Here is a 57,671-nt window from a genome sequence, read left to right as displayed (position 1 = left end):
CACGGCGCCGGCGATGGTTCCGCCGGTGTCGATCATGTCGTCGATCAGCACACAGGTGCGCCCCTTGACATCGCCGACGACGCGGTTGGCGGTGACCTTGTTGGCCACGTCTACGTCGCGAGTCTTGTGCACGAAGGCCAGTGGGGCATCGCCCAGCACGTTGGCCCACTTCTCGGCAACTTTCACGCGACCTGCGTCCGGGGAGACCACGCAGATGTTGTCCAGGTTGTAGTTTTCCTGGATGTAGTCCGTGAGGATCGGCATGGCATGCATGTGATCCACTGGGCCGTCGAAGAAGCCCTGGATCTGGTCGGTGTGCAGGTCTACGGAGACGATGCGATCCGCTCCAGCGGTTTTGAGCAGATCAGCGATCAGGCGGGCGGAGATGGGCTCGCGTCCGCGGTGCTTCTTATCCTGACGAGCGTAAGGGTAGAAGGGCAGGATGGCGGTGATTCGCTTGGCGGAACCGCGCTTGAGCGCATCAATCATGATGAGCTGTTCCATCAGCCAGTTGTTGAGGGGCTGCGGGTGAGCTTGCAGCACGAAGGCATCGGATCCGCGGACGGATTCTTCGAAGCGGATGAAGATCTCGCCGTTGGCGAAATCACGTGCGGTGGTGGGGGTCAGCTCCACACCCAGCTCGCGAGCCACAGCCTCACCCAATGCAGGGTGTGCGCGGCCACTAAACAGCATCAAGTTCTTTTGATTGTCGATCCAGTGGGTGGTGGACAAGTGTGAGCCCTTCCAGACTTGGCGATGGATATCCATTGGCGGAAATCTATTGTCGATTCCAACGATAGTGGCGTTGGAATCGTGGAACAAATGCCTATTGTTCGATCTCTCCCGAGGAGGCGGGCGAACCACCGTCCGCGACCCTGCGGTTGGCCTCTGCTGCAGCCTCGGCGGCAGCGGTTCCGGGGCGCTTGCGCTCTACCCAGCCTTCGATGTTTCGCTGGTGACCTTCGCGAATCGCGAGTGCGCCGGGGGCGACGTTGTCCTTAATCACCGTGCCCGCACCCGAGTACGCACCATCGCCAACGGTGACCGGCGCGATGAACATCGTGTCTGAACCCGTGCGGACGTGGGAGCCGATTGTGGTGTGGTGCTTGGTCACGCCGTCGTAATTGACGAACACGGAAGAGGCGCCGATGTTGGAGCCTTCGCCAATGGTGGCATCGCCCACGTAGGTCAGGTGGGGAACCTTGGAGCCGCGGCCGATGCTGGCGTTCTTGGTCTCCACGAAGCCGCCGAGCTTGCCGTCTTCGGCTAGCTGTGTGCCGGGGCGAAGGTAGGTGAATGGGCCGACGTTGGCATTTTTCCCGATGCTGGAATCTATGCCGTGGGTGCGGATGACGGTGGCACCTTCGCCCACGGTGACATTTTCCAGCGTGCTATCTGGTCCGACGACAGCGCCGTCGCCAATCCGCGTCTTTCCCTTGAGCTGTACTCCTGGCAGGATCGTGACGTCCTGGCCGATTTCCACTTCGGAATCGATCATCGTGGTGCGGGGATCTATGATCGTGGCGCCGCCGCGCATAGCGACTTCGAGGCTGCGCTGGTTGAGTACGGTTCCCGCTTCTGCGAGCTGGACGCGGTCATTAACGCCAGCCAGCTCGCCGGCATCGGAAGCGGTGTAGGCGCGCACCGGGTGGCCTTCGCCGCGGGCAATGCCCAGTACATCGGTGAGGTAGAGCTCGCCTTGCGCATTGTCCGTGTTTAGCTGGCTCAGTGCGGAGCGCAGGTGACCGGCGTTGAAGGCGAAAACACCGGAGTTGACCTCGGTGATGAGGCGCTGACCTTCGGTGGCATCCTTCTCCTCGACGATGCCCGTGACTTCGCCGTCGTCGGTGCGGATGATGCGACCGTAGCCCTTGGGATTGTCCTGGTTGACGGATAGAACCGTCACCGCAGTGGGGACTTCGGTGTGGGCAGTGTGCAGGTTGGCCAGGGTCTCTGCCTGCAGGAGGGGAACGTCAGCGTTGGTGACGATGACGGTTCCCTCGAAGCCCTCCAGTGCGGGGAGCGCACACTGCACTGCGTGACCGGTGCCGTTTTGCTCTTCCTGAACTGCCTTGTCGATGGTGCGATCCAGCTCGCTTGCCACGGCGTCCACTGCAGGGCCGACCTGCTCGCGTCCGTGCCCGACTACCGCGACGATGCGTTCTGGGTTGATGCCAGCGGCGGCGTGAAGTGAGTGCGAAAGAAGAGTACGGCCGCCAATGGCGTGCAAGGTCTTCTGCGTCTTCGACCTCATGCGCGTACCAGCGCCAGCGGCGAGAACAACGACAGCTACGGGGGAGTTAGTCACGATGGGGCAGGTCCTTTGGTGGTCGACAGTCAGGGTGCACTGCGTGGTTGAGGCTTATGCAATGCGTCCACTTTAACGGGTGGGCGGGCTGGATTGTCTGAAGAGCGATCAGAGTAGCGTGCTCTCACCGAATTTACTGCTCAACTAATCGCAGCGTGCGCATATTGTGCTTGTTCATAGTATCGAATGTGAAGCATCGTCGTTTAGGGAGAAATGATGAAGGAACCTCGAATACTGCCCATCCCCGAATTTTTCTGGTCAGGCATGGCGATTTTCGCATCATCGACGATGGAAAGCGTTGGGGGAGCAGGCAACTTCTTTGAGGATCACCATTCTCGCCAAAGATGTCGTCTACTTCTTCGTCCCCATTAGAAGAAAGCGCGACGGAAAAACCATGGCAACCAAGCCATAAAAAAGCTCTCCCACCAGGACTCGAACCTAGAATGACGGTACCAAAAACCGTAGTGTTGCCGATTACACCATGGGAGAACGCGCGCTGTAGACGCGCAGAGCACAGAATACATCAGGCGGGTTCGCAGATTGAAACCCGGCCACTGGGCGAGCCGATTCGTGCAGACATTGCGAGCAACCACCGCTGTCCGGAGACGTTGTCTCGCGGCTCGTTACACTAAGTACCCATGAGCTCCAGTGCACCAACTTCCGCATCCTTGTCCTCGTCACAGCCCAGCTTGGCGGGGGTTCTGCGCGCGGCCGCGCGGGATTCCAAGCTGCGGGGAGTAGTCACGCACATTGGAGAAAAGAGCCTGCACATGCAGGCTCTAGAAGGCGTGTGGCCATTCGTCGCGGGAACGATGGCGCAGCACGCGCCGGTGTTGATGGTCACGGCCTCCGGTCGTCAGGCACAGGACGTCGCTGCCGTGCTTAGGCACATGTTGGGCGATGTCGTAGAAGTGTTCCCAGCATGGGAGACGCTTCCGCACGAGCGGCTCTCGCCGGGCGTGGAGACGGTGTCCCAGCGTATGCGGGTGTTGCGGCGGCTCCAGCTGCTTCAACAACCGCAGGAATCGAGCCCCACGCAGCCGCCGCTGCGAGTTGTCGTCGCCCCTGCTCGTTCGCTGGTTCACCCCATCCAGGATCGGCTCGGCAAGATTGAGCCTGTCCGCCTTATCGAGGGCGAAGAACTGGACTTTGAGAAGTTGCAGGAACGCCTCGTTCTGCTTGGCTACTCCCACGTCGACGTGGTGGGAAAGCGCGGGCACTTTGCGGTGCGTGGTGGCATCGTCGATATTTTCCCCGCCACCGAAGAGTTCCCCGTGCGTGTGGAGTTCTGGGGAGACGAGATCAGCGAAGTCCGCGCGTTCTCCGTCGGTGACCAGCGCACCATCCCTGGCCAGATCGAGCGCGCGGTGGAAGTCTTCCCCTGCCGAGAGTTGCTGCTGACAGATGAGGTAGCGAAAAAGGCCAGCGAGCTTGTCGTCGAGCGGGCAGGAAACCCGGAACTCGCAGACCTGCTGGACAAGATCAGCCAGAAGATCGCCGCGCCCGGCATGGAATCGCTGATCCCCCTGCTCCACGGGGGCACCATGGTGACGCTGCCCGAACTCATGCCGAACAATGCTCACACGCTGATCACGGCCCCTGCCACCGTCTACCGTCGCGCCCAGGACCTCATTGAGACCGGGCAGCAGTTCATGGAAGCGGGCTGGGACACGGCTGCCATGGGTGGCACCGCGCCGATGCAGGGCGTGGCCTACCTCGAGGTCGATGACGTGCGCACCTCTCAAGGCGACCGTCCGTGGTGGACGCTATCGCCGATGGGAATGTCTGATGCCGACGCAGGCTTCTCCGCCGACGTGCTCGAGCTTTCTTATAAAGCTGCTCCCGCCCCGCACGGCGATCTGGACGCCATCGGCACCCTGATGACGGACATTCGTCGGCGCGTTGAGGCTGGTGGTCGGGTGGCCTTTGCCGCCCCGACGCCAGCAGTTGCCGGCCGCATGCTTCGTCGCATGCAGGAAGCGGGTATCCACGCCGAAGCGATCGGCGTGGATCTGCAGGGACAGCGCGGGCTGGGACGCATCAAGCCGTCCAAGCTCTCCACCACGGATGAGCCGCCTGCTGCAACCGTCAGCATCTATCACGCCACGGCCTTTGCGGGCATCGAGTTCCCGTTTGCCGGAGATGCCAAGCTTGAACCACTGCTGTTCCTCACTGAGACGGACCTGACGGGTAACCGCGTGGACGCGGCGGCGACGGGTAAACGCAAGCCCGCCAAGAAGCGCAATCGAGTGGATCCTTTGGCCTTGGAGCCAGGGGATTTGGTGGTCCACGATTCCCACGGCATTGGCCGTTTCATCAAGATGACCGAGCGCACCATCGGACGCGGCGCGGATGCCTCGCGCCGGGAGTACCTCGTGCTGGAATACGCTCCGTCCAAGCGCGGCGGGCCGAACGATCAGCTGTTTGTGCCGATGGATCAGCTGGACATGCTCAGCCGCTATGTCGGTGGAGAAAAGCCCTCGCTGTCCAAAATGGGTGGTGCGGACTGGAAAAACGCCAAGCGCAAAGCCCGCGGTGCGGTTCGTGAGATCGCCGCAGAGTTGGTGGAGCTCTACGCCAAGCGCCAAGCCGCACCGGGTTTCGCATTCGCCCCGGATAGCCCATGGCAACGAGAGATGGAAGAGGCCTTCCCATTCACGGAAACCGAGGATCAGTTCTCTGCCATCGAGGCTGTGAAGACGGACATGGAAAAGGCCGTGCCGATGGACCGCGTGATCATCGGCGACGTGGGCTACGGCAAGACAGAGGTGGCTGTGCGTGCAGCTTTCAAGGCCGTGCAGTCCGGAAAGCAGGTGGCCATCTTGGTACCCACCACGCTGCTGGCCCAGCAGCACCTGGCGACCTTCCGTGAGCGCATGCAGGATTTCCCCACGACCATCCGCGAGCTGTCCCGCTTCACCAGCGCAAAGGAATCCAAGGAAGTGCTCAAGGGCATGGCCGATGGCACGGTCGACATCGTGGTGGGCACCCACCGGCTGCTGCAAACCGGTGTGCAGTGGAAAGATCTCGGGTTGATCGTGGTGGACGAAGAACAACGCTTTGGCGTCGAACACAAGGAACACATCAAGGCGCTGCGCACGCACGTTGACGTGCTCACCATGTCCGCCACACCGATCCCGCGCACGCTGGAGATGTCGATGGCGGGTATCCGCGAGATGTCGACGATTCTCACCCCGCCAGAGGATCGTCACCCCGTGCTGACCTACGTGGGGCCGCAGGAAAAGAAGCACGTGGCAGCAGCGATTAGGCGCGAGCTGCTGCGCGACGGCCAGGTGTTTTACGTGCACAACCGCGTGCGCGACATTGAGAAGACGGCCATGGAAATCCGTGAGTCCGTGCCCGAGGCGCGCGTAGTGGTGGCGCACGGTCAGATGTCCGAGGAGCAGCTGGAGACCACGGTCAAGGGATTCTGGGACCGAGAATTCGACGTGCTGGTGTGTACGACGATCGTGGAAACCGGGCTGGATATCTCTAATGCGAACACGCTGATAGTGGAAAACGCCCACCACATGGGTCTGTCGCAGCTGCACCAGCTGCGTGGCCGAGTGGGACGTTCCCGCGACCGTGGCTACGCATACTTCCTGTACCCCAAGGGGGAGGTGCTCACAGAAACGTCCTACGACCGCCTGAGCACCATCGCTGCGAACAATGACCTGGGCGCGGGCATGGCCGTGGCAATGAAGGACCTAGAGATGCGCGGCGCCGGCAACGTGCTGGGCGGCGAACAGTCCGGGCACATCTCTGGAGTGGGCTTCGATCTCTACGTTCGCCTCGTGGGAGAAGCAGTGGAAGCCTTCCGTGCGATGGCCGATGGCCAACCCGTGGACGGGCGCGAAGAGGAGAAAAAGGAAATCCGCGTGGACCTGCCTGTGGATGCGCACATCCCGCCGGAGTACGTGGCTTCCGAACGCCTGCGTTTGGAGGCCTACCGAAAGTTCGCGGAAGTGCAGACCGAAGACGACGTACTCAAGGTGCTCGAGGAGCTCCGCGACCGCTACGGCGAGCCGCCCGTGGAGGTCACCCGCTTGGCAACTGTGTCCCGTCTGCGCATGCTGTGCCGCGATCTGCACGTGGGAGAAGTGGTCCAAGCTGGCACCAAGATCAGCTTCAGCCCTATCGAGCTGCCGGACTCGGGACAGGTGCGTCTGAAGCGTCTATTCCCCGCCGCGAATTACCGCGCGACCACCAAGGTTGTGCTGATTCCTGCGCCGAAGGAAGGCTCCGGAATGCGGGCCGTGCCCCTGCGAGATGAGGACATGGTGCAGTGGTGTGCCGACGCCCTGACATCCATCGCGGGACTCCCAGAACGCGATATGAGGGGTCAACCTGAAGTAGTGCGTTAAAGAGGCAGGTAGGATAATTAACCATGTCTGTGGTTTTGCTCGATCCCCGTTTCCCCGCAATGATCCCGGTTGATGCCGTCGCGCTGCTTTCCAGCGACGTTTCCTACACCGAGGAAGTGCCCGTGCGCGTCCGTTGGATCATCGCTGATCTGGGCGGCCACACCGTCGACTCGTCCGACGTGCTCGTCACCACGGATATCACCAACCCCGATGTGCAAAAGCTCCTGGACTCCGGATCCGACCTGATCACAGCACCTTCTTTGATGGTGGAGATGGAACCACAGCGCCAGCTGGAAGGCACCTCGTCTCCTGCGTCTGCGGAGTCCGCACAGCCCGGCATGCCCAGTGAAAGCGCCATCAAGGGCAAGTTCGGCAAGCCCGGAGAAAAGGTCGAGCACTCCGGTGGCCAAGTGGTTGACGGGGAAATCGTTGGTACTGATGAGCACACCGTTGCGGTGGCAGGTTTGCGTCGAACCACACGCACCGAAGTACCCGCCTCCGTCATGGACGAAATCGAAGACGCCGTGGCGCTGATGGCCCGGGCGCTGCGCCAAGGGGAGTGGGAGCAGGAGATGACCCACCAGTCCTTGCTGCCGTACCTGCGCGAAGAAACCGAAGAACTGGCGCAGATCGTCCAGGCCATGGGTGATGCAGAAGAGACGCCGCAGTGGCTGGAGCAAGAGCTGTGCAAGGAGCTTTCGGACGTACTGCTGCAGGTTCTGTTCCACGCGGAGATTGCGAACCGCCGGGGCGCTTTCGATATCGGACACGTGGCTGGTGCTTTTGTGGCGAAGCTGCGTTCGCGGGCGCCCTACCTGTTCGAATCCGTGGAGCGACAGGTGCCGAAGAACGAGCAAGACCGCCTGTGGGCAGAGGGCAAGGAATCCGAGCGCGCCGAGCGTAAGAAGAACCTCGGCGAGGACTACAGCAAGCTGGTTGGCCTCAAGGACCAAGCCGCGCGAGATTCCCACGAAGCTGCCGCCAGCCCAGCCGCAGCACCCGCAGCCCCAGCGCAACCCGCAACCGCCAGCACTCCAGCGACACCTCGCGGCGCCTCGGTGTTGGAGGATGCGGAGCTGGTCATCGTGGAAGCCCGCGAGCTGGGCTACAAGGATGCGGACATCCCCATGGACGTGCGCTACCCAATGGTCGGCTTGGAGATGGATAAGCCCGGCGAGGCCGACCGCCGCCTGAGCGATGCGGTAGCGAACTTCCGCGCCTCGCTCAAGCCCCAGCGCGGATAAACCAGCGCGTGACCAGCCCCTCCCGCGGGGTAAATAGGAACGCAGCAGCGAAGATCGCGGACTGCACACTGACGATCGTGCCGCCACTGGAGATATCCAGGTAATAGCTCAGCAGGCATGTGCGCCTCACGGGTCAGGTAGGAAAAGGCTCCCTCGCAGGTCACGAGCGTGCGCTTGTTCTTCGACAGGGAGGACAGGCCCTCGTTGAGCTGGCGATCTACCTCCTCGAGCGGTTGCTTGTAGTGCTCGCCGTTGCTAAGGAATGTCGCTGTGAACTCCTGCTGTAGACGGGCCAGCGCGTTGATGATGTTGTCCCGTACACTTTCACGCATGCACGTCACAGAATTGCCCGATAAGTCTCAGGATCACCTGAAGGCCATTTTTGACCTGCAGGAATGGGGCGACGGCTCCGCGACCCTCGGGCGCATCGCGGAGCGTCTCGGCCAGCGCACCTCCACCACGTCCGAGGCCATCAAGCGCCTGGCCGCCAAAGGTCTCGTGGAGCACACCCCGACCCGCGATCCGCACGGGGACCCGATTCCAGATGCGCGTGGCATGGTCACCGTTCCCGAAGTTTTTACTTTGGCCGACGCCAAGCTCGGCGACCATTTCATCATCGACCGCATCAGCGATCGCGATCCCGCCTTGCTGCGCTATCTGACCACCCGCGGACTGCTCCTGGGAGCCACCGTCGAGGTATTGCCGAGGCCGTATCCGGAGCTTGCGGATCTGCTGTTTGTGGACGTATCTGCGGAGCACGCTGATTCCGCAATGAAGGGAGAGCATGTGCAATTGCCGGTTGGGTCGCTGGGTGCGGTGCTGTGCAGGGAGGTAGGCAATGCCTGAGCGTGGTACTCATCGGCAATCGCCGCGCAAGAAAGTGAGCGATCTGCCTGCGCCAAAGCGCCAGCCCTCGCGCCATCGGGCGCAGCCTCCAGCAAAGCCAGTTGGTGAGCGCCCGCGCGCTGGCCTGCTCAGCGGCTGCGGAGTTTTCGCGGTAATCGCCGCGTTGTTGCTGGTTATCGCGATGGTGGGCTTCATTATTTCCGGCATGGCCGCGGTCAATGACTCCAACGAGGATCGCATCCAGGTGCCGGACGACGTGCCCCCAGCGGCGGCCGAACCTGCGCCGTCAATCAACATCCACACCGCTGGGCGTACCGCCCTGCAGCTGATGGACTGGGCCACCCCAATTTCCGAGGCCACGGGCATTCCCGTCCAAGCGCTGATCGCCTACGGCAACGCCGAGGTCATCGCCCGGGAATCGCGTCCCGAGTGCGGAATCACGTGGAACACGCTGGCCGGGCTGGGTTACGTAGAGACCGTGCACGGCACCTATGACGGTGTGAAGTACGGTGTCTCCAAGCTCGACGACAACGGCTATGCCGTTCCGCCGATCCTCGGCCCGCAGCTCAATGGCGGCCAGTTCGCCACCGTGGAGGACACGGACAACGGTGAGATGGATGGCGATAGCGAGTTTGACCGCGCCATGGGGCCGCTGCAGTTCATTCCGGAATCCTGGCAGCGCTACGGCGTGGACGCCAACGGCGACGGACAATCGTCACCGCAGAATATCGACGACGCGGCCGCATCTGCCGTGCGCCTGCTGTGCGACTACGAGCGCGACATGGGAACGCCGGAAGGATGGACGCGCGCGATCCGCTCCTACAACTTGAGCGACGAGTACGTCCTAAAGGTGCGCGATGCGGCGGCCAACTACGGGCTCAATCAGCCGCCGGAAGGGGTTTAGCGGTTAAGGGAGATTAGCGCCGGGTGCCGGCCAGCGCCTGATCGCTCAGGTTGTTGGCCGTGCCCCGGCCCTGCAGCAGCGTGCCGAGGTCCTGCGCCTGAGCGGCAGGGGCTGCCACGCCGGTCGCGAGGAGGGCGGCCGCAGCCACGGCAGAAGCGCGCTTAGCCACGCGGGAGAAGGTGGAGCTGGAAGTCATGTCAGGGCCTTTCGAGGTTCGGGGAAGTTGGGGGAGGGAAGCTAGAGGACTCAGTGAATCTCAAAGCTTTCTCAGCGTTACGCAAGTGATTATTGAGAAAAATGGGACTGGAGAGACGGGTTGAATTAGGGGAGGGTTGGCGTCGGAAAGAAAAAGAGACCCCGCAACGGGGGCAAACTCGGCGCATCCAACAAAGATTTAATGGAACAATAGGGGCAGACCGCACGGCGCAGTTTTGCTGTGCCCAACAACGTCACGAGCCTGAGGAGGCTTCACACATGGCCGAAATTATGCAGATCATCGCCCGCGAAATTCTCGATTCCCGTGGTAACCCCACCGTCGAGGTTGAGGTCGGCTTGGACGACGGCTCCATCGGCCGCGCAGCCGTTCCCTCCGGCGCATCCACCGGCGTGCACGAAGCACACGAACTGCGCGACGAAGATGATCGCTACCTAGGCAAGGGCGTGCAGGAGGCTGTCGCCAACATCCTCGACGAGATCGACGACGAGCTCGTGGGCCTCGAAGCTGACGACCAGCGCCTGATCGACAACGCGATGATCGCTCTGGACGGCACCGATAACAAGTCCCGCCTGGGCGCCAACGCCATCCTGGGTGTCTCCATGGCCGTGGCTCACGCCGCCGCTGAATCCGCAGGCCTGCCACTGTTCCGCTACGTTGGCGGCCCGAACGGTCACGTCCTTCCTGTGCCAATGATGAACATCCTCAACGGTGGCGCACACGCAGATTCCGGCGTGGACGTGCAGGAATTCATGATTGCCCCAATCGGCGCAGAGACCTTCCACGAAGCACTGCGCGTGGGCACCGAGGTCTACCACTCCCTGAAGAAGGTCATCAAAGACAAGGGACTGTCTACCGGCCTCGGCGACGAGGGCGGCTTCGCACCGTCCGTGGACTCCACCAAGGCTGCACTGGACCTGATCGTGGAGGCAGTCAAGGCTGCCGGCTACGAGCTGGGCACCGACGTGGCACTGGCGCTGGACGTTGCATCCTCCGAGTTCTACAAGGACGGCAAGTACCACTTCGAAGGCGGCGAGCACACCGCCGAAGAGATGGCCAAGGTCTACGGCGACCTCATTGATGAGTACCCCATCGTCTCCATCGAAGACCCACTGCAGGAAGACGATTGGGAGGGCTACACCAACCTCACCGCCGCAATTGGCGACAAGGTGCAGATCGTGGGCGACGACTTCTTCGTCACCAACCCACAGCGCCTCCGCGAGGGCATCGAGAAGAAGGCCGCCAACGCCCTGTTGGTGAAGGTGAACCAGATCGGCACCCTCACCGAGACGTTCGACGCCGTGGAGCTGGCACACCGCAACGGTTACCGCACCATGATGTCCCACCGCTCCGGCGAGACCGAGGACGTCACCATCGCCGACCTCGCGGTGGCCCTGAACTGTGGCCAGATCAAGACCGGTGCACCTGCTCGTTCCGAGCGCGTGGCGAAGTACAACCAGCTGCTGCGCATCGAGCAGATCCTGGGCGATGCTGCGGAGTACGCAGGTCGCGACGCGTTCCCACGCTTCAAGGCCTAAAAGCTGGGCTTGCGCGCACCGGCGAGTATGGTGTGAGGGAGTATGACTGAGACCGATAGCGCACCAACCCGCGGAGGCATTCCTCGCGCTCGCAGTGTCGAGCGCCAGGAACGTTTGCGCGAGCGTGCGCAGGCCGCTCCGAAGCGCATTGCTCGCAGCTTCATCCAACTTCCCAGCCAGGTCAGCCCTGCGGTGCTGATCGCAGCGTTGTTGCTGGTCATTTTCTTGGCTGTGTCCATCGCCTCGCCGCTGCGCAACTACTTTGAGCAGCGTGCGGAGCTGGCGGAGCTCAACGCGCAGATTGCGCAACAGCAGCAGGAAAAAGAGCGGCTCACGGACGAGCTCAATCGCTACAACAACGAGGATTACATCCGCGAGCAGGCCCGCACGCGCCTGGGGCTGATCGAAAAGGGCGAGTCCGCATTCCGCATCATCAGCCCGGAGATCAACGCCACCGCGCCGGAATCCACCCCGGGTGCCGACGAAGACGTGCCGCAGCGCGGCGAGTGGTACCAGCAGCTATGGCATTCCATCTCCGTACCGGAACTTGCAGCGCCTGAGGACGATCCAGCGCAGAACAACGATCTGCCGACCGTGGAAGAACCTCCTGCTGGCCAATAGCCTGCCAGCAGTCCCCGAAATTTTTTAAGGAGAACCGCGTGGCGGTTTCTGAAGCCGATCTCAACACCATGGAAACCCAGCTGGGCCGCCGTCCCCGCGGAGCGGTGGAGGTGTCCTACCGCACGCCGGATGGAAAGCCCGCAGTGGTTAAGACGCTGCCCCGCTTGGACGACGGCACGCCGTTTCCCACGCTGTACTACTTGACTGATCCTCGCCTGACCGCTGAGGCTTCCCGCTTGGAAGTCGCCGGCGTGATGAAGACGATGCAGGCTCGCCTGGTGGAAGATGCGGAGTTGGCTGCCGATTACCAGGCAGCGCATGAGCACTTCCTTGCCGAACGCAATGCGATGGAGGACTTGGGCACGGATTTCTCTGGCGGTGGCATGCCGGACCGGGTGAAGTGCCTGCACGTCTTGATTGCCTATGCGCTGGCCGAAGGCCCTGATCGCGTGCGGTTGGGCACGGAAGCTGTGGCACTTGCTGCGGAGAATAACCCCAAGCTGGTGGGCACGGCTTTGCCTGCCGACTGGCCGGCGTCGGAAAGCTTGGGAACGTCCATGGAGAAAGCCAGCACGGAGGAATAATCGATGACCACTGCGCCACGCTTCGCCGCGATTGATTGCGGCACCAATTCGATTCGCTTGCTGATTGCTGAGGTTTTGCCTGATGGCAGCCTCAATGAGCTGAATCGGGACAACATCATCGTGCGCTTGGGACAGGGAGTGGACGCCACCGGCCGCTTCGCCGACGAGGCGCTGGAGCGTGTGGATGCGGCGCTTTCGACGTACGCCGACCGCATGGTTGAGTACAGCGTGCAGGACGTGATGATGGGCGCGACGTCCGCGACTAGGGATGCGGCGAACCGGGAGGAGTTCTTTGAGATTTCGAAGCGCCACCTCGGGCGCATCCGCTCTGGATTGAGTGCCGAGGTGATTACCGGCGAGCGAGAAGCGGAGCTGTCCTTCAACGGGGCGGTGACTGATCTGGGCGCGCTGGGGGACGAGGAGCGCGTATGCGTGATCGACTTGGGCGGCGGCTCCACGGAGTTTGTGGTGCGCACGGCCTCTGGCTCTGTGAACGAGTCCTATTCCGCGAATATGGGCTGCGTGCGGCTGACGGAGCGCTACCTGCACACTCAGCCACCTGCTGCTTCGGAGGTGGCCGAGGCTGAGGCGTTTGTGCAGCAGATGATGGGCGATGTGCAGGAGGCCGTGGATCTGTCTGCGGTGGATCGCGTGGTGGGTGTGGCCGGCACGATGACGACGATGAGCTCTCTGACTCTTGGGCTGACCGAGTACGATCCTGAGCGCAATCACATGTCCGAGCATTCGCTGGAGGATTTCCGCGCTACCGCCCGTGAGCTGCTTGCTCGCACGACTGAGCAGCGGATGGAACTGGGGCCAATGCACCCCGGGCGCGCTGACGTGATTGGTGGCGGCGCGATTGTGGTGGACGTTTTCACCACGCTGTTCCTAGAGCAGGGGCTGAAGTTCATCACCGTGAGCGAAAAGGATATTCTAGACGGGATCCTGGCGGAGGTCGTGCGCCGGAACGGCTAGTTTCTGGTAGCTGGCCTGCTTGTTTCGGTGACTGCGGTTGCACATGGTGGTTGCTGCAAACGGTGACGTAGGATCAACGCCCCTATAGCCCAATTGGCAGAGGCAGTGGACTTAAAATCCATTCAGTGTCGGTTCGAGTCCGACTGGGGGCACAATTTTTGGTGGGATTTCGAGAGGTCGCGAAGAAGTATCAATAGCTTGACCGAGGGGGATGAAGCGAGTCTCGGACTATAGAGTTCTCTCGCTCCTTGTTTTACTCGACGAGTTACTAGCGCTAGCGAATGACCACATCAGGTAGAACACAATGAACTGAAACATAAAGATACCAAGTACGGTCCCCGCAGCGCCCCAACTGACGAGTTGCCCTTTGCACCGAACGAGCAGGAAAGCTCCAAGGGCAACCAAAGGGATGCCAGCGTTGATCAAGAAGAACGAAATTGCTGAACCGAAAAGCCCCGTGAAAATGGAGTCAAAAGTTCCTTGAGTAAGCCATTGGAACGCGAACCCTCCGACGAATCCCAGAATGAAACACCCAATCGCTTTAGTGGGTGAATTCATTGGGTTTCCTCAAGATCTTCCTCTGCTTCGAGAATCAGCTGGAACGGAATGCTATTCAGGTCGTTGACCGGCATTTACCCCAACCGCGCCAATAGCCCCGTCTCCACCGTTGGCCACTCGTACTTCAGGATCGAGTACACGCAGGTATCGCGCCACGTTCCATTCGGCAGCAGCGTGTGACGCCTGAGCGCTCCATCCAAATGAGCCCCCAGCCGCTCGATCGCTCGCCGTGAAGGCTGATTCATGTGATGCGCGCGTAGCTCCACTCGCTCGCATCCAATCACCTCGAAAGCATGCCGCAGCATGAGCAACTTGGCTTCCGCATTCACACCCGAGCCTTGCACCGACGCACGCATCCACGTGTAGCCAATCTCAATGTTTCGGTTCGCAACGTCCGGGTCGTAATACGTCGTCATCCCAAGTACCTGCCCAGTAGATGCCGAGCGCAGAACCAGTGGGATCATCGTTCCCTCATCTAGTCGGCGCAGCCGCGTGGCAATCTCTTCGCCCATCTGCTCTGGCGACGGCACCCGCGTAAACCACAGCTTCCACAACTCGCCATCTTTCACCGCCTCCACCAACTCGTCGTGATGCTCAACGGTCAATGGCTCCAGCGTTACTCGCTCACCTTCGAGGCGAACCGGCGCAGTATAAGCAGAAGAATTCATACCTCCATCATGCACAATGGACTCCGATGCCGAACACCGCGAGTGAAAACAATCTCACCTACACCGCAGACGTGGAGTTGACTTACCACACGGGGCTTCATCACGGGCGTAGTCGCTCACATCGTAGACGGTCTGTACATAGCTGCGGGCGCTAAAAGTTGCTTCGGCCCCAATGGAGACCTTTCCATCGTGGGGCGCTTGAACGGCGTATACAGGTAAGATATTTCAGACTGTATATGCGCGCTCCGGAGGGCGGTCAGGGGCGCATTTACATCTGCTGAATGTTTTTCATGGCTACCATGGTCACTACCCACCCTCACCGCAACCTCTAGGATTAATGAAATGGCTCAGAATTCGAGTTCTCAACCTGCTGCTTCACCCCAAGGCGATAAAGCACCCGGTACGCCCGGGGCTTACACCCCGCAGGTAGAGCAGCCCACCAATCCCACTACTCCACCGCAGCAACCAGAAGCCCAAGCCTCTCCTCACCCGTACTCGCCTACGGGTTGCCCGTTTCACTTCGGGTCTGGCGACGTGGACCCACGAGCTCAACAGGGCGAGTATCTGACCACAGCCCAAGGTGGCAGGCTCAGTGAGACCAGCCACTCCTTGAAAGCGGGTGAACGTGGCCCGCTCCTCATGCAAGACCATCACTTCCGCGAAAAAATCACCCACTTCGATCATGAGCGCATTCCCGAGCGCGTGGTTCACGCCCGTGGCACAGGTGCACACGGAACTTTCGTTTCCAACGGTAAAGCCTCCAAGATCTCGAAGGCTGGGGTTTTTGCAGAAGGGAAGGAAACCCCTGTTTTTGTACGCTTTTCTACCGTTCTCGGTTCCCGTGGTTCCGCTGACACCGTCCGCGATACGCGCGGATGGGGCGTGAAGTTCTACACCGACGAGGGCACGTGGGATTTTGTGGGTAACAATATCCCTGTGTTTTTCATTCAGGATGGAATTAAGTTTCCGGATGTTGTTCACGCGGCCAAGCCACATCCTGATCGGGAGATTCCCCAGGCACAGAGCGCTCACGATACCTTCTGGGATTTCGTAGGTTTGCATACGGAGGCAACCCACCACACCTTCTGGAATATGTCAGACCGTGGAATCACCCGCTCCTACCGCACCATGGAGGGTTTCGGAGTCCACACTTTCCGAATGATCAATGATGCGGGAGAAACCACCTTGGTGAAGTTCCACTTCAAGCCACGGCTTGGCGTTCACTCGCAAGTGTGGGAGGAAGCGCAAATCACCGGTGGCATTGATCCGGACTTCCATCGCCGTGACCTGGCAGATGCCATCGAGGCTGGTGCTTTTCCACAATGGGATATGGGTGTTCAGGTTTTCCCTGATACCGAGGATCAAATGTTTGAGGGAATTGACCTGCTCGATCCGACAAAAATCGTCCCCGAGGAGTTAGCTCCTGTGGAGATCATCGGCACCTTGGAGTTGAACAAAAATCCAGGGAACTTTTTTGAAGAGACGGAGCAGATCGCTTTCCACCCCGGCCATCTGGTCCCCGGTATTGACGTCACGAGCGATCCCCTTTTGCAGGCACGCCTTTTCTCTTACCTCGACACCCAGATCAGCCGCTTGGGCGGTCCAAACTTCAGCCAGCTGCCTATCAACCGTCCTCACGCGCCGGTCAATGATAACCACCGTGACGGTATGTACCAGCAGGGCGCTCACGTAGGTATGGCCCCTTATAAGCCAAACAGTCTGGACGCGGGGAATCCTACGGAAGCGACAGTTTCCGAGGGTGCTCTCATCGACGTTCCTCAACCGGTGTCTGGTGCCATCACGCGGGCCAATCCCGTGTCCTTCGAGGATCACTTCTCTCAGCCTCGGATGTTCTATATCTCCCTCACCGATGTGGAGAAGCGGCACCTCATCGACGCGTTTTCCTTCGAACTCGGTAAATGCTACGAGGAGGCCATCAAGGTGCGGTACCTTGAAGTTCTGGCTCACGTGGATCAAGGGTTGGCTGAGGCCGTTGCCGATAATCTTGGGCTGCCTCATCCCGAACCTCAGAGCGTGGCGGATGTAGAACCCTCCCCAGCGTTGTCTCAGCTTGGTAAGACTTGGCCCGTCGATGGCCGCCAAGTGGCTATCCTTGTGCAGCCTGGTCAGCAGTTGGAAGGAGCGGGCGAGCTACTTAATGAACTCTTTGATGCCGGGGTGGTACCCATGCTCGTCTCCACTCAGGGCGGTACATTGCCTATTGATGGTTCCGAGGTTTCAGTCTCCAGAACCTATTTCACGGCTCGTTCCACTGAATTTGATGCGGTAGTCCTGATCAGTCCTCCGGACGATCCGCAGGTGGACACTATGCTCCGCGAGTTTGATCGGCACAAAAAGGCGATCATCGTGGTTGGTAACGAGGCGGCAAGCGCCATGGGTAAGGCTCAGGTGAACGTCGATCAGCCTGGCATTGTGTCCGTGTCCTCGCCTGAGGATGCCGCCAGCCCGGTGCTGGAGCTGCTTACCCAGCACCGCGCTTGGCAGCGTTAACTCCGGTTAAGTTGTGCCGTGATGAGGTGAGGGCTGCAACTTGATCGTCCCAGTATCGTTCGCCCGTTCTTAAGACGAATCGGCATGGTGTGTGGAAAGTAGTTTCTACCTCCATAATGCACAATGGACTCTGATGCCGAACGCCCACAGCACCCGCAATCCTCGCTTCACCAAAGCCGTGGAGATGACTCACCGTGCGGCCATCCGCTCCATCGAGCGCGTCGTTGCGGAAACCGCCGAGCCCACCCCACCTGCTCATGCCCTCAAGCGCACTGCCGAACTGTTCCGCCAGGGTCCCGCCCTCGTCCTCACCGGCGCGGGCGTGTCCACCGATTCCGGCATCCCTGATTACCGCGGCCCCCACGGTTCGCTCAAGCGTCATCGCCCCATGACCTATCAGGAGTTTCGCCACGATCCTGCGGCTTCTCATCGCTATTGGGCGCGTAGTTTCGTCGGCTGGCGCACCATGCGCGAGGCGGATCCGAATCGCACGCACTTCGCTCTCGTAGAGCTAGAGCGCGCTGGGCTCATCACCGGCGTTGTCACCCAAAACGTAGACGGTCTGCACACGAGTGCGGGTGCCAGACGTGTCGTCGACCTGCATGGCGACCTTGCGACCGTAGCCTGCCTGACCTGCGGCTACAAGGAAGACCGACGCGAACTCGACCGCCGACTCGAGGCCGCCAACCCCGGTTACATCGATTCCATCCTCGTCGACGATTCCACGGTCAATCCGGACGGCGACGTCACCCTGCCCGAGTCTGTTGTCGCCCGGTTCGTGATGCCGGGCTGCGCGCGTTGCGGGTCGCCGTTGTTGAAGCCGGACGTGGTGTATTTCGGTGAGTCGGTGCCTTCCGCGCGCAGGCACCAGGCCGTTTCACTTCTCGACGCCAGCTCCTTCCTCCTCGTCGCCGGATCCTCGCTGGCGGTGATGAGCGGCTTCAAGTTTGTGCTGGACGCTCAGCGAGCCGGTAAGCCCGTGGTGGTGATCAACGGGGGACCGGGCCGGGCGGATGCTCGCGTGGACGTACTGTGGCGGACCGACGTGGCCAGCGCGTTTGATGCGCTGCTCGATGAGCTGGAGCTTTAAGAGGCTAACTCACCGTCGGCAACCGAGATTCGAACTTCTCCTTGCCGATTACGCCACGCTGATGCGTGCCGACGCTGATCGTGTTGTACGAATCCCGAGCGCTGATCTCAAAAGTCACTGCCCGCTTTTCTACGGCGATGACCTTCACCTCAATGGTGACGGTGTCGCCGGGCATGGTGGGCGCTTGGTGGGAGAAGTTCACGTGCGTTCCCAGCGAGATTTCGCCCTCGTCGAGGTGATCACGGATGGCTTCCATGCAGGCCCACTCGATGATGCCAACCATGTACCCAGTCGCAAGCACCTCGGGCATGGCGGTGAAGTCCGACGCCTCGGGCAGTAGATTCGGCACCGTCCGATTCCCCGGAACCACGTAGGTCATGGTGTGCTCGATGCCGGTGGTGAGTGAGTCCTTCACGGTCGTCTCCTTAGTGTGAACTGTGGCTCAGCGTGGGTGGGGTGGTGGTGCTGAGCCGTTCATTAGAGTGTAGGCCGGTGAGGTGGAGGTGTTGGTCGTTTTCGACGCAATACTCTGAGTCCACCTCAAGCCTTCTCAGGTGGCTGCGCACTGCTGTTCGGCCTATTCCTGTGCATCCTCCGGTGTGAGGTCATCGAGCGCCTCTGGATCGAACTGAGAAGAATCCTCCAAATGTTTACCTTGGCTTACATCTCGCTGCACGTCCTTGCCCATTGCTTCACCGATTAGTTCACAGAGTTGATTCCTACGAGCCTCGAAGAACTCATCGAATTTGTTGGCGCGTAGAAGTTCGGGATTGATTAAGTGGTTGGATAGCACCTCATCGATTGCAGGGTCGGAGAGACCGGATTCTTGTGACACCTTGTTCAAGTATTTGGATGGAGCGTGTCCGCCGATTACCCGATTGGTCCGAGCGCTGAGCGTCGTCTTGTTGATGATCGACTCTTGGCGTTCATAGTCAATGCTATTCAGTTCACACCACTTCTTGGGGAAGATGTGGTGGATATCCACGTTCATATCCCGATTGTGGAACGAGCCGAAGGCTTTATTTTCGATCCAATCCTTCGAGTTATGTCCCATAATGAGCGCCGCGATGCCCTTGTATGCAGCTGAGTTTCTGGTTCTGATGGAGTGGAGCCGAGACTCGATGAAACTTGCGTCTTGAATAGTTCGTGGAGTGCCTGCGTCTTCTTCTTGCATTGCCCAGGCCGGAACTGCTTCGAGGTCGCGGACAAAACGAGTCTCAATGGCAGAACCGTAAAGCTCTCCCAGAACACCAGCCCAGTACCATTGGCGAATCCGATTCTTGACTGAATAGTGGTCAGCCTTCTCTCCCAGAACGACTCGGAGCGCAGCGAGAGGGACTAACTGCTTTGGATAAGGGACATCTTTAGCCTTGAAAATGTGATCGTCAGCCAAGAAGTTCGCTGACCAGATGAAGGCTTGGGTTAGGGGCTCGCGCCATCGAAGATAGTTCTCTAGATCTAGTTGCAGGATGTCTTCACGCTTGGCAGAAACACCGAGCTTTCTTCCCTCGATGGCTTGCTTGCTTCGCTCAAACGTCGCGAGGAGGGTGATTGCTTGCAGGAAGTCTGTGTTTTCCACCTTGCCCAAAGCATCATGACCATGCCAAGACTGTTTGATTGCTAGCCAGTCATCGTTGAGCCGGAAGTCTTTACCATTCTGGTCGTAGAAGCTCTTGTCGCCCGCGAAAACAGCGGTGAGCAGTTCAAAGACGTTGAGCGGGAGTCCGCCAACGTTGACCTTTTCGAATACCGTTGCCACGGCTGCTTTGTCGGTACGGCGATCGAGATCGATGGCTGGAATCTGGTAGCTCTGTAGCGGCTGGATGACCTTAGCCGTGAAGTCCTGCAGTATGTTAGGGCAAGAATGTCCGCCAAACCATCCGATGGCATCGATGGTGTTGAAAAGCAGGTTGCATGGGAAATACCCAGCTTCGATCTGAGCTTCATTGGTTCGCAAATCTAAAACGATTTCGCGATTGAAATTTGTCCGGATTGTTCCGTCTTCGGGGACGGAAATAACCGACTCATCGGTAAATTGGTCCTCGCCGAGAAGATCGGCAACTTTCACAAAGTACCTGCGAACGAGCAGCTTTCCGCGTGAATCCTTAGTGTGAACCACACCATCTCCAGTTAGTGCCTGAGTCAAGCTGGTTAGGCGTTGCTGTCCATCAAGAAGCAAGTAATCTGGTTCGCTCGTAGCTGTGTCTTCAGTGCCAGCAATAGGACGAGGCTTGAATCGAATGGACTCATTGCCTGTTTCCAGGCGCATGAGGATTCCCAGCGGGTGTCCTCGGAGAATTGTCGTCAGGAGCTGACGAACTCTTTCGTCTTCCCACTTATAGCCGCGCTGAAAGTCGGGGAGCTGAATCTTTCCGCTTTCTGCATGCTTAAGCAGAACCATTAATTGGTGCATTTTCGAATCAAAACCCATGGTCGGCTCCTAGTCGTTGTTTTCCGCGTCGTTGTTCAGGCCATCTACGATTCGCACAGTCTCTACAGCTACTCGAGTGACTTTTCCGATCAAATCGGCGATATACCGAGGGTTGCCCACTTCGTCTGCCCAATCGTTCGGATCATTGACGATGCCCGATGCCTTATCTGTTTTAACTTGGTAACGGTCAATGATCCACGCCAGCGCAGATCGGGAGCCCAACATGTACTCATCGGCCTCCGCCGGGATATCACTAATCGTGACCCGCTTGTTGTATTTCAATCGCGTCACATCGTTGACGTTCTTTCCAGTCTCCGGGTCCTTCTTCTTTGCCCACGCCATCTTTGTGACGCGCCACGTCTCGCGGTCGTCCTCCTGGCCCGTCACGTCGAGCGTCAGTGGCCATGGCTCGACATCTTCATAATTGACATGGAGATTCAAGAGCTTGCGACCAGCGATTGCAAACTCATCGAACTCAGTTCGAGTAGGTGGCGTTTCGATATGGGCGAGCATTTTTTTCAAATCTGCTGCGTAAGTTATGCGATAATTCGGATCATGCAGTTTGCCGTATACGAAATGGAAAATATCGTCACCTGTGATATCTGACCCCAACGCATCTCTGTAGAGGATCTTGATCTCTTTGGTGATGTTGTCTACTCGACGGTAGCCCTCGACTACCTCGCCGATGACACCGTAGATTGATGCTTCGCCGTCTGTTCCCCAGACACTAACTCCACCTTCCCCAAACAGACTGTCATCTGAAGTTTCGACTTCCTCCCAAGTGAAGCGTGCGTAATATTGGCCATTTTGACCTGCCCCAATCATTTGAACATCTGGTAGGAGAGTGGTCGATAGCAAGCTGAAATTAGCTGTAGCGCCAATACCTAGGGCATAGAAGCCCACGTTCAGGTGCCGTGGAGTGGGGAACATCGATGGGAGACGGTAGGTCATATCGTTTAGGTGAGCATGGAAGTAGACGTACTGGCTTGTGAATGGGCGGTACTGAGACTCAAAAATCCTTTCTGCTCGCATGGATATCTGTTTTTGCTTGCATGCGAGGTTCTTTAGAGTTCGGTTCCAAGAAATCTTGGTGGGATCCAAATATTCAGGGTGTTCGCGTAGAAAGTTGTTGAAGTCCGATTCGCGCGGCTTAGATACTTCGAGTGGTCGTGACCACAGTGCGAATTCTTCCCTTGCCTGGTTATAGGTTTTGACTAGCAAATCTAGGTTTGCAAGTAACCGTTGCTCCGTTTGTGCATATGCCCAGGAGTCTCGCCCTGTCTTTAGACCCGCTGAGAAGTTGTGAAAAATCGAGATTTCTGGGCTTTCTCTCTTGGTTCCGATTACCGGCCAGGTGGCGAAATCTGGACTGCGCTTGCTTAGCCAATCCCCATATTCGTTTGGTTCGATACGTGTCCAATCAATGGAGCTAACTGTGGCAGTCTTGGCCTTATCTAGTTTTTCAGTTTTGGATGCATAGTCCGGACTTGCAGCGTAACGGATTATTGTTTCATTGGCCTGCGGGTCTTTTACGCCAATCAAGATGCTCACACCGACTCGGATATCAAATGGGTTGCTACCCTCTCTCTTTGCCAGATCGCCCGAGGTACGAGAATTTCCACGTAGGTTGAGCACATAGATATCTGAAAATTCTTCAATGAGAGATAGTCGAACACCATCACCAGTGTTTCCATCTACCCAACCGTTATTTGATACGAATACAACTACTCCTTGGTCCCCAATACGATCTGTGGCCCAGCGGAAAGCACGCAGGTAGGAGTCGTACAGTGAGTTCTTGTTCACTGCAGTGGACTTTGCGGCGTATGTCTCCGCAATCCGTTGATCCAGTGTTGGATACTTCAAGTTCGCGTTGTTGTCGTTGGCCGAGTTCTGTCCCGAGGAATACGGCGGGTTGCCGATGATCACGTTGATCGGCGCGGTCTTTTGCCGCTGGATACGCTCGTTGTTGTTGGCGAACACTTCCAGATCCAGAATGTCGCCCTCTTCATGGATCTGGAACGTATCCGCCAACGCGATGTTGTTGAACGCCACGTACTCCGGCTCAGCCTCGCCGTTACGCAAAGCTTCTTCGGCCCTCAGCGCGTTATACGTGGTCTCGATATTCACCGCAGAGACGTAATAGGCCAGCAGCATGATCTCGGTAGCGAAGAGTTCGTTCGCATATTTCCGTGCCATATCTTCCGGCTTAATTAGTCCGGACTGCAGCAATCGCACCATGAACGTCGAAGTGCCCGCGAATGGATCGAGGATGCACACCCCCTCATCAGTCAAACCCTTTCCGAAGTGCATCTTGGACACATCATCGGCAGCGCGCAGGATGAAGTCCACGATTTCCACCGGGGTGTAGACAATGCCCAGAGCCTCGGCCTGCTTCTTGAAGGCTTTCTGGAAGAAGCGTTCGTAGAGCTCCTTGATCACCTGCTGCTTGCCAGAAGCGGAGGAAACCTCAGAGGCTCGCACCCGCACCGATGCATAGAACTTTTCCAGAGATTCCGTCTCGGTCTGCAGTTTGTTCTTCTCCAGAACATCGGCCATACGCTGCATGACCTGCGCCACCGGGTTGTGAGCAGAGAAGTCATACTCGCTAAACAGTGCATCGAAAACCGGTGCTGTGATCAGGTGCTGGGACAGCATACTGATGGCTTCGTCGTCAGTAATCGAGTCATTCAGGTTACCGCGCAAGCCCTCCACAAACTGATCGAATTCACGGCGAAGTTTTGCATCAGCGCCGTCGAGTAGCGCCTTGATCCGGGTGATCTGGGCCTGGGCGATCGTGGCCACATCGTCGGCCCAATCCTCCCAATACGTCCTGTTGCCCACCTTGTCCACCAACTTGGTGTACATCGCTTCTTGCCACTGCTCCAAGGAGAACAGTGCTACCTGCTGGGCGAAACTCTCGTCTGAACCAGCATCTTCGCTGGTCCGCGCGTCACTGCTATCCAGCTTCCTCTTCTGGCTTTCTACATGGTCAACCTCAAGAGGCAATTCATCCACACGGCCTTCATTCATGGCGATGGAATTGACCTTGGCGTTGAACCGATCATCATGGGCACGCAGCGCATTCAAGATCTGCCACACCACCTTGAAGCGCACGTTGTCGTTCAGTGCCTGCGAAGGGCTCGCTCCCGGTGCCACCGCAACCGGCAGGATGATGTACCCGTAATCCTTGCCCTCCGCCTTGCGCATCACGCGGCCTACCGACTGCACCACGTCAACCATCGAGTTACGCGGATTGAAGAAAATCACCGAGTCCAGCCCCGGCACATCCACGCCTTCAGAAAGACAACGCGCATTCGTCAGCACACGTGATTCATCCTGTGCCATGTCCGCTTCCAACCAGGAGATCTTGGTGGAGCGCTCCAAGGCGTTCATCGTGCCGTCGACGTGCTGCGCAATCACCTCGAGGTTCGCGTTCTGAGCGTCCAAATCTTCATGGCTGTTGAGCTGCTCCTTGTGCGCAGCAACGAGGGAAGGGAAGGAATCGGCAATTTGTTTCGACGCCTTGATGTCCTTGGCGAACGCTACCGTCCGGCGCATCGGCGCTGCATTCACCTCAAAGCCATCCTTCTGGCCTTGCAGTTTGCCCGAGCGTTTGGCCAGAGCATTCCACGCGCCAATCATGGCCGATGCTGTGGTGAGATTGACTTCCTGGCCAGGGGCCGCTGCCATTGCATCGGCGGCCACGTCCTCATCCACTGTCATGACCAGAACTTTGTAGTCCGTCAGCAGACCCTTTTCTACCGCTTCGCCGAAGCCGAGACGGTGGAACTCTGGGCCGTAGATTCCCTCGTCATCCATGGAAGCCAGCTCCGCGGAGTGATCGGCGGCTTTGCCCTTGACTGCATCGTCAAAGAGTCGGGGAGTGGCCGTCATGTACAGGCGCTTGCCCGCCTGAATGTACTCGGCATCGTGCACACGGACGAAGTTGGACGCATCCTCGCCGGCGAGTGTCACACCGGTGGTGCGATGGGCCTCATCGCAAATGACCAGATCAAAAGGCTCTAGGCCTTTCTCTTGAGCTTCATGTACTGCAGGGAGAGACTGGTAGGTAGAGAACACCACGTGCAGGCCTTGGGCGCGTTTGCCGCTGGCGAACGTGGAGGCAATCATTTCTCCGTTTGTGGAGACGGGTACCTCGAGGTCGTGCGGAGCGATATCCTCAGCGGCCTTGCCTGCCCTGTTGTCCGAACACACGGCGAAGCTACGCAGCTCCATCGTGGCTTGGGCAGTCCATTCCCGCAGAGTCTGGGAGAGTAAAGCGATGGACGGGACCAGAAAAAGCACACGGGCTTTGTTTCCATTGGCTTCTGCGAACTGCTCCGCCAACCGCAAGGAGGTAAACGTCTTTCCGGTGCCGCAGGCCATGATCAGCTTGCCGCGGTCATGTGATTCAAAACCTTCGAGAACCTTGCTGATTGCTTCCACCTGATGCTTGCGTGGAGCGAATGCTTGCTTCTTGGAGAGTTTGATCTGGATCTCGGAGCCGGGGAAAGCCACATCCCAATTCACAGGTGCATTTGCAATGTCTGCCATGCCGATGCGAGAGGTCTCGATGACCTGGTTTTCCAGTGCAGCCTCGGCGTTTTTAGACCAGCGATCCGTGGTGGAAATGATGAAGCGGTGCGAGAAGTGCTCGCGGCCTTTTTCCGTGAGGAACGAATGTCCACTGGCCTCGAAGAATGAGTCGATATGGCTCTTCTGGATGTTGGTGGTCTGTTTGTAGAACTTGGCTTGGATGGCCACCCACGTGTCGTCGTCCTTGCGGTGGGCGACCAGGTCGATTCCCGTATCGACCTTCCCGTTGTTAAAACGCCAGTCATTCCATCGGCAGACTTCATCAAACTGATTGGCCAACGTGGGTGCGGTGCGGAAGAAGTTCACCATCAGCTTCTCGAAAGCGATTCCGTACTTCGCTTTTGGTTGGTTTTCGCGGAGCTGATCCAGGACTTCTTCAAACGCAGACATAGGGGACATTATCTATGAAAACACTCAATTTTGGGTTGATACTGGAACGAGTCGGGGGGAGAAAAGTCACCGGGGCCCTGGCCTGAACGAGTTTCGGACCTGTTCGATTTTCCCCGGTGGTTGTCCCGGCCGTATGCAAACATGTTTCTTGTTACGCACCGATCACCTCTCCATGAATGAAGGCCAGCATGCAACGTCCATCCAGCTACGCAGTAATCGATCTTGAAACCACCGGATTTGGCTCCAGCGACCGAATCATTGAAATAGGTGTGGTCTTGCTCGATCACAACTGCGAGGTGCAAAAGACCTGGGAGACGCTGGTCCAGCCGCACCGGGATGTGCCTAATACCTTCGTCCACCACTTGTCGGCGTCGGATCTGGTGGACGCGCCAACGTTTGCGGACATCGCCGGGGAACTGGCTACCCTCCTGCACGGCCGCACGATGGTGGCGCACAACGCGAGCTTTGAAGTGCGGTTCCTGACCCGCGAGTTCGGACGGCTCGGGGTTGCACTGCCTTCGTACGGAACGTGGGTGTTGGACACAATGGTACTGTTCGGACAGGCCTTTCCACAGCACAAGCGGTCCCTGGGGGAAGCGCTGCGGGTGACGGGAATCTCCAATGAACGTCCGCACACCGCGCTGGCCGATGCAGCAGCGACGGCAGAGTTGCTGGCATACCTCTACGCGTCAGATTTGGACGCGCCCCTGCGAGGAGCGACGCTGAAAATGCCTGCTCACGAGTACGCACAAAGCCGCCCCGTGATTCCTCGTGGTCATACGGAGCCCCAGGGTGAGGGCGACGATGAATGGCTGAGCCGATTGGCCACCAACTTGCCTGCAGCAAGGGAGAGCAACGCGGAAAAGTACAAGACCGTCCTGCGAGCCGTCCTCGCCGACAAGAAGCTGGTGAAGTCAGAGATCAAGCAACTAGAGAAGCAGGCCGCGAAGGACGGCATCCCACACAGTGATCTTCTCCTCATCCACGAGGAGTTCGTGCGCCAGCTTGCTATTGAGGCGTGGTTGGACGGGATCATTACCAACGAAGAACGCCACACCTTGACCACTCTCGGCACGCAGCTGGGAATGTCTCAAGGGTTCGTCGATGAGCTACTCGCTAGCCCGCAGCAGGGCGAATACGAACTGCGCCTGACTCTCGAGCCCGGCGATCGCATCACCTTCACCGGACAGATGGACCTTCCCCGCGAAGAGTGGGAAGAGCGCGCACGGGCGCTGGGATTCGACGTAGGCGGAGTGACTAAAAAGTCTAAGGTGCTGGTTTCCTCTAACTCGGACTCGGAAAGCGGCAAGGCTAAGAAAGCTCGTAACCTGTCCGTGCCGATCATTGGCGAGAAGGAGTTTGCGCAGCTAATCAACGCATTTACCGGCGCCACGGAGGAGCCGGAACCTACGCTCTCCGTCAGCAGTCCGCAGACAGAGCAGCGAGAATCCGCCAGCGTATTGAGCGCACTTTTCCCATGGCTGGGTGATCTGACCAAAGACCCCATGGAGATCGCTCAGCTGTGGGCCCTCAACCATCGTTCCGCTGCGCTTGCCGGGTTATCGCCTGTCTTGGAACCCAGCACCAAGCCGGAGATCGATTCCACCTCCTCCGTGGAGCTGAAGTGGATGTCCCGTTTCCCCGAGCCGCTATCCGCCAGCGTGCTTGATCTCCAAGACATCAAGGGCGTAGGCGAATACCGGCTGCTCAACATGGTGGAAAAGGCAGTGCTCAGCGCCTTTGACGCGGACCTCGATCTTCTTGTTCCAGAATGGGAAGGCAACATCACGGACTTCTACGCCGATGATGAAACCTTTGAGTCTTCGGACTTCTTCCAAGGCGGCACAGCACAACAGATAACCATTCCGGAGGACGAAGTCCTATTGTTTGCGGGATGGGCGGAATTGGCCGGGGTTGGCGTCGGAAATCAACCGGACGCACTGAAAGAACGCACCGCTAACCTGCAAGAATCGCTGGATTCACGCGATCCCGTGCGCTACCTGTTCAACCAGGCCGTGGCGCAGCTTGTCGATGCCGCGGCCGACGATGAGCGCAAGTTGGCGATCATTGAACGACGGTGGCTGGGTCAGCAGACGTTGGATGAGCTCGGCAGCGCTTTCGGCATTACTCGAGAACGAATTCGCCAGCTCGAACGGAACCTTGTCCAAGATTGTAAAGGGAAGTGTGACCTGTTTGACGAGGTCGCTGAACTGATTGCCGAGCGCATCAACCCGCTGATTCGAGTAGAAGACCTCATCGAGGAAATCCCTGCGCTCGTGGACCGCCCTGCCGCGTTTGATGCGACCTTTAACGACATTTTCGAGCAGATCAACGGCCAATGGTTCGTTCACAATGGTTGGGCAATGCAGCCGGACTTCCTCACCCAGTCCGATGCCGCACTCGAGGCACACGCAGATAACAACGGCGTGGCACGATTGGCCGACATTGCCAATGAGCTGGGGATCGGCGCTGATCAGGTAGAAGAATTCCTGGCTCGTGAAGAGTCCGCGAGTCGCCTGATCATCGGTGATTGCGTGGCCATTAACGCTGGAAGTCACCATGATCGCGCTGTCGCTGTGTTGGCAATCCACGAGAAGCCGATGACCGTGGACGAGATCTTTGAGGTGCTGGGCTCCGTAAATGGACGTTCGGCCAGCAACCAATACGCCGTGGATCCACGGATGATCAAGGTAAGTCTCAACAAGTGGGCACTGGCTGAATGGGGAATGGAGGAGTACCGCACCATCACCGACTGGCTGGGGCGACGCGTGGATGCGGGAACTGAGCTTGTTGAACTTGAAGGCGTGGACCTAGAAGAAGGTGAGATCTCCGGTGTGAAACTGGAGGAACTGTTCGCGGAAGCGGAACGCCTGGAGATCTCGCAGAACTCGATCCGAGCCTATTCCGCAGGTGCCGAGTTTCAGATTATTGACGGCGTGGTGATTCGCCGCGTCGAAGAGCAAAGTGACCGATACGCGCGCAGTATCGAGGAAACTAGGGACATGGTGATGCGCGACGGGGAGTGGCATCTGCTGATGGACGTGAATTCTGATCATTTGCGTGGCAGTGGCTTCGCGGTGGGAAGCGGAATTGCCAACTTCTACGACGTCCCACCGAAAGGCGAATGCGCTCTGGATTCGCGATTGGGTACTCAATACGTGCGTGTCAACGGCTTGGGGCAAACCCAAGTGTCCACGATGAAGCGGTTCCTCGATGATCTGGGCGTCAATGTTGGTGACCGTGTGTTTTTGAAGTTCGGCGAGGACAAGACATTTGAAGTGTCACTCGCGCCAGGTTCCGAACCGGATGCCACCGGCGTTGCCGCAATCTATGACGCCCTGGGGATCGCCCTCGATGACCTGGACGCAGACGCGTCAATCGAAGACCAGCTTGCTCCAGTCAATGAAGCGCTGGGTCTGCGGCCCAATGCGCCGCGGCGCCGTACCGTCGCAATGTTCAATCACCGCAGGCAGGAAGGGTTGGCAAATCTCGTGCAAGCCCTATAGCGAGAAATCGCCGTCTCGCTCCCAAGTACACTCAAACCATTCTCCTGTCGTTGCATGAGCATGAAGTAGGTTCTTGTGGAAATTCTGATCGGCATCGTTGCCCTGATCTTCGTCAGCATCGTCATGGTAGCCATCGGCGAACGCCTCGGTCTACCGTGGCCCACTTTGCTGACCGTGGTGATCGCGGGCGCCATCTTCGTGCCAGGGCTCCCCAGCCTGGACGTGCCCAGCGACATGATCCTGCCGATTTTCCTCCCACCCCTGCTGTGGGCACTCGCGCGCCGTACCAGCTGGGCGGTCATTCGCTCCCAGCTTTCGACGGTGATCAGCCTGTCCGTGCTCCTTGTCGTCGCCACAATCGCCGCCGTGACCGGCACCTTGATGCTGATGTACCCCACCCTGGGCGTGGCTGCCGCCGTGGTCATCGGTGCGGCGCTGGCCCCACCAGACCCCGTGGCTGTGGACGCCGTCGCCGAGACCACCGTGGTTCCCCGCCGCCTCACGTCCACGCTGCAGATGGAAGGTCTTTTTAATGACGCCGCCTCCATCGTCGCTTTTCACGTCGCCCTCGTGGCTCTTCTCGCTGGCGGCGATTTGTCCATCGCGCAGGGGGTGTGGGACTTTGTGGTTTCCGTTGCTGTGGCCGTGCTGATCGGTGTGTTGGGTGGGCTGGGGGCGGCGAAGATGTCCAACATGATGGATTCCACCACAGCGCGCACCGCGTTTAGCTGGATTGTTCCATTCGCGGTGTACATCGTTGCCGAAGAACTTTATGCGTCTGGCGTGATTGCCATCGTTATTGCAGCCGTGGAGATGAATTCCCGATTGAACATCGGTGCCGAAGATAGGCTGTCCGGCCAGGCATTTTGGGAGACGGTGGAGATGGTATTCACCGGTCTGGCCTTTGGACTGATCGGCCTGACTGTCCGCGATGCGATCCACGAAGTGGGCACTGACCTGTGGCACGCCGTGTACGTGGGGTTGATCGTGTCCCTAGTACTGATTGCCGTGCGTTTCTGCTGGATGTTCGGGTTCTACAAGGTCAACAAGCACAAGACGCGCAGGGACATCGCCCCACTGCGCATGAAGGAAGTAGTGGTGCTGACCTGGGGTGGCATGCGTGGGCTGGTGAGCCTGGCGCTGATCCTGTCTATCCCTGGTGGCGCATTGACCAATGCGCATGAAGTCTCCGTTATCGCACTGATGGTGCTGCTGTGCACCATGGTGATCCCCGGCATGACGTTGCCGTGGCTGCTGAACAAGCTGGACCTCGCGCAAGGACCAGACGCCCTCGATGATCAGGCTCGAGAGGCACTGATTGCGCGCGGACATCGGGCTGCATTGAAGGAACTCTATCGACATGCCAATGACCTGTCGCCACAATTTGTGGCCTCGATTGAACACTGGTTGACAGAGGAAGCCGATGCGCGCATGGATGCCTCGGCGTCTCTTGAGGCTTTTCGCCGGGCAAAGGCGAAAAAGGCGCTGGTTGCAGAAGGGGAAATCACACTGGATGAGGATGGTCAGCCAGTGGACGCCCGTTGCGAGCGTCTAGTTGGGGAACGCGTGGAGGGCACTGGCGATACCCTGTTGCGCGATGCGGAGGTCGACGTGGATGTATCCGAACTAATTTCTGAACGAATGGCCTATGCCTCGCAAATGCGGGTCAAGGCCACCGAGATTAGGAAGGTAGCCCTGGAGGCTGCGCAGTCCACCGTGGCTGCCGCGCGGCGCGAGCCGGGGCAGGATCCCGCGATCGTTGACCAGGTTCTTCGGGATATCGACCGCATGCTGATTGCAGCGACGGCGCAGCGCTAGCGTTCGGGTTATCTCCACCGTTCAGCGGCAGGTGCTTAATCGAACATATGTTCTAATGAAAGCGCGTTTTTAGAATGTTTGTCCTGCCCGTTCGTATAGTCATGTGTGAACGTTGTTTCGATGCGTTGATCACCAACACACACGATCATTTACACAAGGGGCTTGGTTGTTATGGGGGAGTTGTTTTTCGACGCCTGCGCGCCGGACGATCCACTATCCATTCACTACATGAACACTAATCGCGCTGACTTCGCGGCCTGGCGTTCGGTGCTGCCGGATCCTGTTCTTGACGATGTGGGGGTGCATTCCTGCCGGGTGGCCTCGCGTTTGGGGACCTCGGAGACGTTGGCGAGGCAGAACTTTGATGCGCTGTTGATGTTGCATTCGTTTCCGCAGTTGGCGGCGTTGATTGAGCAGATGGCGCACATTGACTTGTGGCGGTTGCGAGCTATTGAGCGGGCGGTGATTGGCGTGGAAGAAGAGGCGCTGGAGGCGGTGGACCGGGAGATTACGCGCTACCTCACGCCGCGATATGCGGGGCAGCATTTGCCGGGGGCGACGGCGATTCGTAATCGGGTGCGCAAGATTGTGTTGCAGCATGATCCGGAGGCGGCGGAGCGGGATGAGGATGAGTCGCGCCGGAGTTTAGGGTTCACGCCAACCAGCGGCGGTGGAGCCAAGATGATGGGCTACCTGCCCGCGGATGAGGCCAAGACGGTGCACGATTCTCTCAGGGCCATCGCGCGCAAGCACGTCAGGCAGTGAATGTCACGAGCATCCGTAATCTACGCGAAGGCATTGCTGAGCAGATTGTGGATGCCTACGTGGTGCCTGCTGCCATGGCCGCTTACGTGCGGGGTCGCGACGGAACGTGTTGCGGACCTGGCTGTTCGATACCTGCCGCCAACTGCGATATTGACCACCGGATCCCCTTTGATCAGGGAGGTTTGACCACTCCGGCAAACTTGCACACCCTCTGTCGTACCTGCCACAACCGCAAGACGGACGGCGTGATGAAAGTGATCATGGACGCTCAAGGCGCTGATCACTGGATCTTCCCCGACGGAACCGTCGTGGTCACGCTGCCGGATGGCCCGATCGTGTGGCCTGGCAAGCGAATGATGGACGGTCGGTGGCGTCAGAACTGGGAGGAACGCACCTTGCAGCGACGAGTATTGCGTCGAGAAGAAAACCGACGGGAACACCAAGAACCACGAGAAAGGAGCATCGCTTAAGGCCTGCTAGGCGATCGTGATGCCTCGGCTGTTCAGGATTTCGGTCGCGCGGGTGGGGTAGTCCGTGATCAGGCCGTCCACGCCGGTGTCGATGATGCGATTGATGTCATCGGACTCGTTGACGGTCCAAGGGATGACCTGGATGCCGTGCTGGTGCGCCCACTGCACATTTTGCTGGTTGACCAGCTTGAAGTTGGGGGACAGGACGTTGGCTCCCAGCTGCTCGGCGGCTGCCACAACATCGCCATGGACATCGTCATAGTTGATTGGCTCGATCCACACGGAGTTATCCTTCCACGTGGTCTCGTCGTAAAGTGCAACGATGTCCAGCTCAGGGGCGGACTGGTGAGCCAGCGGAAGCGAGCGCCAATCAAAGGACTGGATGGCGGAGCGGTCCACGGCGTTGTTCTGCTGGATCACGGGGACGATGACGTTCACGAACTCCTCGGGAGTCGCAGAGTCCTCACGGTTTTCGGCTTCGATCTTGGTTTCAATGTTGAAGTGGACCTGGGGATCAGCGGCAGCGATGTCGAAGACGTCCTGCAGCTGCAGCAACTTGTTTCCCTTGACAGGCTCGACGTCTGGGAAGCCGGAGAGCTTTTTGTCGCAGTTGAGGGTCTGCAACTGATCCCAGTTCAGCTCGTGCACCAGCTTGCCCACATAAGGAAACTCGGGATCGTTGGCCGTGGCAGTTTCGTTGGGATCGTCCACCATCGCCGGAGAGAACATGCCGATCGGGGTGGAATCTCCCACGTGGATCACCTGCGTGCAACTCATCGTGTTCTGCTCGTCACTTGCGGCGGCTTCGGTAGTTGGTGCCGGAGCGGTGGGGCGTTCGTTCGGGTCCAATCCCGTGGCGGGGGCGGCGGACGAGGTTGGCGTCGAACCAACGATCGCAGGCACCGCACCTACAGACACCACCGCTGCCAGGATCACCGCCGCACCGGCGCCCACCAGGGTGGGGAAGGGGCGTTCGTTTTGTGTCCGACGCCATGCTCGAACCGACTCAACGATTCCATCTTTCCGAATAGGATCCTCTATCCAGCTCCAACTAACAGCCGCGAGCAAAACAGAGACGACTACCTTGATCAAGGACGCCCAGAATTGGTGCTGCTCCAGCCACGAATGCGGCATGAACGCGATCACGGGCATGTGACACAGATAGATGCAGTAGGAACGCTCGGCCAACGTGGAGCCCAAGTCCTGCTTGCGCAGCGAGGCCGTAACAATCAGCACGGAAACCAAAGTATGGATCACGGCAGGCAGTAGGCGGCGGAATCGGCGCAGCCAGAACGTGGACAAGCCGAGGTTGCCGTTCTTGTCCCATGAACGCATCAGGTTGGCCGTGATCAGATAACCGGCGAGCGTGAAAACCCGCCCACGCCCAGCAGGCCGCCCACAAAACCTGGGACGTTGAGGTGGTACAAAATCACCACGGCAACGTCGATTGTTCGCAGGCCCACGAGGCCAGAAACATAGCGGTGACGGGCAATAACGGGACGAAGTATAACTGGCGGGATTCCTTCATCGCGCGAGAGACATCTGGATAGCGTGCTCCTCGCGCCCATCAATCCAGAAACAACATACCCAATCGGGGGAGATCAGTCACGAGGGTCGTCAGGCAGGGCCTTGACTCGCTCCAATTCAGTCTCGGCGTCCACAGGAGCAGATGGCCAATCCAAGTTCATTTTCTGTAGCGTGTCCAGCAAAACCAGCTGGACGACCAGGCGCGCGTAGTCCTTGTTATCACTGGGCACCACGAACCACGGTGACTCGTCCGTGGCGGTGCGCTGGATCGCGATCTCATAGGCGCGTTGGTAGTCCTCCCACTTCAGGCGCGCTTCGATATCGGATGGGTCGTACTTCCAGTGCTTCTCGGGCTTTTCCAGCCGTTCGATGAGGTTTTCCTTTTGGAACTCCGGCGAGATGTGCAACATGAACTTCAGCACCCGCGTGCCCTGCTGCGCCAGCTCCTTCTCGAACTCGGCGATGTCCGTGTAGCGCTGCTCGATGACCTCCGGCGTGGCGATTTCCTCCACGCGTTGGATCAGCACGTCCTCGTAGTGCGAGCGGTCAAAGATGCCGATCATCCCTGGTTCCGGCAGTTGCTTGCGCACGCGCCAGAGGAAATCGTGCTGCTGTTCCGCCTCGGTTGGTTTTCCGAAGGAGGCTAGCCGGATTCCTTGCGGGTCCAGCGCTCTATACAGCGCTTTGACCGCGCCGCCCTTGCCTGAAGTGTCCATTCCTTGCAGCACGATCAGCACGCTGCCTGGGTTGGTGCCGGCGCGGTGGTTGGCGAACAGACGCTCCTGCAGATCTTCCAGCTCGTCCTTGATGTCGTCCTGGGACTTGTCGAGTCGCTTGTCCAGCTTGTCCCCGGAGCCTTTCAACCCTGGTGTGGAGGCTGGGTCGATGTCCGCGAGGCGGATATCGGCTCCTACTTGCAGTTTGAGTGCATCTTCGATGGTCAGTGTGCTCATGGGGCACAAGCTTAGCGGGCTACCGGGACACGCTTCGTGTATATGCTGGAACGCATGAGCAGTGTTGAACTTCGTAGTTGGAACGCGTTGGAGTCTGGCGTCGACGAAACATACGCCAGCCCGCTGCCCGGTGAACCCGCCGCTAACGACGATAAATACAGTGGCGGCGTGGTTGCGATTTGCGCTGGTAGCCCGGCGTTTTCTGGGGCTGGTGTGTTATGTACGACGGCAGCAACGCGCACCACCAGCTCCATGGTTCGCTACATTGGTGACTCTTCGGCTGCTATCGCAGCGAATCCGGAAGTGGTGGGGCACCATGATGTGGATAGTGCCGGACGGGCGCAAGCGTGGGTGATTGGCCCGGGCCGAGGGACGGACGATTCCGCAGCCGCGGAGCTCCGGACGGTGCTAGAGCGTGACGAGCCAGTGGTGGTGGACGCGGATGCGCTGACGCTGCTTGCACAGCGTGCCGATCTTCGTGACTTGGTGCGGACCAGGGGATGCACGGTGCTGACTCCACATGCCGGGGAATGCGAGCGTTTGGCGGAGGCCGAATCCGTGGAGCAACACGACCGCGTGGAGACTGCATGTCAGTTGGCCCGCGCACTGAACTGCACCCTGCTCCTCAAGGGGCGCGAGACGATCATCGCTGAAGGGGAGCACGCGCACGTCATCGACGCGGGCTCGTCCTGGGGAGCGACTGCCGGTTCTGGTGATGTGCTGGCCGGAATTATTGGCGCCCTTATCGCCCGGCCGGGGCAGGCCGGGGGCTTGCGGGAAGCAACCACCGCGGTGTGCATTCACTCGGTGGCAGCACATCTGTCCGCCCGGACAGAGTTCGGGTTCGCGCCCACCAGCGCCTCTCGCATCGCTGAAGCCATCCCCGCAGCAATGGCGAAGTTAGGTACAACGGACGTATGAGAAATCAACAGGCATCCACCCATCCGCGTATCGCTTTCATCACCGGCGCCTCCCGCGGCCTCGGCAAAGCCATCGCGGAAGAGCTGAGCAAGGACCACCACATCATCGTGGGAGGATCCAGTGACACCGCTGCAGAAGTGGCGCAGCAACTGCCCAGCGCGGAGCCGTTCATCGCGGACCTGGCTGACCTCGACGCCGTGCGGGAGCAAGTAGACGCAATGGGGTTGGAGCAGGTCGATGTGCTGGTCCATGCCGCGGGTGTGACGGCGCACAAGGCCACTACGGAGACGACCGCGGACGAGTGGCAGCGAGCCTTCGACGTCAACTTCTTCGCCGTCGCCGAGCTCACCCGCCTGCTGCTTCCCGCGCTGCAGGCCACGCGCGGCACGTTGGTGGCCATGAACTCCGGCGCAGGCAACCACTCGGGCGCGGGCTACGGCCCCTACGCCACCACCAAGCACGCGCTGAAGGCCTACACCGACGCGCTCCGGGATGAGCAGCGGGATGCGATCCGCGTGACTTCCATCCACCCTGGCAAGGCTGATTCCGATATGCAGCGAGAAATCCAAGCTCAGCGCGGCAACGAATACGACGCAGACGAGTTCATCAAGCCCGGGTCCATCGCTCAGGCAGTACGCGTGGCCGTGGACTTGGGCGATGACTCCGTGATCGAGGAGCTGGTGATCCGCCCAGCTAATGGGAAGTAGCGCGCGAAACGAAGATCGCGGTTCCGGGAAACACGGATCCGCGCAGCTCAGACCACTGACCCCACGCGGGTGTGCCCGGCCTCCACTCCGGTTCCACTACGTCTTCGAGCAGTAAGCCGGCGGCAGCGTGGGCGCGGATCCAATCGCCGACGGTGTGGTGATACTCTGCATACGTGCGCTCGCCGTCCTCGGCGAATTCCTCATACACGCTCTGAAAATACGGAACCTGGGCCAGCAGGCCGATGGGCCCCGGATCGTCGGGGAAGACCCACGCCATGGGGTGATTGCTGGCCAGCACGCAGCGGCCACCGGGCTTGAGCACGCGCCGGACCTCTCGCAAAGCACCCGGGAGATCCGCGAGGAAGGGGAGGGCGCCGAAGGAGGAGAAGGTGGCGTCGAAACTCTGCGAAACAAACGGCAACGCCGCCGCGTCAGATTGCACGGCGAACACCGCGGAACGGTCAGACCGGCTCAGCATGCCGCGAGAAATGTCCTGCGCGATGGCGATACCGCCGTGCGCGGCGACCCACGCGGAACACGGGGCAGTGCCAGCGCCGAGCTCGAGGATGCGCTTGCCACGGACATCGCCCAACAAGTGGGCTTGATCCTCGGTGAGGCGCTCGGGGCACCAGTGGAAATCATCTAAGTAATCGGCGTGCTCGGAGACGTACCGAGCAGCGTCCGAATCCCAGTGAGCCCGGCTGACCCGGGCATCGGCGTGCTCCACTAAGGCAGCAGGCGCAGGGTTTTGCCCAACAGCATCGCGCGGCTCATGATGCGGGAGTACGCCTTGCGGCTCAGCGACTCAGGGCCGCGCATGGACATGCCGCGCTGCTCCGTGACGTTCTGACCAGCGGTGTACCTCAGCAGGCCGGAATCACCGTGGCGGTTGGACATGCCGGATTCCTTCATGCCGCCCGACGGTGCACCGATGGCGGTCCATGCTGCGGCGTAGCCATCGTTGATGCCCACGGAACCGGCGGCGATCTTCGGAGCGACATCCCAACCGGTGGATGGATCGGCCCAGACGGAAGCGTTCAAGCCATAAGGGGTGTCATTGGCCAGCTTCACAGCTTCCTGCAGGTCAGAGACAGGCTGGACGTAGACGACGGGGCCGAAGACCTCGTCGTTGAGCAGACGAGCATCCTCGGGAACGTCCGTGAGAATGGTGGGCTCGTAGAAGTAAGGTCCCAAGTCAGGGCGAGCCTTGCCGCCCGCGGCGATGGTGGCACCCTTCTCACGGGCATCCTCCACGAACTCGTCCACGGTCTTGAGCTGATCCGCGCTTGCCAGGGAACCGACCTGCGTCTCCCAATCAAAGCCGGGACCGATGGACTGCGCCTTGGTGCGCTCCACGAACTTGGTGAGGAACTCCTCGTAGCTGTCCTGCTCCACGTAGATGCGCTCCGCGGACACACACAGCTGGCCGGTGTTGGAGAAGCAGGCCTCCACGGCGCCGCGAGCGGACTTTTCCATGTCTGCATCGCTAGCCACGATCAGTGGGTTCTTGCCGCCCAATTCTGCGGAGAAGCCAACCAGGCGACGGCCCATGGTCTCGCCCAGCAGCTTGCCGGTCTTTGTGGAACCGGTGAACATCAGGTAATCGCACTGCTCAGCGATGGCGGAACCCACCACGCGGCCAGAGCCGGTGGTCAGCTGCACCAGGTTGCGGGGCAGGCCTGCCTCGAAGAGCAGTTTGAATACCAGCAGGGAGGTAAACGGGGTGGAGGAGTCCGGCTTGGAGACCACGGCGTTGCCGGCCAGCAGGGCTGGGATGGCATCGGAGATGCCCAAGGTCAGAGGGTAGTTCCACGGGGAGATTTGTCCGACCACGCCCAGCGGGTGGCGGTACTCGCGTGGCTTAGCCAGCACGGGCACGGCGGTGCGGCGGGACTTCGGAGACATGAGCTTTTCCACGCGGCCGGCGTAGTAGCGAGCGTTGTTGGCTACGTCGAGGATTTCATCGAAGGCGCCGGTGCGGTTCTTGCCGGATTCCAGCTGCACCATGTCTGCCAGGAGCTCGCGGTTCTTGAGCACGGAATCGTGGAAGCGCATAAAGATGCGCTTGCGCTCGGAAAACGGCACGTGCACCCAAGACTGCTGGGCGCGACGTGCAGCACGGAAGGCCTTGTTGACGAGCTCCTCATCGCCGGAGCCTACCCAGCCGATGGTCTCGCCGGTCATCGGAGCTTCGATGACGAGGTTGTAACCGTTTTCATCCAGGGTGCCGAAGCGAGCGTTGGCAGTGAGGTCACGCAGTTCCTGCGCGAGGTCGGTAGGAAGCGGTCCAAGTTCCAGTCGCTGAGGTGTCATGTTTCCGAATACTAGCGAAATCATCTGACCTGTGGACACGAGAGTGCAAAACTACTAAAGATATTTGGAAAAATGTTGCCCATAGGGAACTAATCGTGACGCTGATGCGTTTACCATGTGACACTTGGAGTTCTAGAACCACTAGAAATCAACAAAAGCGCACAATTGGAGTGAATGTCACATGAATCGTTCCACGAACCCGGTGATGGGATCCCTGGCCAAGCAAGGCCAGCACCCATTTGCTGAGTCCAACCAGCAGCAGGGTGGCCAGCAGGGCCAGAACCCCTACGGCACCATGGGCAACCTGGCGACCGCGCAGGGTGGTGCGCAGAGCGCTGCTTACCACCAGGGCATGCAGAACGCTGCGAACTACGGAAATGCGGGCACCTCTGATCGCCCCATGACCGTTGATGACGTGGTGGCTAAGACCGGCATCACGCTGGGCATCATCGTGGTCATGGCCGTAGTGAACTACTTCCTGTCCGTTACCTCCCCGAACATCGGCATGATCCTGACCGTGGTGGGCGCTATCGGTGGCTTCGTCACCGTGCTGGTCTCCACCTTCGGTAAGAAGTACGGTTCCGCTGCCGTCACCATTATTTACGCCCTGTTCGAAGGACTCTTCGTGGGTGGCATCAGCTTCATGTTCGCCAACGTCACCGTTTCCGGTGCGGATGCGGGCGCGCTGATTGGCCAGGCAGTCCTCGGCACCATCGGCGTGTTCGTGGGCATGCTGTTCGTCTACAAGACCGGCGCTATCCGCGTGACCCCGAAGTTCACCCGCTTCATGGTGGGCGCACTGATCGGCGTACTAGTGCTGGCACTGGGCAACCTGGTCTTCGGCCTGTTCACCGGCGAAGCTGGCCCACTGCGCGATGGCGGCCCACTGGCTATCATCTTCTCCCTCGTCTGCATCGGCCTGGCCGCCTTCAGCTTCCTGCTGGACTTTGACCAGGCAGACCGCTTGGTGCGCGCCGGAGCTCCATCCAAGATGGCATGGGGTGTGGCCCTTGGCCTGGCCGTCACCCTGGTCTGGCTGTACATCGAAATCCTGCGTCTGCTGAGCTACCTGCAGAGGGACTAACACCTTAGACAACAACAAAGCCCTGCCCTAGAAGAAAATCTAGGGCAGGGCTTTTGTCGTCGAAAAAGAAAGACCTACTGCTGGTCGCGAGGAACGTCCAGATCCGGATCGTAAGGCTCAGCGGAGATCAGCGTGACCTTCACCTCATTGCCGTTAGGGGTCTGGTACGTACGAGACTCGCCGTTCTTGGCGCCCACGATCGCGGCACCCAGAGGGGCATCGGTGGAGTAGGTCTCCAAATCAGGGTTAGAACTCTCCAGGCCGCGGGTACCCAGCAGGAAGGTTTCCTTGTCGTCCTCGTCATCGTCGTAGTAGACGTGCAAAACGGAACCGACCTGAGCCACGCCGGACTCCTTGGGAGCCTCGCCGATCGTGGCGCTGTCCAGCAGCTCCTCGAGGTAGACGATGCGAGCTTCTTCCTGCCCCTGCTGCTCACGAGCAGCGTGGTAGCCGCCGTTCTCCTTCAGATCGCCTTCTTCGCGACGCTCGTTGATCTCCGCAGCCAATGCGGGACGGTTCTCCTTCAGGGAGACGAGCTCTTCGTTCAGGCGGTCGTATGCTTCCTGCGTGAGCCAGCGTGTCTGGTCATCAGCCATGGTGCGTACACATCCTTATGTTGCGTTATTTATCAATGCGGCACGACAGTGTAGCTGTTTCGCCGCTTCAAGTCCGAGCCAGTCTAGCATTCCGGCGGACGCTGGCTGCTTAGTTGTCGCCGCTGGTTTCCAGATGCGGCGGGATGGTGGTGGAGCAGCCGTAGACCTTGGCGGCGTGTGCGCGCTCGCGGGTCTGGATGTCCAAGGCCATGCGGGTGATTGCGTCCCCGCCGGCAGGTAAGAAGACTTCCCGACGCCCAACTTCATCCTTCGAATAGTTCAGCGCAGTGACAATGCAATATGCGGCTTGGGAAGGATCGTCGCGGGAAATATCGATCTGGCTGGTGATCTTGGAATCGGACATGATCCGGCCATCGGTTTCCACAGCGGTGACGGACGCCTCGCTGGTGCGGGTGACCATGGAGAAAATATAAATACCGGCGGCGATGATCATGGCGACAAAGACCACTACGAGAATTTTGCCCGTGAAGTTGGAGTTACGGGATTGTCCATAACGGTCTTTCAGCACAGGGGTATCAACGGTATTCATGATGAAACCCATCGTATAACACCGTCTGGCAGGGGAGTACATTGTGTAACAGTCCCAAGAACCTCAGGAGGGCTACGTTCCCGTGGCACAAGAAAACCAGCACCGCATTCTTGCCATTCACGCACACCCGGATGACGAATCGAGCAAGGGCGCGGCCACCATGGCCCGCTATGCCGACGAAGGTCACCGGGTGCGCGTGCTGACGTGTACCGGTGGCGAGCGCGGGGACATCCTGAACCCCAACATCCTGCACGTCGATGACATGATCGGCACCCGCCAGCAGGAAATGGCCCAGGCAGCAGAAATCCTGGGCGTGGAGCACGAGTGGCTGGGATACGTCGATTCCGGGCTGCCAGAAGGTGACCCGCTTCCGCCCTTGCCCGAAGGCTGCTTCGCGTTGCAGAACACCGAAGAGGCTACTGCTGCGGTGGTCAAAACCATCCGTGAGTTCAAGCCTGACGTCGTCGTCACATACGACGAAAACGGCGGGTACCCGCACCCAGACCACATCAAGGTGCACGCGGTCTCGGTGCGCGCATGGGATGCGGCCGCAGACCCAAAATTCCACCCAGAACTGGGCGAACCGTGGGAGATCAAGAAGCTCTACTACACGCACGGATTCGTAAGCAGGCGCTTCGAGCTGCTGGAACAGGAGCTGGAAACCGCGCTGGAGCAATCCAGCGGCTCGGAGATCCCTCGCGAGGCCTTGGACCGGATCTCCTTGTGGCGCAAGATGCCGGACATCTTCCCGCGAGTAACCACGCGAGTGAAGGTGGGCGACTACTTCGAACGTCGCAACGATGCACTGCGGGCGCACGCCACCCAGGTGGATCCCGACGGCCCGTTTTTCATCACCACGCCGGAGATGGAGCGCAAGGTGTGGCCGACCGAAGAGTTCGAACTGGCGAAGTCTCGCGTGGAGACACAAATTCCCGAGACTGACTTGTTTGCAGGGCTATAAACGGAGCACACTAGGACTATGAACACCCACTCCTTGATCATCGCGCAGAGCCAAATCAACGAAGGTCCCATGGGGCCAGAGTTCGGCAAGGCCGCGCCCATCGGCCTGTTCGTGATCTTGGCGCTGCTTTTGGTGGTGCTGACGTTGGGCTTCTTGATGAACAAGCGGGTGCGTCGATTGGAGCGCCGTCGAGCATTTGCGGACGCGCACGGCATCGACCTGTTCGATACCGAGCGCCTGGATCAGGCCATGGCGGAGGCCGGGTACGACGAGACCGCCAAGGGCGGCTCCATGTTTGCCCGCACCGAGGTGCCACAGACCGATGATCGCTTCCAGCCGTCCTCCGGCATCGCCACCGGTCCCGCTGCCATCGATGCAGAGGCGCGCCGGGCACACGGGGACTCGAACGCCGACGAGCGCTAGACTCGACGGCGTGAACAGCATCCCGAAGATTCTCTATCCCGCATACGAGTCGCAGCTTGCGCGCTCGTTGCGGGATAAGCCGAGCCCGAGCCACATCGCCATCATGGCGGATGGCAACCGGCGATGGGCGCGGGAAAACGGTTTTACGGATGTCTCGCACGGTCACCGCGTGGGGGCGCAGAAGATCGCCGAGCTGTGTAACTGGTGCGATGAGCTGGGTATTGAAACCGTCACGATCTACCTACTGAGCACGGAAAACCTCAAGCGTGCCGCCGAAGAGCTGGACCTTTTGTGCACGATCATCGGGGACGTGGCCGAGGAGTTGGCCAACGATGCTGCTGGCTTCCGCGTGCACGCCGTGGGGCATTTGGAGTTGCTTCCCAACAGCCTCACCAAGCGCCTTCGCGCCAACGAGGAAGCCACCGCGGGGCACACCGGTGTTCGTGTAAACATCGCCGTGGGTTACGGGGGCAGGCAGGAGATTATCGACGCCGTCAAGACGCTCGTCGACGAGCTCGCTGAAGAGGGCGTGCCGGCCACGGAGATGGCGTCGCGCATCACGGCCGACGCGTTGGGTGATCACCTGTACACCTCTGGTCAGCCGGATCCGGATCTGGTGATCCGCACCAGCGGAGAGCAGCGGCTCAGCGGCTTTCTGCTCTGGCAGTCCGCGTACTCGGAGATCTTTTTCACGGATACCTACTGGCCGGCGTTCCGCCGCGTGGACTTCTTGCGCGCTCTGCGCTCCTATAGTGAGCGCCACCGCCGCTTTGGGCTATAAACGCTAGAGCTTGCGCATGCGCACGGTCTGTACGGCGTGATCCGGACCTTTACGCAGCACCAGTGAGGCCCGCACCTTGGTGGGCAGGATGTTTTCCGTGAGGTTGGGGAGGTTGACGTTCTGCCAAATTTCGTGGGCGACCACCGTGGCTTCTTCGTCCGAGAGGTCAGCGAAGTGGTGGAAGTGCGCGTTGGGATCTTTGAACGCGGTGTTCTTGAGCCTCAGGAAGCGGTCGATGTACCAGTCCTCGATATCCTCGCGACGGGCATCCACGTACACGGAGAAGTCGAAGAGGTCGCTGACCATCAGCGTGGGGCCGGTTTGCAGCACGTTGAGGCCTTCCACGATGAGGATGTCCGGCTGATCCACGGTGATCGACTTGTCTTTGATCCGGTCGTAGGCCTCGTGGGAGTAAATGGGTGCCTGAACGTTGCGGGCACCGGACTTCACTTGGGTGACGAAGCGCAGCAGATCTGCTTGGTCGTAGCTTTCAGGGAAACCCTTGCGGTGCATGAGGCGACGGGCCTCAAGTTCCTTGGTGGGGTAGAGGAAGCCATCGGTGGTGATCAAATCCACTCGAGGGCTAGACTCCCACCGTTGCAGCAGCACTTGCAGCACGCGGGCGGTGGTGGACTTACCCACGGCCACGGAGCCACATACGCCGATGATGTAGGGCACCTTGGAATCTTTTTCTTCCAAGAAGGTGGCGGAGGCCTCATTGAGCATGCGATGTGCCTCGACGCGTAGGTTAATCAGGCGGGAGAGAGGCAGGTAGATCTCTGAGACTTCCTCGAGGTCGATCTCGTCGCCGATACCGCGGAGCTGCTCCAGCTCATCTTCTGTGAGCACCTGGGGCATGGACTTGCGAAGTTTCTGCCACTGGCTGCGCTTGAGCTCAATGTAGGGGCTGGCCGTAGGCAGGTTTTGATCCGTCGGCACCGGTGCGGGATGCGTCATACAAACCATTGTGCACCCTCTTTAAGTGGTAGATGAAATTCAGATGGCTTAGTGGCTGTCCGCACCGTGGCTATCATAGGACTAACGCGCGTAATGCAACCTACGAAAGGCCGGATCACATGACGGATCAACACCAGCACAACATGCCGCTTGGAGAGCTCGACCCAGAGGTGGCACAGGCCATCGCTGGAGAACTGGGCCGTCAGCGGGACACCCTGGAAATGATCGCCTCGGAGAACTTCGTTCCTCGTGCGGTGCTGCAGGCTCAGGGCTCGGTGTTGACCAACAAGTACGCAGAGGGTTACCCCGGCCGCCGCTACTACGGCGGCTGCGAGCACGTTGACGTGATCGAAGACCTGGCGCGCGACCGCGCCAAAGAGGTCTTCGGCGCAGAGTTCGCCAACGTGCAGCCGCACGCGGGTGCGCAGGCCAACGCCGCTGTGCTGATGGCCCTGGCTAACCCCGGCGATAAGATCATGGGCCTGTCCCTGGCCCACGGCGGCCACCTGACCCACGGCATGCACCTGAACTTCTCCGGCAAGCTTTACGAGGTCGCGGCCTACGAGGTTGATCCCGAGACGATGCGCCTGGACATGGACAAGATCCGCCAGCAGGCCATCGAGGAGAAGCCGCAGGTGCTGATCGCGGGTTGGTCCGCGTACCCTCGCCACCAGGACTTCGCTGCGTTCCGATCTATTGCCGATGAGGTGGGAGCCAAGCTATGGGTGGACATGGCGCACTTCGCTGGTCTGGTGGCCGCTGGTCTGCACCCTTCTCCAGTACCTCACGCTGACGTGGTTTCCACCACCGTGCACAAGACGCTGGGCGGCCCGCGCTCTGGTCTGATCTTGGCGAAGCAGGAGTGGGCCAAGAAGCTCAACTCCGCTGTGTTCCCTGGTCAGCAGGGTGGACCTCTCATGCACGCTGTAGCTGCCAAGGCTGTGGCCATGAAGGTGGCACAGACAGAGGAGTTCAAGGATCGTCAGCAGCGCACCATCGAGGGCGCGCAGATCCTGGCGGAGCGCTTGAATGCCGAGGACACACAGGCCGCTGGTGTGCAGGTTCTGACCGGTGGCACGGACGTGCACCTGGTGCTGGTGGATCTGCGCAACTCCAAGCTGGATGGTCAGCAGGGCGAGGATCTGTTGCACGAGGTGGGCATCACCGTTAACCGCAACGCCGTTCCTTTCGACCCTCGTCCGCCGATGGTCACCTCCGGCCTGCGCATCGGTGCCTCCGCGCTGGCCTCACGTGGCCTGGATGCTGCTGCCTTCACCGAGGTTGCAGACATCATCGCGCTGGCTCTGACCGGCGGAGCTGATGTGGCTGACCTGAAGGCTCGAGTGAGCAAGGTCGCTAACGATTTCCCGCTGTACGACGGTCTCGAGGACTGGAAGCTGGTGTAACAATGTCTCCTCGCCGCGCACTGGTCATCGTGGACGTGCAGAAGGATTTTGTGGACGGGTCTTTGGGTACCGCTCGTGGTGCCGAGGTGGCCGCCGCCATTTCCTCTTTCCTTTCCTCCGACGCCAACAAGTACGCACACATAGTGGGCACCTTGGATTGGCACGTGGATCCGGCCGGGCACTTCGTCGCAGCTGGTGAGCAGCCGGATTATTCGGAGACGTGGCCGGTGCACTGCGTGGCGGGCACAGAAGGCGCTACGACGTATCCGGCGCTGGATACCTCCGCGATTGAAGCGTGGTTCCGCAAGGGAGAATTCACCCCGGCATATTCCGGGTTTGAAGGGCATTTAGCTCCAGCGTTCGCGGAGGCTGATGGGCTGAAGGTGGAGCGCAAGACGATCGGGCTGGAGCAGTGGCTGCAAGACCGGAAGATCTCTCACGTGGACGTGGTGGGTATTGCCACGGACTTCTGCGTGAAGGCCACCGCGCTGGATTCCCAGTACGCTGGATTCCATACGACGGTGATCGAGCAGCTGTGCGCTCCTGTCAGTGATGAGGGCGCGCAAGAGGCTTTCGCCGAGCTGCGCGCCGCGGGTGTGCTGATCAGTTAGTTCCCAGCGCGGTAAGTTGGAAGGCATGAATGATCAACTTGTTCTCGTGGAAGACGCACACGGCGTCCGTTTCATCACCATCAATCGTCCGGACGCGTTCAACTCCTTGAACCGCGATCTGCGCCTGGCCTTGCTGGATGCATTCCAGCAGGCCGTAGAGGATTCCCGCGAGCCAGGCCGCCCCGTGCGAGCTGTGGTCTTACGCGCCGCCGGCAAGGCGTTCTGCTCTGGCCAGGATCTCAAGGAACAGCTGCAGGATACGAAGACGGGCACGGGCACGGAAAAGGTCGTCGAAGAGTACAACCCGATGGTTGCCGCTCTGCTGGAGATCCCTGTTCCCACCATCGCCGCCATCCAAGGGCCTGCGGCAGGTGCAGGGTGGGGCATCGCGATGGCTTGCGACTTCCGCTTCATGACGTCCGCTGCTTCGTTCAAGGGCGCTTTCACTGGTGTGGGACTGGCCGCGGATTCTGGCCTGTCACAAACACTGGTGGATACGGTAGGACGCTCCCGCGCTCTGCAGCTGCTGTTAATGGACCAGAAGATCTCCGCCGAAGAAGCGGTGCAGATGCAGCTGGTGCAGTCCGTGGTTGATCCAGCGGAGTTGGAAGACGTGGTCACTCAGTTCGCGGGCAAGCTGGCGATGGGACCGACTGCGTCGTACAGAGAAATGAAAGCGCTGGTTAAGCGGGCCGAAACGGTCAACCAGGCCGCGGCAGCTGAGGCCGAGGCGCAGAAAAGACTCTTTCATACAAGGGATCACTCGGAAGCTGTTTCAGCTTTCGTAGAAAAACGCCGCCCCCATTTCCACGGAAAATAGAAGCGGCGATGCTCTGCCCACGCAATGTGGGTTGAGTTAAATCTAGTCGCGACGAGCGTCAGTCGGGACGTTCTTCTTGTCGCCCTTAGCCATACGCCGCGCGATGATCTCGATCATGATCTCGTTGGGGCCACCGTAGATCGGTTGAACTCGGGAATCGAGATAGTGGGTAGCGATTGGATACTCCAACATGAAGCCGTAGCCACCGTGCATCTGAAGGGCTTGGTTTACCACCTTAATTTGCAACTCGGTCGTCTGATACTTGACCATCGCACCGGTGATTTCGTCCAGCTTCCCTCTAACCTTCTCCATGATGCACGCGTCAACGAAGGACTGAGCACTTTGAATTTCGGTCGCCATTTTGGCAAGTTCCCAGCCATACGCCTGATGGTCAATGAGGCGCTTACCGAAGGTCTTTCGATCCTGGCTGTGTTGGAAAACGAGGTCGAACGCACGGCGGGAAGTCGCAATCGAACCCACGGCGATTGACAAGCGCTCTTGTGCCAGGTTGGTGCGAAGGTAACCGAAGGCAGCACCTTCTTCGCCCAGAAGGTTTTCCTTGGGCACGCGCACATCCTCGAAAGAAAGCTCAGCAGTGTCTTGAGACTTCAGACCTACCTTCTTCAGAGGGCCGGCCTGGGTGTAGCCGTCCATTCCCTTTTCGAGAATGAGGATCGAAACACCGCCGCGACCAGCTTCAGGGTTGGTGACAGCAACGACGAGTGTGAAATCTGCCTGGACACCGTTGGAGATGAAGGTCTTGGCTCCGTTGAGGATGAAATCGCCGTTGTCATCTTTGCGCGCAACGGATCGGATTCCGGCCAGGTCAGCACCGGCACCTGGCTCGGTCATTGCGAGCGCGCCGATTTTGTCGCCCGCAATCAGCGGCGCTAGAAATCGACGCTTTTGTTCGTCATTGCCAAATCGATCGAGGTAGGGGATGACCAAATCGTTCACGGTTTGGATGCCTACGATGACGGATCCGGAGTCAGCTTCGGCGAGTTCCTCGGAAACGATTGCGTTGAAGCGGTAGTCGTTGGCCATGCCGCCGCCGCCGAACTCCTCCGGTGCCATGATGCCCAGCAGGCCCATGTCGCCTGCCTTCTTGAACATCTCACGGTCGCAGTAGCCCTGCTCGTGCCAGCGGTCGACGTTTGGCTTGATTTCGGCATTGACGAAATCGCGCACCGTCTCGCGGAACATGTTGTGTTCTTCTTCGAAAATTTCGCGTGGCAGGTAATTCTTCATAGCTCCCTCTTACTGTTCAAGGAATGTGGCGGATGAGGACAAATCAAGTTCAGTGTGATCTGTGCCTCGCATTAGTTATAACCATAGTACTTCGCTGGGCAATTTTCTAGAAATCTAATAAAACAACATTCGTGTTGCGGAAATATTGACAACCGAAGTGAGGTCTGGCTAACCTACATAATGTGTCACAGGCTAGTCACCTGAGATGCACTGCAGTTGTGGAATAGCCACTCGTTTCCCAGACCTCTTCTCCTGGGCAACTCGGCACCCCACGGAGTTTCATACCGCACCGTGGCGCGAGCCGAACGTGGCGAAGTGTCCAGAGAGTCACTGTGTGGATTCGTCACCCGCACAGCCGGACGCTTCAACAATGAATGGCACGGTTTCAGGCTCGTCACCCGAAACTTGCACGAAAGACCGCCCCCGAGCCGTTGTGGCCGAGGGCGGTTTTTCTTTTCCTTACCTATAGAATGATGCTGTTGCAGCCTCGTGCCCCAGGGGAAGCCGGTCCAAATCCGGCGCTGACTCCGCAACGGTAGGTTCTCACTCACCTGAGGACGAGCCCGAATGCCTGGGGCAACCCGAGGAGCGGCTCACGAACTGTCGGGACATACAGTTTCGTCTGAGCCCCGCAGTTGCCTTACCCCCTAGGTAGGGCCAGCCTGCGGGATTCTTATCGCAAACATTCCCGAGGTTCACTCCATGATCACTGAACTTGAGGACTGACTCGCGATGAATACCCGCTCCCACGCCCGCCGAATTGCCGCCACCGCTGGAGCCGCAGGCCTGCTCACCGCCAGCGCACTGACCACCGGAACCTTTCTTCCATTAGCCGCCGCAGAGCCTTCCACCTGCGCAGATAATGAAGTCACGGTGGTCGTTGAAGGAGAAGGACAGGGCTGCGCTCCCGGCGGTGTCACCGGCTGGGAAGCTCTGGAAAAAGCAGGCTTTAGCGTCACCCCAGTAGAGCAGTTCGATGGCCTCGTCTGCCAGATCAACCAAAAGCCCGTCAACGCGGACTGCAGCAAGGCGCCAGAAATGGATGCTTACTGGGGTTACTACAGCGCCCCACTCGGCGGAGAATGGAACTTCAGCCAAAAGGGCGCCAATGAGCAGATCGCGGAAGCAGGAAAGGCCGAAGGTTGGGCCTTCGGCAACGGTGCCAAGCCATCCGCCGTGCCAACCAAGTCTGAACAGGGCGCAGCAGGCGAGCAGGACTCCGCCTCGAATGAGGCAGAGTCTGCGTCGGAAGAAAACAACAATGCGTGGACTTCGATTCTCGGCGCACTGCTGGTGCTGGCAGCTGGCCTGGCCGTCTACTTCTTCTACAAGCGATCAGAGCGGAAGCGCTAGCCACCAGTGACCTCGAGGGAACTCAACCCGTGGGCGTGGTGGACGTGGGCTCTGGGCATCGCCGCCGCAGCGAGCCTCATCACCAACCCACTGGCGGTTGCCCTGGTCTATGCAGTGCTGTGCCTCGTCGTCGCAGAGCGGCGCAGTAACTCCCCGTGGGCCAAGGCCTTTGGGATGTACCTCTGGGTCGCGGGATTTATCGTCATTTTCCGCATCAGCATGTACGTAGTGGTGGGGGCCAAGCGGGGAGAAGTCAGCCTGTTTCACCTTCCCGGCGTGCACATGCCTGAATGGGCAGCGGGCATCAACCTGCTTGGCACGGTATATGCGGAAGGGTTGACGCAAGCAGGGCTCGACGGCCTGCGCCTTGGGGCGATCATCGTGGCATGTGGCGCAGCGAATAGTGTCGCCAACCCTAAACAGATGGTCAGGTCCCTACCAGCAGCACTGGGCGAAGTTGGCACCGCCATGGTGATAGCCCTGTCCTTGGCCCCGCAGCTGGCGGAATCCGTGGTGCGAGTCCGCCAGGCACGTGAATTGCGCGGCGATGACTCCACCGGGCTGCGCAACGTACCGAGTCTGATTGTTCCGGTCCTCCAAGATGCGCTGGACGGCGCACTGAAACTGGCTAGCAGCATGGACGCGCGAGGCTATGGCAGGAGAGCAATGGTGAGTGCCCGCAGGCGCAGAGTGAATGCCACCGCGTCTTTCGTAGGACTATCTGCGTTGTGCATCGGCGCCTATCTGCTGTTGGGGGCGGAGGTATCGCCCCTGCTCAACTTGGGCGTGCTGGCAGGCGGGTGTGTGCTGGTGCTCGTGGCACTCAAGTTGCAAGGTCAGCGCACCATCACCACCCGTTATCGACGCCAACCCTGGCGATTCCCAGAATGGATCACCGCTTCCAGCGGAATCCTCGTGCTGGGCGCTGTGCTCGTCACGCAAGCCACTGATCCGCTATCGCTGCGGATGCCCAACTTTCCGCTGGCGGTCCCCGGGGTGCCGTGGCTAGTACTCGGAGCATTAGTCGTGGCAGTCGCGCCGGCCTTTCTGACTCCGCGGCAGCCCATAGCGCAGCGCAGCACCCGAATTCTGCAGGAGGCTCAGACATGAGTGAACATTCCCGAGTTGCTCCGGACGCGGCGGTTCCGATTCGGCCACCGTGGTCGACAGAACCTGTCGTCGAAATGAAACACGTCACCATCAGCTACGCGCAAAGTGCCCCCGTCCTGCGCGACGTGAACCTGTCACTGGAGGAGGGTGAGATCCTGCTGGTCGTCGGGCGCACTGGCTCGGGAAAGTCCACGCTGTTGAATGCGATGACTGGGGCGATGCCCCATTCCACCGGTGGCACTCTGGCGGGACACGTGACAATAGTTGGGCGCGATACCCGCAATTTCCCTCCGCGCTTGCTCGCCGATGCAGTCGGTACTGTTGGCCAGGATCCCCGCGCCACTTTTGTGACGGACACTGTGGAAGAAGAGCTTGCGTATGGAATGGAGCAGATCGGGCTTCCACCGGCCGTGATGCGACGTCGAGTGGAGAAGATCATGGATCTACTGGGCATCGCAGAGTTGCGCGATCTGCCGCTGCGCACGTTATCGGGAGGCGAGCAGCAGCGCGTGGCGATGGGCGCGGTATTGACCTCTAACCCCGCGCTCATTGTCATGGACGAGCCTACCAGCGCCCTGGATCCCAACGCTGCGGATAACGTCCTGTCCATCATCCAGCACCTCGCCCACGAAATGGGCACCACGGTGGTACTTGCCGAGCATCGCATTGAGCGAGTGTTGCAGTATGTGGATCGAGTAGCGCACGTGGATGCGACTGGTGCGGTGCACGTGGGGAGCCCGGCCGAGATCATGCAGTATGCAGAGGTTGCGCCACCGGTGGTGGAGCTGGGTCGGTGGGCTGATTGGTCGCCGTTGCCGCTGTCGGTTCGCGATGCGCGCAGGGCGGGAGTTTCTCTACGACGCCAACTCCATACTGCAGCGGATTCTCGCCCAGAACCCGGTAGGGAAACTACAGGTGAGGTGCTGCTGAACGCGCACTCGGTGTCAGTGGAGTTTCCAGGTATCCGGGCGGTGCACAATGTCGACCTCCAGTTGCGGGCCGGTGAGGTCACTGCGCTGATGGGACGCAACGGATGTGGAAAATCCACGCTTCTGTGGGCGTTACAGGGGACAGGGAAGCGCACCGCCGGGATAGTTCAGGTGCGCGGCGGAGTGGATCCGTCAACGGCGAAGCCCGCGCAGCGCCGGCAGCAAGTGGGGCTGGTGCCACAATTTCCTTCAGACTTGCTTTACCGTGCCATGATTGGCGAAGAACTGCAGGTCAGTGATCAGGAAGCGGGCGTGCCGGAAGGAAGCACACGGGAAATTCTCCAGCGGATTGCTCCGGGGATAACACACGATATTCACCCCGGCGATCTCTCGGAAGGGCAACGACTGTCCGTAGCTTTGGCCATCCAGCTCGCCGCGCAACCCCGAGTGCTCCTCTGTGATGAACCAACCCGCGGGCTGGATTATAAGGGCAAGGAGGCACTGGCGGCGTCGGTGAAACACTTGCGCGATCTCGGACACGCAGTGGTCATTGCCACCCACGACGTGGAGTTCGCTGCACTGTGCGCGGATCGAGTAGTGGAGATGGCTCGAGGAGAGATCGTGGCCCAGGGGCCAGCACGGGAGATTCTGGCCAGTTCGTTGGCATATGCGCCGCAAGTAGCAAAGGTGACCGCGGGGTTGCATCACGATTCCCAGTGGCTGACCGTCAGTGATGTCCGCAAAGCCTTGGAGACGCGATGAAAGAGAAGCCGGCTATTGTGTTTCGCGGAAAGTCCATGGTGTTTCTGGGCATCGTGGCGCTCGCGAGCGTGGTGCTGTTCGCCTGGCCGCTGTTCGCTCAGCCTGGGGCTTTGGCGGGAAATGACGGAACCGCGCCTCTGTACTTTGCCGTGCTCATTCCGTTGATCTTGGCGCTGGTTCTGGCTGAGATTAGCGAGGACGGCTTCGATATCAAGGCCATAGCGATGCTGGGAGTGCTGTCTGCGGCGGTCGCTGCGGTGCGTCCGCTAGGTGCGGGAAGCGCAGGATTTGAAACGGTCTTTGTGGTCTTGATCTTAGGCGGCCGCGTGTTTGGGCCAGCCTTTGGGTTCGTCCTAGGATGCGCCGGAATGTTCGCATCAGCACTGCTCACCGGGGGAATAGGGCCGTGGCTGCCCTACCAAATGCTCGCCAGTGCGTGGGTAGCGCTCGGAGCGGGAGTGTTGCCGCAATTCAGAGGCAAAGCCGAAGTTGGCCTGCTGTTGGCCTACGGCACTGCAGCGTCACTACTCTATGGGCTTGCCCTGAACTTGAGTTTCTGGCCATTCACTCTGGGTGCGGGCACAGAGATCAGTTTTCAGCCAGGGGCGGGCATCGCGGACAATCTGCATCGATTCCTGCTGTTTACCCTTGCTACGTCACTGGGTTGGGACATCGGTAGGGCCGTGTTCACCGCGCTGCTTCTAGCGATCGCCGCCCCCGCCGTGCTGGGAGTATTGCGCCGTGCCGCGCGCCGAGCGGCGTTTGCCGAGCCCGTGCGCTTTGCAGAAGTGGAGCAGCGCTAGTTTTTCTGCGCCTGCTGCTGGCGTTCGCGCTCCTCGGCCAGCTGCTTGCGGGATTCCCGCAGCCACTCGGGCTGGTCCTCCAGCAGGGTCTTGATCTGCGCGGTGGTCATAGAATCATCCACGTTGTGCTTCTTCAGTGCGGTGATGGTGATGCCGAGTTTGCGGGCCACTTCGGGGCGTGGGTGCGGGCCTTCCCGGCGCAGCGTCTCCAGCCACTCCGGCGGATTGTTCTGCAGCTCCACGAACTGCTCGTGGGTCAGCGCGGATTCTTGAAATTCCTGCGGCGCGGCGGGCAGGTGAATGCCCAGCTTCTTGGCGGCCGTTAGGGGCTTCATGGGCGGTCCGGATTTAGGGTTTTGAGAGCTCACACCGGCCATCCTATCGCCGGAGCCTACAATGATCACCATGGCTTCCCAGTTTCTTCGCGTCGTGTTCAGCCCCGGTGTTCAGCCGGACAAGTGGTTTGGGCGCTTTGACGAGCGCGTTCCGTGGTGGCGGGTAGCTGGAGCCCAAGCCGACGATCCTTTGAAGTATATCCGGGCAGCAGCTGCCGATGTGGCTTTGGTGCGGGTGGGAGCTGCTGGCGTCGATAAAAACACATTCCACATCGTGGATCTTTACGACGAACAGGTAGGCGTGGCGGCGCCGAAGGAGCACCCCATCAAGGTGATGGATCGCGTGCGGTACGCGGAGCTGGACGGCGAGATGGAGATGTATTCCACGCCGGCCGATGGCGAGGTGGACGTGGCTGCAGTGCGCGAGGCGTTGGGCGTGGTCGCGGCGAATGTTGGTGTGGCGATTGCGCCGCGTCCGTTGTTGCGTGCGATCAATGCGCGGGGAGTGGTGCATCGTGATCTTTTCGACGCCAAGGATGTGGGCTCGACCCGCGTTGCCGCTGTGTGGCTGCGGGATTCCGATTCGAACGTGATTCAGGACTTCGTGGGCATTTGCCGAGGCCGAAAGGCTGATAGTTCGCGGCAGAACGCGAAATCGCGGAAACGGAAGTAGCCTTCAACGTCTAGTAAACCCTTGGGCAAATTAACGCAGAGTTCAACTTTCACTCATGTAATTTACATAGTGAGTTCTTAGCGTTGAGGCCATGGACTCCACACCACAACTGACTGCCACGCGGCAGCCTGACAATGCCTTTGGCACCACCGCCCACACGGACGTGGACCGCACAACCTCCTCCGAGATCGACGTGAGGACCTACGTGCTGGACACGTCCGTTTTGCTTTCCGACCCCTTTGCTCTGCAGAAGTTCGCCGAACACCGCGTCATCCTGCCCGTGGTGGTGATCAGCGAGCTGGAGGGTAAGCGTCACCACCCAGAGCTCGGCTGGTTCGCACGCCAGGCGCTGCGGCTGCTGGAAGACCTGCGCAACGAGCACGGCCGCCTGGATCTGCCGTCCGTGGTCAACGAAGAACAAGGCACGGTGCAGGTGGAACTCAACCACGTGGACCAGTCGGTGCTGCCCTCCGGGCTACGCGGCTCGGAGAATGATCACCGGATCTTGGCGTGCGCGTTGAATCTGCGCGCGGAGGGACATGACGTCACCCTGGTTACCAAGGATGTGCCACTGCGCGTTAAGGCTGGTTCCGTGGGGCTGGATGCAGACGAATACAAGGCACAGGACGTGGTGCTGACCGGGTACAACGGCATGGCACGGGCAGAGGTGCCCAGCACGATCATCGACAGCCTGTACGCCAATGGGGAAGCGGACCTGACCGGAATCCAGACCATCGAGGGAGTGGATATCGACGAGCTTCCCGTGCACTGCGGCATGCAGCTGACTGCCGGGAGCCAGTCCGCGCTGGGACGCGTCGTGGGAGATGGCCTGGTGGATCAGGTTCCATCTGACCTAGAAGCCTTCGGCATTCGTGGACGCAGCTCTCAGCAGCGCGTGGCTCTGGACCTGCTGCTGGATGAAAACATCGGCATCGTGTCGCTGGGCGGAAGTGCCGGTACCGGTAAGTCTGCGCTGGCGCTGTGTGCTGGTTTGGAGGCCGTCATGGAACGCGGTCTGCACAAGCGCATCGTGGTGTTCCGCCCGCTGTACGCGGTGGGTGGCCAGGATCTGGGCTACCTGCCGGGCAGCGAATCAGACAAGATGAACCCATGGGCGCAGGCGGTGTTCGACACCCTGGAGGGAGTGGTCAGCGATAACGTCATCGACGAGGTTATCCACCGCGAGTTGCTGGAAGTTCTCCCGCTGACTCACATCCGCGGACGCAGCCTGAACGATAGCTACGTGATCGTAGACGAAGCTCAGTCTTTGGAGCGCAACGTCTTGTTGACGGTTCTGTCCCGCCTGGGTCGGAATTCTCGCGTGGTGCTGACCCACGACGTGGCACAGCGTGACAACCTCCGCGTGGGCCGTCACGATGGCATTCAAGCCGTCATTGAGAAGCTCAAGGGCAATCCACTGTTTGCCCATGTGACGCTGACCCGCTCCGAGCGTTCGGAAATCGCCGAGCTGGTGACGAACCTGCTGGAAAACGGGTAGGCCACGCGAGCAGGGCAAATGCGATGTGCGGGATTGTGAATACGTTCGCCGGTAGTGAAAACTTGGCACAACCGTGGAGGGATAAGGCAAAATCATGCCTATGACTTCCGCTGAGAATGTTGTCATTGACATCCGCCCAATGACGGAAAACGACTATCCCCAGGTCAAGGACATCCTGCAAAAAGGGATGGACACCGGTGAAGCGACGTATGAACGCGTCGCACCGGACTGGGATGGCTTTACCGCTCACCGCATCATGGACTTGGCATTCGTAGCTGAAGAGAAAAATGCCGAAGGCGAACCCGAGATCCTCGGATGGGTCACTGCCTCTCCGATCGGTCACCGCGCAGTGTTCAGCGGAGTGATTGAAGACTCGATCTACGTTGCCGACCGCGCCGCAGGCAAGGGCGTGGCGGGCAAGATGCTGGATCGCCTCCTGGAGGAAGCAGTCAAGCAGGGATACTGGGGAATGCATTCCAGTGTGTTCCCCGAAAATGTGGGATCCATCAAACTCCACGAGTCTCGTAAGTTCACCCAAGTAGGAGAGTTCCACAAAATGGGCTACATGGAGCACGGCTCCAAGGCCGGACAGTGGCGAGGCGTGGTCATGCTGGAGCGGATCCTCGACGGAGGACCCGCAGACCGCGGTGTTAGTCCAGGGTCTCCTTCAGCTTCTCCGGCTTAACAAAGCAGACCACCAAAGCGCTGAAGATCGCCAGCGGTGCAAGGGAACCCAGGATGGGGACCAACGCATCGTTGTAGCTGTTGATGATGACCTCACGCAGCGCTTCCGGTGCCTGGTGCACCAGCGCCGGTGTCATGGAATCGGCGCCGCCGGAGAAGTTCTTGGCCCACGCCGCGTCGGCAGGGCTGAGCTTGGACAACGCTTCCGGCAACTTCGTCTGCAGGGACTCGGACACGCGGTGCATGAATAGCGAGCCCACCACCGAAGCGCCGACCGCGCCGCCGATCTGGCGGAAGAAGTTATTCGACGATGTCGCCGTGCCCACCATCCTGATGGGGAACGTGTTCTGCACGATGAGCAGCAACGTCTGCATAGACATGCCCAGACCCAATCCCACCACAGCCTCAACGAGGCCCAAGTGCACCAGCGTGTCATCAGCTTTTATCTGGCCCAACAGCAGCAAGCCACCAGCCATGATGATCATGCCGAACACTGGGTACCACTTGTAGCTACCTGTGCGAGTGACAATCTGGCCCACCACAATGGACGTCAGAATCATGCCAGCCATCATAGGAATCATCATCAAGCCCGCCTTAGTGGGGCTCAAGTTGTGCACCATCTGGATGTAGGTAGGCAAGTAGCTTAGCGTGCCGAACATGCCCACACCCAGCACGACGCCTGCCAGCACTGTCAACGCGAAGTTGCGCGCCTTAAATAGCCACATCGGGATCAGCGGATTAGGGTGCTTCAATTCGATGATTACGAAGGTCACGCCGGCGATGATGGTGGCGGCGATCAGACCCAGGATTACCGGGTCAGACCAGGCGTAATCCCTTCCGCCCCATGTCACCGTCAAAATCAGCGCAGAAGTGGACACGGCCATCGCGATGGTTCCGAAAATATCATGACGGGAATCAGTATGGCGTCGAGGTAACTTCAACACCACCGCAGCGATGACCAGCGTAATAAGACCCAGAGGAACGTTGAACCACAACGCCCAACGCCAACCCGGGCCATCCGTAAAGAAACCACCCAACAGCGGACCCAGCACCGAGCTAACGCCAAAGACGGCACCCATCACGCCCATGTACTTACCGCGTTGACGGGCCGGAACCACGTCGGCGATGATGGCCTGCGAGAGCACCATCAAACCGCCACCTCCGAGGCCCTGGATGCCACGGGCGAGAATCATCATGCCCATGTTCTGGGCGAGCGCACCCACCACGGAACCGACCAAGAACAGGACGATCGCGACGAGGAACAG

General features: G+C 59.6%; 48 protein-coding genes, 1 tRNA gene and 1 pseudogene (2 of these 50 only partly in view). 31 read left to right on the top strand and 19 right to left on the bottom strand.

Annotated features, from left to right (window positions below):
- Together CS919_RS01530 and glmU are read right to left on the bottom strand one after the other, a co-directional pair.
- Positions 1 to 768 carry the 5' portion of a ribose-phosphate diphosphokinase gene (locus tag CS919_RS01530; RefSeq protein WP_228073273.1) on the bottom strand. Its footprint begins 240 nt before the window's first position, so only the first 768 of its 1,008 coding nucleotides appear in the window; its start codon is at positions 766 to 768; its stop codon lies beyond the left edge, outside the window.
- A gap of 58 nt (positions 769 to 826) precedes the next feature.
- Positions 827 to 2,308, bottom strand: coding sequence for a bifunctional UDP-N-acetylglucosamine diphosphorylase/glucosamine-1-phosphate N-acetyltransferase GlmU (gene glmU / locus CS919_RS01525; RefSeq protein ID WP_099297545.1), 1,482 nt, complete (start codon positions 2,306 to 2,308; stop codon positions 827 to 829).
- Between the two features lie 638 nt (positions 2,309 to 2,946).
- On the opposite strand from glmU, the gene mfd reads away from it, so the two are divergent.
- Positions 2,947 to 6,672 carry a transcription-repair coupling factor gene (gene mfd / locus CS919_RS01515; protein WP_099297543.1) on the top strand — a complete coding sequence of 1,242 codons (3,726 nt, stop codon included), beginning with the start codon at positions 2,947 to 2,949 and terminating at the stop codon, positions 6,670 to 6,672.
- Positions 6,673 to 6,695: 23 nt separating this feature from the next.
- Complete coding sequence (locus CS919_RS01510; protein ID WP_099297541.1) at positions 6,696 to 7,916, top strand: MazG nucleotide pyrophosphohydrolase domain-containing protein; 1,221 nt, start codon at positions 6,696 to 6,698, stop codon at positions 7,914 to 7,916.
- Here the strand turns inward: CS919_RS01510 and CS919_RS10805 are convergent.
- Complete coding sequence (locus tag CS919_RS10805; RefSeq protein ID WP_234990713.1) at positions 7,897 to 8,046, bottom strand: hypothetical protein; 150 nt, start codon at positions 8,044 to 8,046, stop codon at positions 7,897 to 7,899. The two genes, CS919_RS01510 and CS919_RS10805, sit on opposite strands and share 20 nt — an antisense overlap.
- Positions 8,047 to 8,077: 31 nt before the next feature.
- Positions 8,078 to 8,248: pseudogene (locus tag CS919_RS11010) on the bottom strand (hypothetical protein); the annotation flags it as partial.
- Between CS919_RS11010 and CS919_RS01500 the strand changes: the two are divergent.
- Positions 8,247 to 8,762 carry a metal-dependent transcriptional regulator gene (locus CS919_RS01500; RefSeq protein WP_200818318.1) on the top strand — a complete coding sequence of 172 codons (516 nt, stop codon included), beginning with the start codon at positions 8,247 to 8,249 and terminating at the stop codon, positions 8,760 to 8,762. The pseudogene CS919_RS11010 and the gene CS919_RS01500 sit on opposite strands and share 2 nt — an antisense overlap.
- On the top strand, positions 8,755 to 9,666 hold the full coding sequence (locus tag CS919_RS01495) for a lytic transglycosylase domain-containing protein (protein WP_200818317.1): 912 nt from the start codon (positions 8,755 to 8,757) through the stop codon (positions 9,664 to 9,666). The genes CS919_RS01500 and CS919_RS01495 overlap by 8 nt, the downstream gene beginning before the upstream one ends.
- A gap of 13 nt (positions 9,667 to 9,679) precedes the next feature.
- Here the strand turns inward: CS919_RS01495 and CS919_RS01490 are convergent, their stop codons facing one another.
- Entirely contained in the window at positions 9,680 to 9,862 is a 183-nt protein-coding gene (locus CS919_RS01490; RefSeq protein ID WP_099297537.1) for a hypothetical protein, read from the bottom strand.
- 278 nt (positions 9,863 to 10,140) lie between these two features.
- On the opposite strand from CS919_RS01490, the gene eno reads away from it, so the two are divergent.
- From eno to CS919_RS01465, 5 genes are all read left to right on the top strand, one after another.
- Complete coding sequence (gene eno / locus CS919_RS01485) at positions 10,141 to 11,418, top strand: phosphopyruvate hydratase (protein ID WP_099297535.1); 1,278 nt, start codon at positions 10,141 to 10,143, stop codon at positions 11,416 to 11,418.
- Between the two features lie 42 nt (positions 11,419 to 11,460).
- A complete protein-coding gene (locus tag CS919_RS01480; protein ID WP_099297533.1) occupies positions 11,461 to 12,039 on the top strand; it encodes an FtsB family cell division protein in 579 nt (192 codons plus the stop codon).
- A 38-nt stretch (positions 12,040 to 12,077) separates the two neighbouring features.
- Positions 12,078 to 12,623: a DUF501 domain-containing protein gene (locus CS919_RS01475; RefSeq protein ID WP_200818316.1), complete on the top strand. Its 546-nt coding sequence runs from the start codon at positions 12,078 to 12,080 to the stop codon at positions 12,621 to 12,623.
- Positions 12,624 to 12,626: 3 nt separating this feature from the next.
- Positions 12,627 to 13,598: a Ppx/GppA phosphatase family protein gene (locus CS919_RS01470; RefSeq protein ID WP_099297531.1), complete on the top strand. Its 972-nt coding sequence runs from the start codon at positions 12,627 to 12,629 to the stop codon at positions 13,596 to 13,598.
- A gap of 78 nt (positions 13,599 to 13,676) precedes the next feature.
- Positions 13,677 to 13,750: transfer RNA gene (locus CS919_RS01465), tRNA-Leu, on the top strand.
- Between the two features lie 480 nt (positions 13,751 to 14,230).
- Here the strand turns inward: CS919_RS01465 and CS919_RS01455 are convergent.
- A complete protein-coding gene (locus CS919_RS01455; RefSeq protein WP_099297527.1) occupies positions 14,231 to 14,824 on the bottom strand; it encodes a GNAT family N-acetyltransferase in 594 nt (197 codons plus the stop codon).
- Between the two features lie 342 nt (positions 14,825 to 15,166).
- On the opposite strand from CS919_RS01455, the gene CS919_RS01450 reads away from it, so the two are divergent.
- Positions 15,167 to 17,335, top strand: a complete 2,169-nt coding sequence (locus CS919_RS01450; RefSeq protein WP_099297525.1) for a catalase — start codon at positions 15,167 to 15,169, stop codon at positions 17,333 to 17,335.
- Positions 17,336 to 17,468: 133 nt separating this feature from the next.
- Positions 17,469 to 18,425 (top strand): Sir2 family NAD-dependent protein deacetylase, encoded by a 957-nt coding sequence (locus CS919_RS01445; RefSeq protein WP_099297523.1) that lies wholly within the window; start codon positions 17,469 to 17,471, stop codon positions 18,423 to 18,425.
- Between the two features lie 4 nt (positions 18,426 to 18,429).
- Here the strand turns inward: CS919_RS01445 and CS919_RS01440 are convergent, their stop codons facing one another.
- From CS919_RS01440 to CS919_RS01430, 3 genes are all read right to left on the bottom strand, one after another.
- Positions 18,430 to 18,840, bottom strand: a complete 411-nt coding sequence (locus tag CS919_RS01440) for a thioesterase family protein (protein WP_099297521.1) — start codon at positions 18,838 to 18,840, stop codon at positions 18,430 to 18,432.
- Between the two features lie 162 nt (positions 18,841 to 19,002).
- On the bottom strand, positions 19,003 to 20,856 hold the full coding sequence (locus CS919_RS01435) for a GmrSD restriction endonuclease domain-containing protein (protein WP_099297519.1): 1,854 nt from the start codon (positions 20,854 to 20,856) through the stop codon (positions 19,003 to 19,005).
- Between the two features lie 9 nt (positions 20,857 to 20,865).
- Positions 20,866 to 25,842 carry a DEAD/DEAH box helicase gene (locus tag CS919_RS01430; RefSeq protein ID WP_099297517.1) on the bottom strand — a complete coding sequence of 1,659 codons (4,977 nt, stop codon included), beginning with the start codon at positions 25,840 to 25,842 and terminating at the stop codon, positions 20,866 to 20,868.
- 188 nt (positions 25,843 to 26,030) lie between these two features.
- On the opposite strand from CS919_RS01430, the gene CS919_RS01425 reads away from it, so the two are divergent.
- From CS919_RS01425 to CS919_RS01410, 4 genes are all read left to right on the top strand, one after another.
- Positions 26,031 to 29,348, top strand: a complete 3,318-nt coding sequence (locus CS919_RS01425; protein WP_159460940.1) for an exonuclease domain-containing protein — start codon at positions 26,031 to 26,033, stop codon at positions 29,346 to 29,348.
- Positions 29,349 to 29,423: 75 nt separating this feature from the next.
- Positions 29,424 to 31,166 (top strand): cation:proton antiporter, encoded by a 1,743-nt coding sequence (locus CS919_RS01420; RefSeq protein ID WP_234990711.1) that lies wholly within the window; start codon positions 29,424 to 29,426, stop codon positions 31,164 to 31,166.
- 171 nt (positions 31,167 to 31,337) lie between these two features.
- Positions 31,338 to 31,931, top strand: coding sequence for a DUF222 domain-containing protein (locus tag CS919_RS01415; protein WP_099297513.1), 594 nt, complete (start codon positions 31,338 to 31,340; stop codon positions 31,929 to 31,931).
- Positions 31,928 to 32,401: an HNH endonuclease signature motif containing protein gene (locus CS919_RS01410; RefSeq protein ID WP_099297511.1), complete on the top strand. Its 474-nt coding sequence runs from the start codon at positions 31,928 to 31,930 to the stop codon at positions 32,399 to 32,401. The genes CS919_RS01415 and CS919_RS01410 overlap by 4 nt, the downstream gene beginning before the upstream one ends.
- A 6-nt stretch (positions 32,402 to 32,407) precedes the next feature.
- On the opposite strand, the gene CS919_RS10800 is transcribed toward CS919_RS01410, so the two are convergent.
- On the bottom strand, positions 32,408 to 33,736 hold the full coding sequence (locus tag CS919_RS10800; RefSeq protein WP_234990709.1) for a glycerophosphodiester phosphodiesterase family protein: 1,329 nt from the start codon (positions 33,734 to 33,736) through the stop codon (positions 32,408 to 32,410).
- Between the two features lie 266 nt (positions 33,737 to 34,002).
- Positions 34,003 to 34,881 (bottom strand): PPK2 family polyphosphate kinase, encoded by an 879-nt coding sequence (locus CS919_RS01400; protein WP_099297509.1) that lies wholly within the window; start codon positions 34,879 to 34,881, stop codon positions 34,003 to 34,005.
- A gap of 54 nt (positions 34,882 to 34,935) precedes the next feature.
- Here CS919_RS01400 and CS919_RS01395 point away from each other — a divergent pair, with 54 nt between their 5' ends.
- Positions 34,936 to 35,802 carry an NAD(P)H-hydrate dehydratase gene (locus CS919_RS01395; RefSeq protein ID WP_159460939.1) on the top strand — a complete coding sequence of 289 codons (867 nt, stop codon included), beginning with the start codon at positions 34,936 to 34,938 and terminating at the stop codon, positions 35,800 to 35,802.
- Complete coding sequence (locus CS919_RS01390) at positions 35,799 to 36,509, top strand: SDR family oxidoreductase (RefSeq protein ID WP_099297505.1); 711 nt, start codon at positions 35,799 to 35,801, stop codon at positions 36,507 to 36,509. Before CS919_RS01395 ends, CS919_RS01390 begins: the two co-directional genes overlap by 4 nt.
- Here CS919_RS01390 and CS919_RS01385 read toward each other — a convergent pair.
- A complete protein-coding gene (locus CS919_RS01385; RefSeq protein ID WP_099297503.1) occupies positions 36,496 to 37,236 on the bottom strand; it encodes a class I SAM-dependent methyltransferase in 741 nt (246 codons plus the stop codon). The genes CS919_RS01390 and CS919_RS01385 overlap by 14 nt on opposite strands.
- The gene (locus CS919_RS01380; protein WP_234990707.1) at positions 37,236 to 38,822 is read right to left on the bottom strand and encodes a succinic semialdehyde dehydrogenase; all 1,587 of its coding nucleotides are present in this window, start codon (positions 38,820 to 38,822) and stop codon (positions 37,236 to 37,238) included. Before CS919_RS01380 ends, CS919_RS01385 begins: the two co-directional genes overlap by 1 nt.
- Positions 38,823 to 39,003: 181 nt before the next feature.
- On the opposite strand from CS919_RS01380, the gene CS919_RS01375 reads away from it, so the two are divergent.
- Positions 39,004 to 39,906, top strand: coding sequence for a Bax inhibitor-1/YccA family protein (locus CS919_RS01375; RefSeq protein ID WP_099297500.1), 903 nt, complete (start codon positions 39,004 to 39,006; stop codon positions 39,904 to 39,906).
- A 74-nt stretch (positions 39,907 to 39,980) separates the two neighbouring features.
- Here the strand turns inward: CS919_RS01375 and greA are convergent, their stop codons facing one another.
- Together greA and CS919_RS01365 are read right to left on the bottom strand one after the other, a co-directional pair.
- A complete protein-coding gene (gene greA / locus CS919_RS01370; protein ID WP_099297499.1) occupies positions 39,981 to 40,502 on the bottom strand; it encodes a transcription elongation factor GreA in 522 nt (173 codons plus the stop codon).
- 109 nt (positions 40,503 to 40,611) lie between these two features.
- Positions 40,612 to 41,052, bottom strand: a complete 441-nt coding sequence (locus tag CS919_RS01365; RefSeq protein WP_099297611.1) for a DUF4307 domain-containing protein — start codon at positions 41,050 to 41,052, stop codon at positions 40,612 to 40,614.
- A gap of 160 nt (positions 41,053 to 41,212) precedes the next feature.
- Here CS919_RS01365 and mca point away from each other — a divergent pair, with 160 nt between their 5' ends.
- The 3 genes from mca to CS919_RS01350 are packed head-to-tail and all read left to right on the top strand — an operon-like array spanning position 41,213 to position 43,217.
- Entirely contained in the window at positions 41,213 to 42,013 is an 801-nt protein-coding gene (mca, locus tag CS919_RS01360) for a mycothiol conjugate amidase Mca (RefSeq protein WP_370737737.1), read from the top strand.
- An 18-nt stretch (positions 42,014 to 42,031) separates the two neighbouring features.
- A complete protein-coding gene (locus CS919_RS01355) occupies positions 42,032 to 42,436 on the top strand; it encodes a hypothetical protein (protein ID WP_099297497.1) in 405 nt (134 codons plus the stop codon).
- Positions 42,437 to 42,446: 10 nt separating this feature from the next.
- Entirely contained in the window at positions 42,447 to 43,217 is a 771-nt protein-coding gene (locus CS919_RS01350; RefSeq protein WP_234990703.1) for an isoprenyl transferase, read from the top strand.
- Between the two features lie 3 nt (positions 43,218 to 43,220).
- Here the strand turns inward: CS919_RS01350 and coaA are convergent, their stop codons facing one another.
- On the bottom strand, positions 43,221 to 44,174 hold the full coding sequence (gene coaA, locus CS919_RS01345) for a type I pantothenate kinase (RefSeq protein ID WP_099297493.1): 954 nt from the start codon (positions 44,172 to 44,174) through the stop codon (positions 43,221 to 43,223).
- A 119-nt stretch (positions 44,175 to 44,293) separates the two neighbouring features.
- Here coaA and glyA point away from each other — a divergent pair, with 119 nt between their 5' ends.
- The 3 genes from glyA to CS919_RS01330 are packed head-to-tail and all read left to right on the top strand — an operon-like array spanning position 44,294 to position 47,011.
- The gene (gene glyA, locus CS919_RS01340) at positions 44,294 to 45,580 is read left to right on the top strand and encodes a serine hydroxymethyltransferase (RefSeq protein WP_099297491.1); all 1,287 of its coding nucleotides are present in this window, start codon (positions 44,294 to 44,296) and stop codon (positions 45,578 to 45,580) included.
- A 2-nt stretch (positions 45,581 to 45,582) separates the two neighbouring features.
- On the top strand, positions 45,583 to 46,191 hold the full coding sequence (locus tag CS919_RS01335) for an isochorismatase family protein (RefSeq protein WP_099297489.1): 609 nt from the start codon (positions 45,583 to 45,585) through the stop codon (positions 46,189 to 46,191).
- 25 nt (positions 46,192 to 46,216) lie between these two features.
- Positions 46,217 to 47,011, top strand: coding sequence for an enoyl-CoA hydratase/isomerase family protein (locus CS919_RS01330; RefSeq protein ID WP_099297487.1), 795 nt, complete (start codon positions 46,217 to 46,219; stop codon positions 47,009 to 47,011).
- Between the two features lie 42 nt (positions 47,012 to 47,053).
- Here the strand turns inward: CS919_RS01330 and CS919_RS01325 are convergent, their stop codons facing one another.
- Entirely contained in the window at positions 47,054 to 48,259 is a 1,206-nt protein-coding gene (locus CS919_RS01325) for an acyl-CoA dehydrogenase family protein (RefSeq protein ID WP_099297485.1), read from the bottom strand.
- Between the two features lie 732 nt (positions 48,260 to 48,991).
- Between CS919_RS01325 and CS919_RS01320 the strand changes: the two genes are divergently transcribed.
- Genes CS919_RS01320 through CS919_RS01305 form a run of 4 tightly spaced genes read left to right on the top strand, consistent with a single transcriptional unit; the run spans position 48,992 to position 53,216 of the window.
- The gene (locus tag CS919_RS01320; RefSeq protein ID WP_099297483.1) at positions 48,992 to 49,612 is read left to right on the top strand and encodes an LPXTG cell wall anchor domain-containing protein; all 621 of its coding nucleotides are present in this window, start codon (positions 48,992 to 48,994) and stop codon (positions 49,610 to 49,612) included.
- A 6-nt stretch (positions 49,613 to 49,618) separates the two neighbouring features.
- Positions 49,619 to 50,722, top strand: coding sequence for an energy-coupling factor transporter transmembrane component T family protein (locus CS919_RS01315; RefSeq protein WP_099297481.1), 1,104 nt, complete (start codon positions 49,619 to 49,621; stop codon positions 50,720 to 50,722).
- Complete coding sequence (locus CS919_RS01310) at positions 50,719 to 52,413, top strand: ABC transporter ATP-binding protein (protein WP_099297479.1); 1,695 nt, start codon at positions 50,719 to 50,721, stop codon at positions 52,411 to 52,413. The genes CS919_RS01315 and CS919_RS01310 overlap by 4 nt, the downstream gene beginning before the upstream one ends.
- Positions 52,410 to 53,216, top strand: coding sequence for an ECF transporter S component (locus CS919_RS01305; protein WP_099297477.1), 807 nt, complete (start codon positions 52,410 to 52,412; stop codon positions 53,214 to 53,216). Before CS919_RS01310 ends, CS919_RS01305 begins: the two co-directional genes overlap by 4 nt.
- Here the strand turns inward: CS919_RS01305 and CS919_RS01300 are convergent.
- A complete protein-coding gene (locus tag CS919_RS01300; protein ID WP_370737735.1) occupies positions 53,213 to 53,623 on the bottom strand; it encodes a DUF5997 family protein in 411 nt (136 codons plus the stop codon). The two genes, CS919_RS01305 and CS919_RS01300, sit on opposite strands and share 4 nt — an antisense overlap.
- On the opposite strand from CS919_RS01300, the gene CS919_RS01295 reads away from it, so the two are divergent.
- From CS919_RS01295 to CS919_RS01285, 3 genes are all read left to right on the top strand, one after another.
- Positions 53,622 to 54,224 (top strand): type 2 periplasmic-binding domain-containing protein, encoded by a 603-nt coding sequence (locus CS919_RS01295; protein ID WP_234990701.1) that lies wholly within the window; start codon positions 53,622 to 53,624, stop codon positions 54,222 to 54,224. The genes CS919_RS01300 and CS919_RS01295 overlap by 2 nt on opposite strands.
- Before the next feature lie 109 nt (positions 54,225 to 54,333).
- Positions 54,334 to 55,722 (top strand): RNA 5'-3' helicase PhoH2, encoded by a 1,389-nt coding sequence (phoH2, locus tag CS919_RS01290; protein WP_370551536.1) that lies wholly within the window; start codon positions 54,334 to 54,336, stop codon positions 55,720 to 55,722.
- A 100-nt stretch (positions 55,723 to 55,822) separates the two neighbouring features.
- Entirely contained in the window at positions 55,823 to 56,407 is a 585-nt protein-coding gene (locus tag CS919_RS01285) for a GNAT family N-acetyltransferase (protein ID WP_234990699.1), read from the top strand.
- On the opposite strand, the gene CS919_RS01280 is transcribed toward CS919_RS01285, so the two are convergent.
- On the bottom strand, positions 56,373 to 57,671 hold the 3' portion of the coding sequence (locus tag CS919_RS01280) for an MDR family MFS transporter (RefSeq protein WP_234990698.1). 264 nt of this gene lie beyond the right edge of the window; 1,299 of the gene's 1,563 nt are visible here — the last part of the coding sequence; its start codon lies off the right edge, out of view; the stop codon is at positions 56,373 to 56,375. The genes CS919_RS01285 and CS919_RS01280 overlap by 35 nt on opposite strands.

Source organism: Corynebacterium dentalis (assembly GCF_900232865.1).
GTDB classification, from domain to species: domain Bacteria; phylum Actinomycetota; class Actinomycetes; order Mycobacteriales; family Mycobacteriaceae; genus Corynebacterium; species Corynebacterium dentalis.
Note: the sequence above shows the minus strand (reverse complement) of the source record. Positions and strands in the feature narration are given on the sequence as shown.

What these genes read in the sequence shown, in the direction of transcription:
- mfd (WP_099297543.1), top strand. Translation starts at nt 2,947, where the DNA reads ATGAGCTCCAGTGCACCAACTTCCGCATCCTTGTCCTCGTCACAGCCC.
- CS919_RS01510 (WP_099297541.1), top strand. Translation starts at nt 6,696, where the DNA reads ATGTCTGTGGTTTTGCTCGATCCCCGTTTCCCCGCAATGATCCCGGTT.
- CS919_RS01500 (WP_200818318.1), top strand. Translation starts at nt 8,247, where the DNA reads ATGCACGTCACAGAATTGCCCGATAAGTCTCAGGATCACCTGAAGGCC.
- CS919_RS01495 (WP_200818317.1), top strand. Translation starts at nt 8,755, where the DNA reads ATGCCTGAGCGTGGTACTCATCGGCAATCGCCGCGCAAGAAAGTGAGC.
- CS919_RS01490 (WP_099297537.1), bottom strand. Translation starts at nt 9,862, where the DNA reads ATGACTTCCAGCTCCACCTTCTCCCGCGTGGCTAAGCGCGCTTCTGCC.
- eno (WP_099297535.1), top strand. Translation starts at nt 10,141, where the DNA reads ATGGCCGAAATTATGCAGATCATCGCCCGCGAAATTCTCGATTCCCGT.
- CS919_RS01480 (WP_099297533.1), top strand. Translation starts at nt 11,461, where the DNA reads ATGACTGAGACCGATAGCGCACCAACCCGCGGAGGCATTCCTCGCGCT.
- CS919_RS01470 (WP_099297531.1), top strand. Translation starts at nt 12,627, where the DNA reads ATGACCACTGCGCCACGCTTCGCCGCGATTGATTGCGGCACCAATTCG.
- CS919_RS01455 (WP_099297527.1), bottom strand. Translation starts at nt 14,824, where the DNA reads ATGAATTCTTCTGCTTATACTGCGCCGGTTCGCCTCGAAGGTGAGCGA.
- CS919_RS01450 (WP_099297525.1), top strand. Translation starts at nt 15,167, where the DNA reads ATGGCTCAGAATTCGAGTTCTCAACCTGCTGCTTCACCCCAAGGCGAT.
- CS919_RS01445 (WP_099297523.1), top strand. Translation starts at nt 17,469, where the DNA reads ATGCCGAACGCCCACAGCACCCGCAATCCTCGCTTCACCAAAGCCGTG.
- CS919_RS01435 (WP_099297519.1), bottom strand. Translation starts at nt 20,856, where the DNA reads ATGGGTTTTGATTCGAAAATGCACCAATTAATGGTTCTGCTTAAGCAT.
- CS919_RS01430 (WP_099297517.1), bottom strand. Translation starts at nt 25,842, where the DNA reads ATGTCTGCGTTTGAAGAAGTCCTGGATCAGCTCCGCGAAAACCAACCA.
- CS919_RS01425 (WP_159460940.1), top strand. Translation starts at nt 26,031, where the DNA reads ATGCAACGTCCATCCAGCTACGCAGTAATCGATCTTGAAACCACCGGA.
- CS919_RS01415 (WP_099297513.1), top strand. Translation starts at nt 31,338, where the DNA reads ATGGGGGAGTTGTTTTTCGACGCCTGCGCGCCGGACGATCCACTATCC.
- CS919_RS10800 (WP_234990709.1), bottom strand. Translation starts at nt 33,736, where the DNA reads ATGCGTTCATGGGACAAGAACGGCAACCTCGGCTTGTCCACGTTCTGG.
- CS919_RS01400 (WP_099297509.1), bottom strand. Translation starts at nt 34,881, where the DNA reads ATGAGCACACTGACCATCGAAGATGCACTCAAACTGCAAGTAGGAGCC.
- CS919_RS01395 (WP_159460939.1), top strand. Translation starts at nt 34,936, where the DNA reads ATGAGCAGTGTTGAACTTCGTAGTTGGAACGCGTTGGAGTCTGGCGTC.
- CS919_RS01390 (WP_099297505.1), top strand. Translation starts at nt 35,799, where the DNA reads ATGAGAAATCAACAGGCATCCACCCATCCGCGTATCGCTTTCATCACC.
- CS919_RS01380 (WP_234990707.1), bottom strand. Translation starts at nt 38,822, where the DNA reads ATGACACCTCAGCGACTGGAACTTGGACCGCTTCCTACCGACCTCGCG.
- CS919_RS01375 (WP_099297500.1), top strand. Translation starts at nt 39,004, where the DNA reads ATGAATCGTTCCACGAACCCGGTGATGGGATCCCTGGCCAAGCAAGGC.
- greA (WP_099297499.1), bottom strand. Translation starts at nt 40,502, where the DNA reads ATGGCTGATGACCAGACACGCTGGCTCACGCAGGAAGCATACGACCGC.
- CS919_RS01365 (WP_099297611.1), bottom strand. Translation starts at nt 41,052, where the DNA reads ATGAATACCGTTGATACCCCTGTGCTGAAAGACCGTTATGGACAATCC.
- mca (WP_370737737.1), top strand. Translation starts at nt 41,213, where the DNA reads ATGGCCCGCTATGCCGACGAAGGTCACCGGGTGCGCGTGCTGACGTGT.
- CS919_RS01355 (WP_099297497.1), top strand. Translation starts at nt 42,032, where the DNA reads ATGAACACCCACTCCTTGATCATCGCGCAGAGCCAAATCAACGAAGGT.
- coaA (WP_099297493.1), bottom strand. Translation starts at nt 44,174, where the DNA reads ATGACGCATCCCGCACCGGTGCCGACGGATCAAAACCTGCCTACGGCC.
- glyA (WP_099297491.1), top strand. Translation starts at nt 44,294, where the DNA reads ATGACGGATCAACACCAGCACAACATGCCGCTTGGAGAGCTCGACCCA.
- CS919_RS01335 (WP_099297489.1), top strand. Translation starts at nt 45,583, where the DNA reads ATGTCTCCTCGCCGCGCACTGGTCATCGTGGACGTGCAGAAGGATTTT.
- CS919_RS01330 (WP_099297487.1), top strand. Translation starts at nt 46,217, where the DNA reads ATGAATGATCAACTTGTTCTCGTGGAAGACGCACACGGCGTCCGTTTC.
- CS919_RS01325 (WP_099297485.1), bottom strand. Translation starts at nt 48,259, where the DNA reads ATGAAGAATTACCTGCCACGCGAAATTTTCGAAGAAGAACACAACATG.
- CS919_RS01320 (WP_099297483.1), top strand. Translation starts at nt 48,992, where the DNA reads ATGAATACCCGCTCCCACGCCCGCCGAATTGCCGCCACCGCTGGAGCC.
- CS919_RS01310 (WP_099297479.1), top strand. Translation starts at nt 50,719, where the DNA reads ATGAGTGAACATTCCCGAGTTGCTCCGGACGCGGCGGTTCCGATTCGG.
- CS919_RS01305 (WP_099297477.1), top strand. Translation starts at nt 52,410, where the DNA reads ATGAAAGAGAAGCCGGCTATTGTGTTTCGCGGAAAGTCCATGGTGTTT.
- CS919_RS01295 (WP_234990701.1), top strand. Translation starts at nt 53,622, where the DNA reads ATGGCTTCCCAGTTTCTTCGCGTCGTGTTCAGCCCCGGTGTTCAGCCG.
- CS919_RS01300 (WP_370737735.1), bottom strand. Translation starts at nt 53,623, where the DNA reads ATGGTGATCATTGTAGGCTCCGGCGATAGGATGGCCGGTGTGAGCTCT.
- CS919_RS01285 (WP_234990699.1), top strand. Translation starts at nt 55,823, where the DNA reads ATGACTTCCGCTGAGAATGTTGTCATTGACATCCGCCCAATGACGGAA.